This window comes from Enterobacter cloacae complex sp. XAL002 (assembly GCF_049236805.1).
Taxonomy (GTDB): domain Bacteria; phylum Pseudomonadota; class Gammaproteobacteria; order Enterobacterales; family Enterobacteriaceae; genus Enterobacter; species Enterobacter intestinihominis.
On sequence record NZ_JBMKJN010000024.1, the window covers coordinates 1 to 57671 of the forward strand.

At 56.2% G+C, this 57671-nt stretch carries 47 protein-coding genes, 2 tRNA genes and 1 rRNA gene (1 of these 50 running past the window's edge); 28 read left to right on the forward strand and 22 right to left on the reverse strand.

Annotated elements, in window-relative coordinates; all coding sequences use genetic code 11:
* Positions 1-95 precede the first annotated feature (95 nt).
* From rrf to ACOT0L_RS19155, 3 genes are all read left to right on the forward strand, one after another.
* Positions 96-211, forward strand: a 5S ribosomal RNA gene (gene rrf, locus ACOT0L_RS19145).
* 55 nt (positions 212-266) lie between these two features.
* Positions 267-343, forward strand: a tRNA-Asp gene (locus ACOT0L_RS19150).
* Positions 344-396: 53 nt separating this feature from the next.
* Positions 397-472: transfer RNA gene (locus tag ACOT0L_RS19155), tRNA-Trp, on the forward strand.
* Positions 473-572: 100 nt separating this feature from the next.
* On the opposite strand, the gene hdfR is transcribed toward ACOT0L_RS19155, so the two are convergent.
* On the reverse strand, positions 573-1394 hold the full coding sequence (hdfR, locus tag ACOT0L_RS19160; RefSeq protein ID WP_022649779.1) for an HTH-type transcriptional regulator HdfR: 822 nt from the start codon (positions 1392-1394) through the stop codon (positions 573-575).
* Positions 1395-1512: 118 nt separating this feature from the next.
* On the opposite strand from hdfR, the gene ACOT0L_RS19165 reads away from it, so the two are divergent.
* Positions 1513-1851 (forward strand): DUF413 domain-containing protein, encoded by a 339-nt coding sequence (locus ACOT0L_RS19165; RefSeq protein WP_006808641.1) that lies wholly within the window; start codon positions 1513-1515, stop codon positions 1849-1851.
* A 27-nt stretch (positions 1852-1878) separates the two neighbouring features.
* On the opposite strand, the gene ACOT0L_RS19170 is transcribed toward ACOT0L_RS19165, so the two are convergent.
* On the reverse strand, positions 1879-3399 hold the full coding sequence (locus tag ACOT0L_RS19170) for a YifB family Mg chelatase-like AAA ATPase (protein WP_126504102.1): 1521 nt from the start codon (positions 3397-3399) through the stop codon (positions 1879-1881).
* Between the two features lie 340 nt (positions 3400-3739).
* Here ACOT0L_RS19170 and ilvL point away from each other — a divergent pair, with 340 nt between their 5' ends.
* The 7 genes from ilvL to ilvA all read left to right on the forward strand — a co-directional run bounded on the left by ilvL (position 3740) and on the right by ilvA (position 10290).
* Complete coding sequence (gene ilvL, locus ACOT0L_RS19175; RefSeq protein ID WP_001311244.1) at positions 3740-3838, forward strand: ilv operon leader peptide; 99 nt, start codon at positions 3740-3742, stop codon at positions 3836-3838.
* Positions 3839-3924: 86 nt separating this feature from the next.
* Positions 3925-3975 (forward strand): peptide IlvX, encoded by a 51-nt coding sequence (gene ilvX, locus ACOT0L_RS19180; RefSeq protein WP_166792073.1) that lies wholly within the window; start codon positions 3925-3927, stop codon positions 3973-3975.
* Between the two features lie 2 nt (positions 3976-3977).
* A complete protein-coding gene (ilvG, locus tag ACOT0L_RS19185; protein ID WP_126504104.1) occupies positions 3978-5624 on the forward strand; it encodes an acetolactate synthase 2 catalytic subunit in 1647 nt (548 codons plus the stop codon).
* Entirely contained in the window at positions 5621-5884 is a 264-nt protein-coding gene (ilvM, locus tag ACOT0L_RS19190; protein ID WP_126504106.1) for an acetolactate synthase 2 small subunit, read from the forward strand. Before ilvG ends, ilvM begins: the two co-directional genes overlap by 4 nt.
* Positions 5885-5902: 18 nt before the next feature.
* Positions 5903-6832, forward strand: coding sequence for a branched-chain-amino-acid transaminase (ilvE, locus tag ACOT0L_RS19195; protein ID WP_003860182.1), 930 nt, complete (start codon positions 5903-5905; stop codon positions 6830-6832).
* Between the two features lie 60 nt (positions 6833-6892).
* Positions 6893-8743 (forward strand): dihydroxy-acid dehydratase, encoded by a 1851-nt coding sequence (gene ilvD / locus ACOT0L_RS19200; protein WP_022649775.1) that lies wholly within the window; start codon positions 6893-6895, stop codon positions 8741-8743.
* Positions 8744-8745: 2 nt separating this feature from the next.
* Complete coding sequence (gene ilvA / locus ACOT0L_RS19205) at positions 8746-10290, forward strand: threonine ammonia-lyase, biosynthetic (protein WP_100148853.1); 1545 nt, start codon at positions 8746-8748, stop codon at positions 10288-10290.
* A 41-nt stretch (positions 10291-10331) separates the two neighbouring features.
* Here ilvA and ilvY read toward each other — a convergent pair whose 3' ends face one another.
* Positions 10332-11222, reverse strand: a complete 891-nt coding sequence (gene ilvY, locus ACOT0L_RS19210) for an HTH-type transcriptional activator IlvY (protein ID WP_017382574.1) — start codon at positions 11220-11222, stop codon at positions 10332-10334.
* A 152-nt stretch (positions 11223-11374) separates the two neighbouring features.
* Here ilvY and ilvC point away from each other — a divergent pair, with 152 nt between their 5' ends.
* Positions 11375-12850, forward strand: coding sequence for a ketol-acid reductoisomerase (gene ilvC, locus ACOT0L_RS19215; RefSeq protein ID WP_022649773.1), 1476 nt, complete (start codon positions 11375-11377; stop codon positions 12848-12850).
* A 36-nt stretch (positions 12851-12886) separates the two neighbouring features.
* On the opposite strand, the gene trmL is transcribed toward ilvC, so the two are convergent.
* The 5 genes from trmL to lldP all read right to left on the reverse strand — a co-directional run bounded on the left by trmL (position 12887) and on the right by lldP (position 18536).
* On the reverse strand, positions 12887-13360 hold the full coding sequence (gene trmL / locus ACOT0L_RS19220) for a tRNA (uridine(34)/cytosine(34)/5-carboxymethylaminomethyluridine(34)-2'-O)-methyltransferase TrmL (protein WP_022649772.1): 474 nt from the start codon (positions 13358-13360) through the stop codon (positions 12887-12889).
* Positions 13361-13406: 46 nt separating this feature from the next.
* On the reverse strand, positions 13407-14747 hold the full coding sequence (locus tag ACOT0L_RS19225) for an MFS transporter (protein WP_022649771.1): 1341 nt from the start codon (positions 14745-14747) through the stop codon (positions 13407-13409).
* Between the two features lie 179 nt (positions 14748-14926).
* Positions 14927-16114, reverse strand: a complete 1188-nt coding sequence (gene lldD / locus ACOT0L_RS19230) for an FMN-dependent L-lactate dehydrogenase LldD (protein WP_022649770.1) — start codon at positions 16112-16114, stop codon at positions 14927-14929.
* Positions 16111-16884 carry a transcriptional regulator LldR gene (gene lldR, locus ACOT0L_RS19235; protein ID WP_023298877.1) on the reverse strand — a complete coding sequence of 258 codons (774 nt, stop codon included), beginning with the start codon at positions 16882-16884 and terminating at the stop codon, positions 16111-16113. Before lldR ends, lldD begins: the two co-directional genes overlap by 4 nt.
* On the reverse strand, positions 16881-18536 hold the full coding sequence (gene lldP / locus ACOT0L_RS19240) for an L-lactate permease (RefSeq protein ID WP_022649769.1): 1656 nt from the start codon (positions 18534-18536) through the stop codon (positions 16881-16883). The genes lldR and lldP overlap by 4 nt, the downstream gene beginning before the upstream one ends.
* Positions 18537-19634: 1098 nt before the next feature.
* Here lldP and ACOT0L_RS19245 point away from each other — a divergent pair.
* Genes ACOT0L_RS19245 through ACOT0L_RS19260 form a run of 4 tightly spaced genes read left to right on the forward strand, consistent with a single transcriptional unit; the run spans position 19635 to position 24510 of the window.
* Entirely contained in the window at positions 19635-20216 is a 582-nt protein-coding gene (locus tag ACOT0L_RS19245) for a fimbrial protein (protein ID WP_032621994.1), read from the forward strand.
* Positions 20217-20246: 30 nt separating this feature from the next.
* Entirely contained in the window at positions 20247-20921 is a 675-nt protein-coding gene (locus ACOT0L_RS19250) for a fimbrial biogenesis chaperone (protein WP_126504108.1), read from the forward strand.
* A 4-nt stretch (positions 20922-20925) separates the two neighbouring features.
* Positions 20926-23406 carry a fimbria/pilus outer membrane usher protein gene (locus ACOT0L_RS19255; protein ID WP_126504110.1) on the forward strand — a complete coding sequence of 827 codons (2481 nt, stop codon included), beginning with the start codon at positions 20926-20928 and terminating at the stop codon, positions 23404-23406.
* Positions 23407-23415: 9 nt separating this feature from the next.
* Positions 23416-24510: a fimbrial protein gene (locus ACOT0L_RS19260; protein ID WP_126504112.1), complete on the forward strand. Its 1095-nt coding sequence runs from the start codon at positions 23416-23418 to the stop codon at positions 24508-24510.
* A 31-nt stretch (positions 24511-24541) separates the two neighbouring features.
* Here ACOT0L_RS19260 and ACOT0L_RS19265 read toward each other — a convergent pair whose 3' ends face one another.
* The 4 genes from ACOT0L_RS19265 to ACOT0L_RS19280 form a co-directional block, all read right to left on the reverse strand.
* Entirely contained in the window at positions 24542-24904 is a 363-nt protein-coding gene (locus ACOT0L_RS19265) for a YibL family ribosome-associated protein (protein ID WP_022649764.1), read from the reverse strand.
* Between the two features lie 58 nt (positions 24905-24962).
* Entirely contained in the window at positions 24963-25553 is a 591-nt protein-coding gene (mtlR, locus tag ACOT0L_RS19270; protein WP_023298873.1) for a mannitol operon repressor MtlR, read from the reverse strand.
* On the reverse strand, positions 25550-26713 hold the full coding sequence (mtlD, locus tag ACOT0L_RS19275) for a mannitol-1-phosphate 5-dehydrogenase (protein ID WP_041907503.1): 1164 nt from the start codon (positions 26711-26713) through the stop codon (positions 25550-25552). The genes mtlR and mtlD overlap by 4 nt, the downstream gene beginning before the upstream one ends.
* A gap of 87 nt (positions 26714-26800) precedes the next feature.
* Positions 26801-28708 carry a PTS mannitol transporter subunit IICBA gene (locus tag ACOT0L_RS19280; RefSeq protein ID WP_022649761.1) on the reverse strand — a complete coding sequence of 636 codons (1908 nt, stop codon included), beginning with the start codon at positions 28706-28708 and terminating at the stop codon, positions 26801-26803.
* Between the two features lie 436 nt (positions 28709-29144).
* Here ACOT0L_RS19280 and ACOT0L_RS19285 point away from each other — a divergent pair, with 436 nt between their 5' ends.
* The 3 genes from ACOT0L_RS19285 to selB all read left to right on the forward strand — a co-directional run bounded on the left by ACOT0L_RS19285 (position 29145) and on the right by selB (position 33077).
* The gene (locus ACOT0L_RS19285; protein WP_015572763.1) at positions 29145-29753 is read left to right on the forward strand and encodes a glutathione S-transferase; all 609 of its coding nucleotides are present in this window, start codon (positions 29145-29147) and stop codon (positions 29751-29753) included.
* 103 nt (positions 29754-29856) lie between these two features.
* Positions 29857-31242: an L-seryl-tRNA(Sec) selenium transferase gene (gene selA / locus ACOT0L_RS19290; RefSeq protein ID WP_126504114.1), complete on the forward strand. Its 1386-nt coding sequence runs from the start codon at positions 29857-29859 to the stop codon at positions 31240-31242.
* Positions 31239-33077: a selenocysteine-specific translation elongation factor gene (gene selB, locus ACOT0L_RS19295; protein WP_126504116.1), complete on the forward strand. Its 1839-nt coding sequence runs from the start codon at positions 31239-31241 to the stop codon at positions 33075-33077. Before selA ends, selB begins: the two co-directional genes overlap by 4 nt.
* 3 nt (positions 33078-33080) lie before the next feature.
* Here the strand turns inward: selB and ACOT0L_RS19300 are convergent, their stop codons facing one another.
* Entirely contained in the window at positions 33081-33965 is an 885-nt protein-coding gene (locus ACOT0L_RS19300) for an ROK family protein (protein WP_022649757.1), read from the reverse strand.
* A gap of 166 nt (positions 33966-34131) precedes the next feature.
* Here ACOT0L_RS19300 and aldB point away from each other — a divergent pair, with 166 nt between their 5' ends.
* Positions 34132-35670, forward strand: coding sequence for an aldehyde dehydrogenase AldB (aldB, locus tag ACOT0L_RS19305; protein WP_126504118.1), 1539 nt, complete (start codon positions 34132-34134; stop codon positions 35668-35670).
* Positions 35671-35787: 117 nt separating this feature from the next.
* On the opposite strand, the gene ACOT0L_RS19310 is transcribed toward aldB, so the two are convergent.
* Together ACOT0L_RS19310 and ACOT0L_RS19315 are read right to left on the reverse strand one after the other, a co-directional pair.
* The gene (locus ACOT0L_RS19310; protein ID WP_063850277.1) at positions 35788-37737 is read right to left on the reverse strand and encodes a glycoside hydrolase family 127 protein; all 1950 of its coding nucleotides are present in this window, start codon (positions 37735-37737) and stop codon (positions 35788-35790) included.
* Between the two features lie 10 nt (positions 37738-37747).
* Positions 37748-39148 (reverse strand): MFS transporter, encoded by a 1401-nt coding sequence (locus ACOT0L_RS19315; RefSeq protein ID WP_022649754.1) that lies wholly within the window; start codon positions 39146-39148, stop codon positions 37748-37750.
* 225 nt (positions 39149-39373) lie between these two features.
* Between ACOT0L_RS19315 and ACOT0L_RS19320 the strand changes: the two genes are divergently transcribed.
* On the forward strand, positions 39374-40192 hold the full coding sequence (locus tag ACOT0L_RS19320; protein WP_045622150.1) for an AraC family transcriptional regulator: 819 nt from the start codon (positions 39374-39376) through the stop codon (positions 40190-40192).
* Between the two features lie 93 nt (positions 40193-40285).
* Entirely contained in the window at positions 40286-40741 is a 456-nt protein-coding gene (locus ACOT0L_RS19325) for a 4Fe-4S dicluster domain-containing protein (protein ID WP_045309001.1), read from the forward strand.
* A 7-nt stretch (positions 40742-40748) separates the two neighbouring features.
* Here ACOT0L_RS19325 and avtA read toward each other — a convergent pair whose 3' ends face one another.
* On the reverse strand, positions 40749-42002 hold the full coding sequence (gene avtA, locus ACOT0L_RS19330) for a valine--pyruvate transaminase (RefSeq protein WP_023298856.1): 1254 nt from the start codon (positions 42000-42002) through the stop codon (positions 40749-40751).
* A gap of 239 nt (positions 42003-42241) precedes the next feature.
* A complete protein-coding gene (locus ACOT0L_RS19335; RefSeq protein WP_126504120.1) occupies positions 42242-44272 on the reverse strand; it encodes an alpha-amylase in 2031 nt (676 codons plus the stop codon).
* A 313-nt stretch (positions 44273-44585) separates the two neighbouring features.
* Between ACOT0L_RS19335 and ACOT0L_RS19340 the strand changes: the two genes are divergently transcribed.
* Positions 44586-45410 (forward strand): protein bax, encoded by an 825-nt coding sequence (locus ACOT0L_RS19340; protein ID WP_022649749.1) that lies wholly within the window; start codon positions 44586-44588, stop codon positions 45408-45410.
* A 35-nt stretch (positions 45411-45445) separates the two neighbouring features.
* Here ACOT0L_RS19340 and xylR read toward each other — a convergent pair whose 3' ends face one another.
* The 4 genes from xylR to xylF all read right to left on the reverse strand — a co-directional run bounded on the left by xylR (position 45446) and on the right by xylF (position 50424).
* A complete protein-coding gene (gene xylR, locus ACOT0L_RS19345; protein WP_038416899.1) occupies positions 45446-46624 on the reverse strand; it encodes a D-xylose utilization transcriptional activator XylR in 1179 nt (392 codons plus the stop codon).
* 34 nt (positions 46625-46658) lie between these two features.
* Positions 46659-47840, reverse strand: coding sequence for a xylose ABC transporter permease XylH (gene xylH / locus ACOT0L_RS19350; RefSeq protein ID WP_003860151.1), 1182 nt, complete (start codon positions 47838-47840; stop codon positions 46659-46661).
* Positions 47818-49359: a xylose ABC transporter ATP-binding protein gene (locus tag ACOT0L_RS19355; protein WP_063152813.1), complete on the reverse strand. Its 1542-nt coding sequence runs from the start codon at positions 49357-49359 to the stop codon at positions 47818-47820. Before ACOT0L_RS19355 ends, xylH begins: the two co-directional genes overlap by 23 nt.
* A 72-nt stretch (positions 49360-49431) precedes the next feature.
* Complete coding sequence (gene xylF / locus ACOT0L_RS19360; RefSeq protein WP_022649746.1) at positions 49432-50424, reverse strand: D-xylose ABC transporter substrate-binding protein; 993 nt, start codon at positions 50422-50424, stop codon at positions 49432-49434.
* A gap of 371 nt (positions 50425-50795) precedes the next feature.
* Between xylF and xylA the strand changes: the two genes are divergently transcribed.
* The gene (gene xylA, locus ACOT0L_RS19365; RefSeq protein WP_126504129.1) at positions 50796-52118 is read left to right on the forward strand and encodes a xylose isomerase; all 1323 of its coding nucleotides are present in this window, start codon (positions 50796-50798) and stop codon (positions 52116-52118) included.
* 59 nt (positions 52119-52177) lie between these two features.
* Positions 52178-53632, forward strand: a complete 1455-nt coding sequence (gene xylB / locus ACOT0L_RS19370; protein ID WP_126504121.1) for a xylulokinase — start codon at positions 52178-52180, stop codon at positions 53630-53632.
* A 52-nt stretch (positions 53633-53684) separates the two neighbouring features.
* On the opposite strand, the gene ACOT0L_RS19375 is transcribed toward xylB, so the two are convergent.
* The gene (locus tag ACOT0L_RS19375; protein WP_023298849.1) at positions 53685-54680 is read right to left on the reverse strand and encodes an acyltransferase; all 996 of its coding nucleotides are present in this window, start codon (positions 54678-54680) and stop codon (positions 53685-53687) included.
* A 184-nt stretch (positions 54681-54864) separates the two neighbouring features.
* Between ACOT0L_RS19375 and ACOT0L_RS19380 the strand changes: the two genes are divergently transcribed.
* The 3 genes from ACOT0L_RS19380 to glyS form a co-directional block, all read left to right on the forward strand.
* Positions 54865-55170 carry a YsaB family lipoprotein gene (locus ACOT0L_RS19380; protein ID WP_022649742.1) on the forward strand — a complete coding sequence of 102 codons (306 nt, stop codon included), beginning with the start codon at positions 54865-54867 and terminating at the stop codon, positions 55168-55170.
* Positions 55171-55330: 160 nt separating this feature from the next.
* Positions 55331-56242, forward strand: a complete 912-nt coding sequence (gene glyQ, locus ACOT0L_RS19385; RefSeq protein WP_003860141.1) for a glycine--tRNA ligase subunit alpha — start codon at positions 55331-55333, stop codon at positions 56240-56242.
* Positions 56243-56251: 9 nt separating this feature from the next.
* Positions 56252-57671 carry the 5' portion of a glycine--tRNA ligase subunit beta gene (gene glyS / locus ACOT0L_RS19390; RefSeq protein ID WP_126504123.1) on the forward strand. The gene runs 650 nt beyond the window's last position, so only the first 1420 of its 2070 coding nucleotides appear in the window; its start codon is at positions 56252-56254; the stop codon falls past the right edge of the window.

Here is a 57671-nt window from a genome sequence, read left to right on the forward strand (position 1 = left end):
TAATGAACCGTGAGGCTTAACCTTACAACGCCGAAGCTGTTTCGGCGAAGAGACAGACAATCAAATTTCAGCCTGATACAGATTAACAGAATTTGCCTGGCGGCTTTAGCGCGGTGGTCCCACCTGACCCCATGCCGAACTCAGAAGTGAAACGCCGTAGCGCCGATGGTAGTGTGGGGTCTCCCCATGTGAGAGTAGGGAACTGCCATGCATCAAATTAAGTAGTAAGCCGGTGCATTAATCCGGTGGTTACAGAAGTATTCGGTGGAGCGGTAGTTCAGTCGGTTAGAATACCTGCCTGTCACGCAGGGGGTCGCGGGTTCGAGTCCCGTCCGTTCCGCCACTTATTAAGACATTAAGCCTGCCCAAAGGGCAGGCTTAATGGCAAAAAAATTTAGGGGCGTAGCTCAGTTGGTAGAGCACCGGTCTCCAAAACCGGGTGTCGCGAGTTCGAGTCTCTCCGCCCCTGCCATATAGAATCCTTTGCTTCGGCAAAGGATTTTTTTTTGCCTGTAAAACGGCTCAATACCTTCCTGAAGAATAAGCAGCCTGCGTTTCCGCAGGCTTTTGCGTTAATCCAGTATGCTGGTTTTTAACAGATCTTTTATCTGCGACTGCTTATCGCTGTTTTGCAACCAAATAGCATACAGCGGCCTGGAGAGCGTTGTTGAATCGGTGACAACATGGAGTGCGGGTTTATTATCCGCCCAGCGAACAGGTAACCAGGTACAGCCTTTCAGTGTGGGAAGATGCTGGCATGCGATCTCCGCAGAGCTTGTCGTGAGTTGCGGGATATCATCGCTGGCAATTAACCCCGTCTCGTGCTGCTGAAAATCAGGCCCCCATTCCAGGCGTAAATAATTCAGGTCGGCCTTCATCATTGCAGGCTCGGATGCATAGAGCGCCAGGCTAAACTGTCCAACAATCTGGCTGCTAAATTCATCCATCTTGGGGGCTTCTGTGGTGATCAGCAGATCAAGCTGCCGCTCGTGGAGTTGCTTAACCAGCGACTGGCGTTGCGCAATCCTCGCCTCAAATTGCAGATGATTGTGTGTGCGATATAGCCGCATAAGCCACTGGCTGAGCATGCATTCCCATAGTGAAGCGCTGGCACCGATCGAGAATTCATTATGCCGGGAGGTGTGCGCAACCTCCTTTCGCGCTGCCTGCCAGGTATTCATCAGGGTTTCTGCATAAGGCAATAGCTTTTCACCGGCTGGGGTTAGACGAATATTGTTGCGATGGCGGGTAAAAAGGTTCACACCCAGTTGATTTTCCAGCTGTCGAATACGAAAACTGACTGCTGACTGCGTCAGGTAGAGGGCTTCAGCTGCTCGCCCAAAGTGTCGCGTTCTGCTCACTTCGAGGAAAGTTTTTAGCAATTCCGTATCCACATCTTTCTCCACAAAATTATTTGTCGTTATGATTTAAATGTTTTGTTTTACACTCTGTCAAGCGTAACTAATACTCCGCGCCATAAATAGCTCGGCCAAAGAATTAGGAGCGTGTAGGATGGCGGAAAGCTTTACGACGACTAATCGTTTTTTCGATAATAAACATTATCCGCGCGGGTTCTCTCGTCACGGCGATTTCACTATCAAAGAAGCTCAACTTCTTGAGCGCCATGGTTATGCCTTTAACGAGCTGGATCTGGGTAAGCGCGAACCGGCAACCGAAGATGAAAAACAATTTGTCTCTGTTTGTCGTGGTGAGCGTGAGCCGCAGTCTGATGCAGAACGTGTATGGATCAAGTATATGGCTCGCATTAAGCGTCCTAAGCGTTTCCATACGCTGTCTGGCGGCAAGCCGCAGATGGAAGGTGCAGAAGACTACACCGAGTCTGACGATTAAGAAGAGAAGGGGCTACGGCCCCTTTTTTTATGCCAGCATTTTTTGCAGATGCAACAGCAGCCGATCGATCGCACGGTAGCTTAATGCCTCCTGCAAATGTCGCCTCTCTATTCCGGGGCAGCCCTCCACGTCAGCGACCGTGCGCGCAACTTTCAACAAACGCTGCCACGCGCGAATGGATAACCCAAACCGCGTCAGTGTCTCTTCCAGCCAGCCTGCATCTTCGGCGTTGAGAGAGCAAAACTGTCGGATCCCGCTGTTATCCAGCCGGGCATTCAGCCTGTTCTGACGAGCATACTGCCGCGCCTGAGCCGCAATAACCCGTTCTCGCACCGCTGCTGAGCTTTCGCCTTTGATACCGGTTTGCCTCAGCAGACCGGGCGGTGGCAGGGGGATCTCGAGAGATAAATCAAAACGGTCGAGAAAGGGGCCGGACAGCTTACTCAGATAGCGCAGCGTCTGCTCCGGCGTACAGCGGTTATGGTTGCCCTGATAATGGCCCGTTGGGCTAGGGTTCATCGCGGCGACCAGCTGAAACTGCGCAGGGTAGCTTATTTTGGCGCGTGTACGAGACAGATGGATTTCGCCGGATTCAATCGGCTCCCGCAACGCATCCAGCACGCGGCGTTCAAACTCTGGCAATTCATCCAGGAACAGAATGCCGTTGTGTGCCAGTGAGATTTCACCCGGTCCGGGAATTGAGCCCCCGCCCACCATCGCGGTAAGAGACGCACTGTGGTGTGGCGAGCGGAAAGGACGGCGGCGCCACTGTTTATGCAGCGATATTGAACTGACCAGGCTAAATATCGCGGCGCTTTCCAGCGCGTCGTGATTATTGAGGGGGGGCAGCAGGCCGCTCAACCTGCTCGCCAGCATCGTTTTCCCCGTGCCTGGCGGACCTATCAGTAGCAGGTTATGCCCACCCGCGGCCGTTATTTCTAACGCCCGCTTACCCTGTTCCTGACCCATAATATCGCTGAGGTCATCGGGTGAATCTGCCACTACCTCCTCATTCTCCTGCGGCTCGGCAAGCTCGTGTCGGCCTTCCAGCCAGGCGCAAACCTCCTGCAAATGTCCCGCGACAAGACACCCCTTTTCGGCGATAAGGCTGACTTCAGAGGCATTTTCATTGGCCACAATGATTTGCCTTCCCGCGCGTATGGCTTCAAGCGCACCCGAGATTGCTCCGGGAACGCCTCTTAACGCGCCTGTAAGCGCTAATTCACCCACGAACTCGCACGAGCTTAACCCTGACGTATTGAGCTGTTCAGAAGCCGCGAGAAGCGCTATAGCAATAGGTAAATCATATCGCCCTCCCTCCTTTGGCAAATCGGCGGGCGCAAGGTTGATGGTGATCTTCTTCGCCGGAAAAGCATAACCGCTATTAATAATTGCGCTGCGCACGCGATCCCTGGCCTCCTTAACGGTCGTTTCGGGTAAGCCGACCAGCGTCAGTCCGGGCAGTCCATTACTTAAATGAACCTCTACAGAAATAAGCGGTGCCTTCACGCCGATGGCCGCGCGTGTATAAACAACTGACAGTGACATAAGCCCTCCTTGGCGGTGACTATGCCAGCATCATTTTTTCCTGTTTAGCGCTAATTCACTGAATTACGGCGCTCGTTCCAGCCTTTTAGCGCCTAAATGTAATCATTACATGTCGGTGGAATCGGCCTCGCAGAAAAGAAATCATGCGCGCCTTGCCTGATGAAACAGCACAAAAATATGAAAAATCTTCATTTCTATTTTTTCCCTATATAAAACAACGATTTTGAAAGAAATAGTTCGCCTGCTACAGAAATGAGTCATAAAAAAATCTTGTGTCAGATGAAATATCTGTGGTAACTCTTTAGGTATTCCTTCGAACAAGATGCAAAAAGAACTGAAAATGACAGCCCTTCTACGAGTGATTAGCCTGGTCGTGATTAGCGTGGTGGTGATTATTATCCCACCGTGCGGGGCTGCACTTGGACGAGGAAAGGCTTAGAAATCAAGCCTTAACGAACTAAGACCCCCGCACCGAAAGGTCCGGGGGTTTTTTTATGACTAAAAAACTTAAATGAGGAGCAGAGAATGACGACTAGCACAAAATTCTGTTTCTCCAGATTTATGACGGGGAACTAACTATGAATGGGGCACAATGGGTAGTACATGCGTTGCGCGCGCAGGGAGTCGAAACCGTATTCGGTTATCCGGGTGGCGCAATTATGCCGATTTACGATGCACTGTATGACGGCGGCGTGGAACACCTCTTGTGCCGACACGAGCAGGGCGCAGCGATGGCCGCCATCGGTTATGCCCGTGCGACCGGTAAAACCGGCGTCTGTATGGCCACCTCCGGTCCGGGCGCAACGAACCTGATCACCGGCCTGGCTGACGCGCTGCTCGATTCCGTACCCGTGGTGGCGATCACCGGCCAGGTGGCCTCTCCGTTCATCGGCACCGATGCTTTCCAGGAAGTGGATGTGCTCGGTTTATCGCTTGCCTGCACCAAACACAGCTTCCTCGTTCAGTCTCTCGAAGAGCTGCCGCGCGTGATGGCCGAAGCGTTCGAGGTTGCCAGCTCTGGCCGTCCTGGCCCGGTTCTGGTAGATATCCCGAAAGATATTCAGGTTGCACTCGGCGATCTGGAACCGCACTTCTCCACCGTTGAAAGCGACGACGTGTTTCCCCATGCGGAGGTTGAAGAGGCTCGCCAGATGCTGGCGCAGGCGAAACAGCCGATGCTGTATGTAGGCGGCGGCGTGGGCATGGCGCAGGCTGTTCCTGCCCTGCGCGAATTTATCGCAGTAACGCAAATGCCCGCCACCTGCACGCTGAAAGGATTGGGCGCGGTCGACGCGGACTATCCATACTATTTGGGCATGTTAGGGATGCACGGCACCAAAGCGGCAAACCTGGCGGTGCAGGAGTGTGACCTGCTCATCGCCGTCGGCGCCCGTTTTGACGACCGCGTCACCGGCAAGCTGAACACCTTTGCGCCGAACGCCAAAGTGATCCATATGGACATCGACCCGGCGGAGACGAACAAACTGCGTCAGGCGCATGTCGCGTTGCAGGGCGAGCTCAACGCGCTGTTACCGGCGCTGGAGCAGCAGCTGGATATCAACCCATGGCGTCAGCACACCGCCGATATGCGCGCTGAACACGCCTGGCGTTACGACCACCCCGGCGAGGCCATCTATGCGCCGCTATTGTTGAAACAGTTGTCCGACCGCAAACCCGCAGGCAGCGTGGTGACGACGGATGTCGGCCAGCATCAGATGTGGTCAGCCCAGCACATGACCTACACCCGCCCGGAGAACTTCATCACCTCGAGCGGCTTAGGCACGATGGGCTTCGGCCTGCCCGCTGCCGTGGGCGCACAGGTTGCCCGCCCGAACGATACCGTTATCTGTATCTCCGGTGACGGCTCCTTCATGATGAACGTCCAGGAGCTCGGCACCGTGAAGCGTAAGCAGTTACCGCTGAAAATCGTTTTGCTCGATAACCAGCGTTTGGGAATGGTTCGCCAGTGGCAGCAGCTGTTCTTCCAGGAGCGTTACAGCGAAACGACCCTGACCGACAACCCCGATTTCCTCACCCTGGCCAGCGCCTTCGGCATTCCTGGCCAGCACATCACCCGTAAAGACCAGGTTGAAGCGGCACTCGACACCATGCTGTCAAGCGAAGGGCCATACCTGCTTCATGTCTCAATCGACGAGCTTGAGAACGTCTGGCCGTTGGTACCGCCCGGTGCCAGTAACTCACAAATGCTGGAGAAATTATCATGATGCAACATCAGGTCGCCGTGCAGGCTCGCTTCAACCCGGAAACGTTAGAACGCGTATTGCGTGTGGTCCGTCACCGTGGTTTTCAGATTTGCTCTATGAATATGGAAACGGCCACGGATGTACAAAATATCAGTATCGAATTAACCGTTGCCAGCCCGCGGCCGGTCGACTTACTGTTTAGTCAGTTATCAAAACTGGTAGACGTTGCCCATGTTGCCATCTGCCAGAGCACAACCACATCACAACAAATCCGCGCTTAAGCGTGACAGGACGAAAAAATGACGACAAAAAAAGCTGATTACATTTGGTTCAATGGTGAGATGGTTCGCTGGGAAGACGCGAAAGTTCACGTGATGTCCCACGCGCTGCACTACGGCACCTCCGTGTTTGAAGGCATCCGTTGCTACGATTCTCACAAAGGACCAGTGGTGTTCCGCCATCGCGAACACATGCAGCGTCTGCATGACTCAGCCAAAATTTATCGTTTCCCGGTCTCCCAAAGCGTTGATGAGCTGATGGAAGCCTGCCGCGAGGTGATCCGCCAGAACAAACTGACCAGTGCCTATATTCGTCCGCTGGTCTTCGTGGGTGATGTCGGCATGGGCGTCAATCCGCCCGCTGGCTATAACACCGATGTGATCATTGCTGCGTTCCCGTGGGGCGCCTACCTGGGCGCGGAAGCACTGGATCAGGGGATCGACGCAATGGTTTCTTCCTGGAACCGCGTGGCACCAAACACTATCCCGACCGCGGCTAAAGCGGGCGGTAACTACCTCTCCTCACTGCTGGTTGGCAGCGAAGCGCGCCGTCACGGTTACCAGGAAGGTATCGCGCTCGATGTAAATGGCTACATCTCCGAAGGTGCGGGCGAAAACCTGTTTGAAGTGAAAGACGGCATTCTGTTCACCCCGCCGTTCACCTCGTCCGCGCTGCCGGGCATCACCCGCGACGCCATCATCAAGCTGGCAAAAGATCTGGGTATCGAAGTACGCGAGCAGGTGCTGTCCCGCGAATCCCTGTACCTGGCTGACGAAGTGTTCATGTCCGGTACCGCGGCTGAAATTACACCGGTGCGTAGCGTCGACGGCATTCAGGTGGGCGAAGGCCGCTGTGGTCCGGTCACCAAACGCATTCAGCAAGCCTTCTTCGGCCTGTTCACCGGCGAAACAGAAGACAAATACGGCTGGTTGGATCAGGTTAATCACTAAATATAAATTTGGGACGGCACGCACCGTCCCATTTAATAGTCAGACGGGAGTAAATAAAGCATGCCTAAGTATCGTTCAGCCACCACCACCCACGGCCGTAATATGGCGGGTGCCCGCGCACTGTGGCGCGCCACCGGAATGACCGACGCCGATTTCGGCAAGCCAATTATCGCCGTGGTGAACTCCTTCACCCAGTTTGTGCCGGGCCACGTGCACCTGCGCGATCTCGGTAAGCTGGTTGCCGAGCAAATCGAAGCCTCCGGCGGCGTGGCGAAAGAGTTCAACACCATTGCGGTGGATGACGGTATCGCAATGGGCCACGGGGGGATGCTCTATTCACTGCCGTCGCGCGAGCTGATCGCCGACTCGGTGGAGTACATGGTTAACGCCCACTGCGCCGATGCGATGGTCTGTATCTCCAACTGCGACAAAATCACCCCGGGGATGCTGATGGCCTCCCTGCGCCTGAACATTCCGGTGATCTTCGTTTCCGGCGGCCCGATGGAAGCGGGTAAAACCAAGCTTTCCGACAAAATCATCAAGCTCGACCTGGTCGATGCGATGATCCAGGGCGCGGACCCGAAAGTCTCTGACGAGCAGAGCGACCAGGTGGAACGCTCCGCGTGTCCGACCTGCGGCTCCTGTTCCGGGATGTTCACCGCCAACTCCATGAACTGCCTGACCGAAGCGCTGGGCCTTTCTCAGCCGGGTAACGGCTCGCTGCTGGCGACCCACGCCGACCGTAAGCAGCTGTTCCTTAACGCGGGCAAGCGCATCGTTGAGCTGACCAAACGCTACTACGAGCAGGACGACGCCAGCGCGCTGCCTCGCAACATCGCCAGTAAAGCGGCGTTCGAAAACGCCATGACGCTGGATATCGCCATGGGCGGTTCCACCAACACCGTTCTGCACCTGCTGGCCGCCGCGCAGGAAGCCGAAATCGACTTCACCATGAGCGACATCGACAAGCTCTCCCGCAAAGTGCCGCAGCTGTGTAAAGTCGCGCCGAGTACCCAGAAGTACCATATGGAAGACGTGCATCGTGCTGGTGGTGTCATCGGTATCCTCGGCGAGCTGGATCGCGCAGGGCTGCTGAACCGCAACGTGAAAAATGTGCTCGGCCTGACGCTGCCGGAGTCGCTGGACCAGTACGACGTGATGCTGACCAAAGACGACGCGGTGAAAAAGATGTTCCGCGCCGGTCCGGCAGGTATTCGCACCACGCAGGCGTTCTCGCAGGATTGCCGCTGGGACACGCTGGATGACGATCGCGCCGAAGGCTGCATCCGCTCGCTGGAACATGCCTACAGCAAAGACGGCGGTCTGGCCGTGCTGTACGGTAACTTTGCGGAAAACGGCTGCATCGTGAAAACCGCAGGCGTGGACGACAGCATTCTCAAATTCACCGGTCCGGCAAAAGTGTATGAAAGTCAGGACGAGGCGGTAGACGCTATCCTCGGTGGCAAAGTGGTGGAAGGCGACGTGGTGGTCATTCGCTACGAAGGGCCGAAAGGCGGTCCGGGCATGCAGGAGATGCTCTACCCGACTACCTTCCTGAAATCGATGGGCCTCGGCAAAGCCTGCGCGCTGATCACCGACGGTCGTTTCTCTGGCGGCACGTCAGGCCTCTCCATTGGCCACGTCTCCCCGGAAGCGGCAAGCGGCGGCAATATCGCGATCATCGAAGATGGCGACCTGATCGAAATCGACATTCCGAACCGCGGCATTCAGCTGAAGCTGAGTGACCAGGAGATTGCGGCCCGTCGTGAAGCGCAGGAAGCCCGCGGCGACAAAGCCTGGACGCCGAAAGACCGCCAGCGCGAAGTCTCCTTCGCCCTGCGCGCTTACGCGAGTCTTGCCACCAGTGCAGATAAAGGCGCGGTGCGCGATAAATCTAAACTTGGGGGCTAATGATGGCCGAGTCACAACCCTTATCCGCCGCCCCCGAGGGGGCGGAATACCTGAGAGCGGTGCTGCGCGCGCCGGTCTATGAAGCCGTGCAGGTCACGCCCCTGCAAAAAATGGACAAACTCTCCTCGCGCCTCGACAACGTCATTCTGGTGAAGCGCGAAGACAGGCAGCCGGTGCACAGCTTCAAGCTGCGCGGCGCCTACGCGATGATGGCCGGGCTGACGGATGAGCAGAAAGCGCGCGGCGTCATTACCGCGTCGGCGGGCAACCACGCGCAGGGCGTAGCGTTCTCCGCGGCCCGTTTAGGGCTGAAAGCGCTGATCGTGATGCCGGTTGCCACGGCGGATATCAAAGTCGACGCGGTGCGCGGTTTTGGCGGGGAAGTGCTGCTCCACGGCGCGAATTTTGACGAAGCGAAAGCCAAAGCGATTGAGCTGGCGCAGCAGCAGGGTTTCACCTGGGTCCCGCCGTTCGATCACCCGATGGTGATTGCCGGGCAGGGTACGCTGGCGCTGGAACTGTTGCAGCAGGATGCCCATCTCGACCGCGTTTTCGTCCCGGTGGGCGGCGGTGGCTTAGCCGCTGGTGTGGCGGTGCTGATCAAACAGCTAATGCCGCAGATCAAAGTGATTGCGGTTGAAGCGGAAGACTCCGCTTGCCTGAAGGCGGCGCTGGACGCCGGACATCCGGTGGATCTGCCGCGCGTCGGGCTGTTCGCCGAGGGCGTGGCGGTGAAGCGCATTGGCGATGAAACGTTCCGTCTGTGCCAGGAGTATCTCGACGATATCGTCACCGTCGACAGCGACGCTATCTGCGCGGCGATGAAAGATCTCTTCGAGGATGTGCGTGCGGTGGCGGAGCCGTCCGGCGCGCTGGCGCTGGCGGGGATGAAGAAATACATCGCCCAGCACAACATTCGCGGCGAGCGTCTGGCGCACGTGCTTTCCGGCGCCAATGTGAACTTCCACGGCCTGCGCTACGTGTCCGAACGCTGTGAGCTGGGCGAGCAGCGTGAAGCCCTGCTGGCGGTGACCATTCCGGAAGAGAAGGGCAGCTTCCTGAAGTTTTGCCAGCTGCTGGGCGGCCGTTCGGTAACGGAGTTCAACTACCGCTTTGCCGATGCCAAAGATGCGTGCATATTTGTCGGCGTGCGTCTGAGCCGTGGCGTGGAGGAGCGCAAAGAGATCCTCAGCCTGCTGCATGACGGCGGCTACAGCGTGGTCGATCTCTCCGACGACGAAATGGCGAAGCTGCACGTGCGTTACATGGTCGGCGGCCGTCCATCCAAGCCGCTCAAGGAACGCCTGTTCAGCTTCGAGTTCCCGGAATCGCCGGGCGCGTTGCTCAAGTTCCTGCACACGCTGGGCACCCACTGGAACATTTCTCTGTTCCACTACCGCAGCCACGGCACCGACTACGGCCGCGTGCTGGCGGCGTTCGAGCTGGGCGAGCACGAGCCGGATTTCGAAACGCGCCTGAACGAGCTGGGCTATGAGTGCCATGACGAAACCCACAACCCGGCGTTCCGCTTCTTCCTCGCGGGCTAAGGGTTGAGCTGCGTGTAGGCCAAGCGCAGCGCCACCCGGCTTTAGTGGTTCGGCAATATCTTCCAGAACGCATCAATAAGCGGCTCATGCAGCCGCTTTTTTTGTGCGCACACGCCAAGCTCGAACGGCGTTTTTTCGTCGCTGCGTTCTAAAATCATCACGCGATTGCGCACTGGCTCCGGGCTGTTTTCCAGCACCACTTCTGGCAGCAGCGCCACGCCGCAGCCGAGCGCCACCATCGACACCATCGCCTCATGGCCGCCGACCGTGGCGTAAATCGACGGGTTGCTGATTTTCTGGCGGCGGAACCACAGCTCAATGCGGCGGCGCACCGGCCCCTGATCGGCCATGATAAATGGCACCGTCGACCAGTCCGGTTTCTCCACCGAGACCTGGTTGCGCACAGGGCAGGGCAGCGCCGGGGCAATCAGTACTACCGCCAGATTCTCCAGCATTGAGAACGCTACCGCGCCCGGCAGGGTTTCCGGCTTCCCGGCAATCGCGAGATCCGCTTCGCCCGTGACCACTTTTTCCATCGCGTCGGCGGCATCGCCGGTGGTGAGCTTAATTTCAACCGACGGATGTTCCGCGCGGAAGCGGTCGAGAATGGGGGGAAGATGGCTGTAGGCGGCGGTCACGGAGCAGAAAATATGCAGCTCGCCGGAAAGCGACGGCCCCTGCTGGTCGATGGTGTGCCGCAGCTGCTGGTACTGCAACAAGGTTTGCTGGGCAAAGATGCGCAGCTCTTCACCGGCTTCCGTGAGGGTGACGGTGCGGTTATCGCGCACGAACAGCGGCTGGCCGAGGTCTTCCTCAAGGCGCTGGATCTGGCGCGACAGCGTGGAAGGGCTGACGTGCATCGCCCGGGCGCTGCGGCCAAAGTGACGGCTTTCCGCCAGATGCAGGAACATTTTCAGATCGCGTAAATCCACCGATTCCACTCCCTCTTTTTACATTGCATAAATTGCAATGTGACGTTGTGAATATATCAATTTCCGCAATAAATTTCCTGTTGTAATGTGGGTACATTCTCGCTGAAACGCGAACCGAACAATAAGACACACAACATCACGAGGTATCACCCATGGCTAACTACTTTAATACACTGAACTTGCGCCAGCAGCTGGCGCAGCTGGGCAAATGCCGCTTCATGGCGCGCGATGAATTTGCCGATGGCGCGAGCTACCTTCAGGGTAAAAAAGTGGTCATTGTTGGCTGTGGCGCACAGGGTCTGAACCAGGGCCTGAACATGCGTGACTCCGGGCTGGATATCTCCTACGCCCTGCGCAAAGAAGCGATTGCTGAAAAGCGCGCTTCCTGGCGTAAAGCGACCGAAAACGGCTTCAAAGTAGGTACCTACGAAGAGCTGATCCCGCAGGCGGACCTGGTGGTTAACCTGACGCCAGACAAGCAGCACTCAGACGTTGTGCGTTCCGTACAGCCGCTGATGAAAGACGGCGCTGCGCTGGGTTACTCCCACGGCTTCAACATCGTTGAAGTGGGCGAGCAGATCCGTAAAGACATCACCGTAGTGATGGTGGCACCGAAGTGCCCGGGCACCGAAGTGCGCGAAGAGTACAAACGTGGTTTCGGCGTACCGACGCTGATCGCCGTTCACCCGGAAAACGATCCGAAAGGCGAAGGCATGGCGATTGCCAAAGCATGGGCTGCGGCCACCGGCGGCCATCGTGCGGGCGTACTGGAATCTTCCTTCGTTGCGGAAGTGAAATCTGACCTGATGGGCGAGCAGACCATTCTGTGCGGCATGCTCCAGGCTGGCTCCCTGCTGTGCTTCGACAAGCTGGTGGAAGAGGGCACCGACCCGGCATACGCGGAAAAACTGATTCAGTTCGGCTGGGAAACCATCACCGAAGCGCTGAAGCAGGGCGGCATTACGCTGATGATGGACCGTCTGTCCAATCCGGCAAAACTGCGCGCGTTCGCACTCTCTGAACAGCTGAAAACCATCATGGCACCGCTGTTCCAGAAACACATGGACGACATCATCTCCGGCGAGTTCTCTTCCGGCATGATGGCGGACTGGGCGAATGACGATAAGAAACTGCTGACCTGGCGCGAAGAGACCGGTAAAACCGCGTTCGAAACGGCACCACAGTTCGAGGGTAAAATCAGCGAGCAGGAGTACTTCGATAAAGGCGTACTGATGATCGCGATGGTGAAAGCGGGCGTTGAGCTGGCGTTCGAAACCATGGTGGATTCCGGCATCATTGAAGAATCTGCGTACTATGAATCGCTGCACGAGCTGCCGCTGATCGCAAACACCATCGCCCGTAAGCGTCTGTATGAGATGAACGTGGTGATCTCCGATACCGCCGAGTACGGTAACTATCTGTTCTCTTACGCCTGCGTACCGCTGCTGAAAGAGTTCATGACTACCCTGCAAGCAGGCGATCTGGGTAAAGCGATTGCGGAAGGTGCGGTTGATAACGCGCAGCTGCGTGACGTAAACGAAGCGATTCGCAGCCACGAAATCGAGAAAGTGGGCCAGAAACTGCGTGGCTACATGACCGATATGAAACGTATCGCAGTAGCAGACTAAAAAGACAATCGGGTGGCGCAAGCCACCCGAACTGTTTTAGCTACGCAGTATCGCGCCGGGATAACCCAGCTGGCGCCACGCCTCATACACCACCACCGACACCGCATTCGACAGGTTCATGCTGCGGCTGTCCGGCATCATCGGAATACGAATTTTTTGCTCAGCGGGCAGGGCATCCAGAATGGTGGCCGGCAGGCCGCGGGTTTCCGGACCAAACATCAGATAATCCCCGTCCTGATAGCTTACGGCGCTATGCGCTGGCGTGCCTTTGGTGGTCAGGGCAAACATGCGCTGCGGCTTCTCTGCGTCCAGAAACGCGGCGTAATCGTGATGACGAACGACGGCAGTAAACTCATGGTAGTCCAGCCCCGCGCGGCGCAGACGTTTGTCGTCCCACGTAAAGCCCATCGGCTCAATGATGTGCAGACGAAAACCGGTGTTGGCGCACAGGCGGATGATATTGCCGGTATTGGGTGGGATTTCTGGTTCGAATAAGACGATGTTAAGCATGCTGCCCCCTTAATTGCGGGGGGCAGAATAGCAGAAAAGAGAGGGACTAGGCGACGCCCGGCTCCTGCGAGCGGCTATACAGCATTTTGTAGACGGTTGCCGCCGCGGCCACGAGAGCAGGCACGCTGAGGATCATCAAAATACTGTCCGCCTGCCACTGCATGGAAAGAAGCTGGGCGCTGGTCATGGTGCCCGCCACGCCGCCGAAGCGGCCGATCCCCTGCATCCAGGCGATACCCGTCGCGCGGCACTCGGTAGGGTAAAAGGTGGCGGCCAGGGTCTGCATCCCCGACTGCGCGCCGTTCATCGCGATCCCCATCAGGAAGATTAACCCGCCAAACAGGGCGATATGATTATGCTCAATGCCGAGTAAAAGAATCAGGCCCATCGTCAGCACGAAACCACACGCGACCACCTTGTGCGCTTCCCAGCGGTCCATCATCCAGCCCGCGAGCAGAATGCCAGCGGTGCCGCCGAAGGTGAACAGCGAGGTGAGCCAGGCGGATTCCGCCAGCGCATACCCCATCCCCTGCATCAGCGTTGGCATCCAGCTCAGCAGGACGTAATAAATCACCAGTCCCATAAAGTAGGTGACCCACAGCATCAGGGTGCCGGGTAGCCAGGGCATGGAAAACAGCTGCGACACGCTGCCTTTTTTCGACGCGACCTTCTCCTCCGCCAGGAAAAAGCCTGTGACGCTATCCAGCGTGCTGCGGGCGAACCGGCTGGCGATGCGGCGAACCTGCGCGACGTCTTTCCCGCGCTGCACCAGAAACTTCACCGACTCCGGCAACAGCAGCGCCAGCAGCACCGTTAAAATCAGCGGCGCAATCGCGCCGGTCAGCAGCACGCTTCGCCAGCCATGGTGAGGGATAAGCCAGGACGAGATCGCCCCGCCGCCCGCCGCACCCAGCGGAAAGCCGCAGTACATGGTGTTAATTGCCATGGCGCGGCAGCGCTGGGGGGCAAACTCGGAGATCAGCGTGATGGCGTTAGGCATCGCGGCGCCCAGCCCGAGACCGGTCAGAAATCGCCACAGCGTCAGGGTATTCAGACTTTGCGCCCAGGCCGTGCCCAGGCTCGCCAGGCCGAAGAACAGGCATGAAAAGACCAGTACGCGCTTGCGTCCCATACGGTCCGATACCGGACCTGCAATAAGAGCTCCCAGCGACAGCCCCAGTAGCGCCGCACTCAACACCGGCCCCAGATCCTGTTTATGTATTCCCCACTCCGCCGACAGCGTAGGCGCAATGTAACCCATCGCGGCGGTATCGAAACCATCGATCGCCAGCACCAGAAAGCCCAGCACAATAAGAAGCCAGTGAAACCCTGAAAAAGGACTCTCATCGATCACCTGCTGAATATCCACCCGACCTGAATACGTCATACGTTCCCCTCCGATGTGATGTTGTTTTTGTGTTCTTGTATTTGCTTGTCTATACAATTGCGGAGGGCAGGCTGTGTCAAATTTTCTTATCCAGAATGTTACGCAGGTGTTATTTTCGACAAAAAAAGCGCCCGAGGGTAAAGCCGGGCGCGGAAGAAGGGGAGGCTAACCGGGGGAGATCAGGCCGCGTTTCCTTGAGAAAGGGGGGCCAGCGCCGCAGGCAGCTTACTGAGCTCCTGCACCAGAGAGTCTTTGCTGATTTCACCGATTGTTTTCGCACCGGTCAGGGTCATCGCCACCTTCATCTCTTTCTCGATCAGGTTCAGCAGATTCGCCACGCCCGCCTGGCCGCTGGTGGCCAGCGCGTACAGGTAAGCACGGCCCAGCAGCACACTGTCTGCGCCCAGGGCAATCATGCGCACCACGTCCAGCCCGTTACGGATGCCGCTGTCGGCCAGAATCGCAATATCGCCTTTCACCGCATCGGCAATGGCTGGCAGGGCGCGGGCGGAGGAGAGCACCCCGTCAAGCTGGCGGCCACCATGGTTAGAGACCACGATCCCATCGGCACCAAAACGCACCGCGTCGCGCGCATCTTCCGGATCGAGGATCCCTTTGATCACCATCGGGCCGTCCCAGAATTCGCGGATCCACTCCAGGTCTTTCCAGGAGATGGATGGATCGAAGTTGTTCGCCAGCCAGCCGATGTAATCTTCCAGCCCGGTCGGTTTACCCAGGTAGGCCGAAATATTGCCCAGATCGTGCGGACGGCCATTCACGCCGACATCCCACGCCCACTGCGGGTGCGTCACCGCCTGCCAGTAGCGGCGCATCGCGGCGTTCGGACCGCTCATGCCGGAGTGCGCATCACGGTAGCGGGCGCCGGGCGTGGGCATATCGACGGTAAAGACCAGCGTTGAGCAGCCTGCCGCTTTGGCGCGCTCCAGCGCGTTACGCATAAAGCCGCGATCGCGCAGGACGTACAACTGGAACCACATCGGGCGCTTGATGGTCGGGGCGACCTCTTCAATCGGGCAGACGGACACGGTGGAAAGGGTAAACGGAATGCCTTTGGCATCTGCTGCGGCGGCGGCCTGCACTTCGCCCCGGCGGGCATACATGCCGCATAAGCCGACGGGCGCAAGCGCTACCGGCATGGAGAGCGTCTCGTTAAACAGCTTCGTCTCAAGGCTCAGGTCAGACATATTCTTCAGCACGCGCTGGCGCAGGGCCACTTCCGACAGGTCCTCCACGTTGCGGCGCAGGGTATATTCGGCGTACGCCCCGCCGTCAATGTAGTGGAACAGGAATGGCGGCAAAATGCGCTGTGCCGCGGCGCGATAGTCACTGGCTGCGGAAATAATCATGCTTTGTTCTCCCTGGAAATATCACTCTCGCCAGGCAGACGGGTAATACGCGCCTGTCGGGCCTGATCTTCATCGAATCGTTTAATGGTGGTATGCACGAAGCCGAGATGCGCCATCATCGCCTTGCGCGCGGCCTCGGCATCACCGGCCAGAATGGCGTTGAGCACCGCCTCGTGCTGTTCGGTCAGTTGGGCAAATACCGGCGGCACCAGATACATGCGCTGGCGGCTCTGCTTCACGGAGGATTGCAGCAGGTCGAAGAACCCGCGCATGGTTTGCAGCAGAACCACGTTATGTGACGCCTCGGCAATCGCGAGGTGAAAACGCACGTCCGCCTGGGAGGCGATGTCCGGGTCGCTGCTTTGCGTGGCCTCAAAGCAGGCTTTGAGCTTCTCTTTGTCGGCCTCGGTTGCCCGCATCGCCGCGTGCCACGCGGTGCTGGTTTCGATGGCGTGACGCGCTTCGAGGATGTCAAAGCTGTAGTCCGGGTCGTTTTCCATCAGCGTTTTAAGCGGCTGCACGATGTTTTGTTCGGACCAGTCGTCATGCTGCCAGCGCACGAAGGTGCCGCCGCCTCGACGGCTCAGCAGCACCCCTTCGCTGACCAGCGTCGCCAGCGCCTCGCGCAGTGAATTGCGCGACACGCCAAGCTGGGCGGCAAGCTGACGCTCGGCGGGCAATCTCATGCCCGCTTCCAGCTGTTGTTCTTCTATCAGCGCCCGTACGCGAGTGGCAATCTCGTCGGACAGACGTCTGGGCATCACTATCATGGAATCATCCAGGTTAAGACATAGGCCTGCAATGTGGTGATCACGCCCACCATGCAGGTAAATATCAGGCTGTGTTTAACGGTAAAGCGGAACAGATCCGACTCTTTGCCTACCAGCCCCACCGCGGCACAGGCAATGGCGATGGACTGCGGTGAGATCATCTTCCCGGTCACGCCGCCGGTGGTGTTCGCGGCGACCAGCAGCACGTCCGAGACGCCAATCTGCTGCGCGGCTGTGGCCTGTAGGGCGGCAAACAGGGCGTTAGATGACGTATCTGAACCGGTCAGGAACACCCCCAGCCAGCCGAGGAACGGCGAGAAGAAGGTAAACGCGTGGCCGGTATGCGCCAGCGCTAACGCCAGCGTCGACGACAGGCCGGAGTAGTTCGAAATAAACGCGAACGCCAGCACCATGCCGATGGAGTAAATCGGCAGCATCAGCTCTTTAATCGTCGCCGCAAAGGTCTGCACCGCGGCGGCAGGCTTCATGCGCAGCCACACTACGGAAAGGATAGCGGCAAACAGGATCGCCGTGCCGGTGGCTGAGAACCAGTCGAACTTAAACACTGCCGCATACGGCGTGGCGTCGTGTACCACCGGCGGCATACGGGCGACCATTTTGTCGAGGAACGGCACGGAGATATTAATCACCATGTCGTACAGCGCGCCGCCCGGGGCGAACAGGGCTTTAAACGGCGGAATACTCCACAGCGTCACGGTGGCGGTCAGGAACAGGAACGGTGACCACGCGCGCACAATCTGTCCGGCGGTATAGCCGGTGCGCGCCAGCGTCTGATCCACGTGCGATGCGCCCATGTCAGCAAAGCGGAAGATACGTACCGGCTGCCAGCGTTTCAGGAACAGCGTCAGACAGACCAGCGACACCAGGGAAGAGATGATGTCCGGCAGTTCCGGGCCGAGGAAGTTGGAGCTGAGATACTGGGCAATGGCGAACGAACCGCCCGCTACCATCACCGCAGGCCAGGTCTCCTTCACGCCGCGCCAGCCGTCCATAATCGCCATGATCCAGAACAGCACGATAATGGTCAGGAACGGCAGCTGGCGGCCCACCATCTGGCCGATCTCGAAGCTGTCCAGCCCGGTCACCTGGCCCGCCACCAGAATAGGAATGCCCATCGCGCCAAACGCCACCGGCGCGGTATTCACAATCAGGCACAGGCCAGCGGCATACAGCGGGTTAAAGCCCAGACCGACCAGCAGGGCGGCGGTGATGGCCACCGGTGCGCCGAATCCTGCCGCCCCTTCCAGAAATGCTCCGAAGGAGAAGCCGACGATCAGCATCTGCAAACGCTGGTCCGGCGTGATGGAGAGAATCGACGAGCGAATAATGTCGAACTGCCCGGTTTTGACCGAGATTTTGTAGACAAAGACGGCGGCGATGATGATCCACGCAATCGGCCACAGTCCGTAGAAGAAGCCATAGACGACGGAGGCCAGCGCGCGATCGACCGGCATTTTGTAGAAGAACAACGCCACCATCAGGGCGATGGCAACGGTATACGTCGCGGCGAGGTAGCCCTTCAGCTTGAGCTTAATTAGCGCAAAGAAGAAAAACAGGATCGGTAGCGATGCGATCAGGCTCGACAGCCAGATATTTCCGGCCGGATCGTAGTTTTGTTGCCAGAGGCTCATGCAGGTCTCCTGAGGACCACACAGGTGTTCGTCGGGTGAGTCTCTGCTCATCTCTGCGTCACACTTAGTGTAAAAGTGGTCCTTCCAATATTGTGATGTAGGGTTAATGACAACAAATGGTTAACCAAGTGTTGCTATTCAGCAATTGTTTTGTGAAGTGGAGCATCGAAATTGTGAACGATGGATAGCTTTGTGCGTGATTGGTAGGACCAAACCCGCAAAATCAAATCACCGTGTGCGTTGGGAGCGGTGGTCAGGTGGAGAGCCTTACATTCGCCTTTTAAGCAGATACGGCGCGTAAAAGAGGTTATATGAAAAGGGGAGGTGATAATACTGCGTGAATTGAATGAAGTTTGTTTGTTTTATCTGTGTTTTTGAAAAGATGTATATGTGTGAGCAGAGTGATATTTTTCCTATAAATAAAATTTTTTTTGGTTAAAAATGCGAAATCTAAGCTGTAGCAAAAAATTTTAATTAAGGTAAATTTCACATATAGATTTTAACAGTGTATTACAAACGATCAATTGATGATCGATAAAGAAATATCCTGTTCAATTGTGGTTTTTCAGGATAAAGGGTAAGAATTTTGCGCTGAACAGACATTTTTTGGCTAATAATATTCTGAAATAAATTGATCAAACAATGATCAGTTGACTCTCTTGTAATTTAGTTGCGGTATTAAAAGCAGATTAATAATTATTATGGCAATCGAAAGGGGTTAAATTTGTTAGTTGAGTGTTAATTTCTGAGTGTTTACAGACGCGGCATATTGCTTTTCAATGCGTAGACGTTAAAAGGCATTTGATTTACTATTTATTCAGAAGCAACGTAACAGAAGATTTTAAATTTATTACTAACCACAACGTATTCAGTGTTATTTTCGGCCAGAAGTCATTCCTCAGTTGAAGGATATCTGTGTATGGCCTTCTGAAAATATACGGATTATCACCATGGGATGGACCCTGCTTTATTCTATAAGGTCGCGTCACCCATTCTGCTAAAAACCTTTCGGTGGCGTTTTTAAATCCTTATAGCGGTTATTGTACCTGGTACAACAAGTCTATATCTGTTTAATTTACAGAGGGGAAAGTGTTCCAAATGAAAATCAAAAATGTGGCGCTGGCGATTGCCGCGGCGGGGCTGCTGTTATCTTCTCAATCAGTACTGGCAAGCAGTGATTCTGGCGTTAATGCTTCTCTGGATACCGGTGCGGGTTCGCAAAGTACGGGCGGGGTGATCAATTTTACCGGGAAGATTACCCTTATTTCCTGTGATATTACTCCGGCCTCTAAAAACAAAACGGTAGACCTTGGGGCGTGGGCAAAAAGCTACTTTGACGATCACAACGAAACGACGCCGCGCGAGTTCAAAATCAACGTGGAAAACTGCCCGGAGACGGTTGAATCGGTTGCGGTACTGTTTGACGGAACCAAAGATACGGTGAATGACACACTGCTTCAGGTTACGCCGGGTGAAGGTATGGCGACGGGTGTCGGCGTGAAGCTTTATAACAGCGATCGCAGCACCGCGATTAAACCGGGTACGGTATCTGAAACAACCGCACCGGATGATCAAGGCAATGCTGAATTAACTTTCTATGCCGCACTTGACAAAGATGGCACGGAAATCAACGCCGGCGATGTTAACGCCGTATCCAACTTCCTGATGGTTTATAACTGATTTCACTGTCAGCCACCTCCAGAGATAATAATGATGAAACGTTTATCGTATATTATGCTCACTGCATTAATGGTTAGTTCTGCGTCAGTTTCCGCTGGCGTTGTAATGGGGGGAACACGGATCGTATACCCGCAAAACAGCAAGGAGGTGGCATTTTCTGTTTCTAATATGGAAAGTGCGGTTCCCTATCTTATTCAGTCGTGGGTTGAAGGCGATGGGCCGGATAAAAATAACGCTGCGCCATTTATTGTCACACCACCTCTGTTCAGACTTGATCCGGAGCAGACCAACACGCTGCGTATTCAATATACCGGCGCTCCGCTGCCCACAGATCGTGAATCTGTATTCTGGCTCGATATTAAAGCGATAGCGCCAAAGCCAAAAGAGAGCAGCAACGAATTACAGATAAACGTCAAATCGAAATTTAAAATCTTCTACCGCCCGGACAACCTGAAAGGGGACGCCGCCACGGCCTGGCAGAAAATAACGTTTTCGCGAACGGGAAAAGGGCTTAAGGCCGCTAACCCGACGCCATACTACGTCTCTTTTTATCGTCTGACCGTTGGCGGGCATAAAATTGAGCAGCCGGGCATGATCGGTCCAGGGGAAACCCGGGAATGGCCTGTGTCCGCCTCCGGGGGCGTAAGCTGGTCGGCTATTAATGATTTTGGTGCCATCACCGCCACCCACACCCAGCCTCTTTAAGACCATGCCTTTTCGCCTATTTCGTTACGCGCCGCTTACGGTGTTGCTGCTTAGCTTCAGCCGCACGGGGATGGCCGAGGATTACTTTGATCCCGCCGCGCTGGAGCTTTCCTCTACTGAACAGAAAACGGCGGATCTGCACTATTTCTCTGAAAAGGGCGGGCAGATGCCAGGCACCTGGCTCGTGACGCTGGAGATTAACGGACGCGAGGAGCGGCATCAGGAGATCACCTTCGTCAATGAGAAAGGCAGCCTGCAACCCGTTTTTAGCGTATCGCTGCTGGAAGCGCTTGGCGTAAATGTAGGGGCCATTCCTGCATTCTCCCGGTTGCAGGAGGGAGAAACGTTCACGCACCTCGAGGATTTTATTCCGGCAGCGCGAACTTCTTATGATTTCAACCAGCAGCGTCTCTTTCTCAGCCTGCCGCAGGCGGCAATGAAACACCGCAGCCGTGGCTACGTGCCGCAGTCGCAGTGGGACGATGGTATCCCGGCGGCATTTACTGATTACAGTCTGTCGGGCGGTCAGGCCCGTCATCAGAGCGGGGTCACGACATCCAGCTATCTGAGCCTGCGTAACGGCATCAATCTGGGGGCGTGGCGGCTGCGTAACACCTCGGCCTGGAGCTACAGCGACGCGGGCGGCGACCATTTTCAGTCGCAAAGTAGCTGGCTGACCCGGGATATTCGCCGTCTTAACAGCCAGCTACGGATCGGCGATGCCTGGACCGCAGGCGACGTCTTCGATAGCGTGGCGTTTCGCGGGGTACAGCTCTCATCAAGCGAAAGCATGTTGCCCGACAGCCAGCGCGGCTTCGCACCAACCATCCGCGGCGTCGCACACAGCTTCGCTAAAGTCTCCGTTTCGCAAAATGGCTATGTGATCTATGAAACCTGGGTGGCCGCCGGGCCATTTATCATTAACGATCTGTTCCCGGGCGCACAAAGTGGCGATCTACAGGTTACGGTCACGGAAAGTGACGGCTCAACGCGCGTCTTTACCCAGCCCTATTCTGCGGTGCCGTTTATGCGACGCCAGGGCAGCCTGAAATACAGTCTCAATGCAGGACGATTTCACTCCGGCTCCGGTGATGCGCGTTCGCCCGAATTTGTTGAAGGCGCTTTCTTCTACGGTCTGCTCTCCAGGATGACGGTGTATGGCGGCTTTCGTACGGCGAGCAACTATCAGGCCGGTGCAATTGGCGTAGGCAGAGGGTTTGGCGCATTTGGCTCGCTGGGTATTGATGATACGCTGGCAAAAAGCCGTTTACCCGACGGCAAAAGCGCGATGGGGCAGGCGTGGCGCATTCAGTACCAGAAAGATTTCAGCGCTACCGGCACCGCCTTCAACCTGGCGAGCTATCGCTATGCCTCGCGCAATTACTACGAATTTAGTGAACTGAATCAGTCTGACAGCCAACAGCTGCAACTCAATAATCGCCGTAGCCGCTCGCAGGTCACTTTTTCACAGACGCTGGGTCAGTTCGGCAGCCTCAGCGTCTCGGCATGGATGCAGGATTACTGGCATACGTCCGGGCAGGATAAAACCATCCACATTGGCTGGTACACCAGCTGGCGGGGTATTTCCTGGGGCGCGGGGTATGACTACACCGACTCAGCGCTTGAGCAGCATCCCGATCGCACCGTGTCGTTTAACGTCAATGTTCCGCTTGGCAACTGGCTGCCGGGCAGTTCGGTCAGTTACTACGCCAACCACAACAATCGTGGGATGACCACGCAGCAGGTGTCACTCAACGGCAGCGCGCTGGCGAACCGCAACCTGAATTACAGCGTTCAGCAGAGTAAGACCAGTGAGGGAGAGGCCGACAGCACCAGCCTGGCGCTGCAATACAACGGTGGCTACGGCAACGTCAGCCTCGGTTATGACCACAGCCGAAACGGTAGCAACGCGAGTCTTGGACTCGCCGGAGGCGTTATCGCCACGCAGTATGGCGTCACGCTTAGCCAGCCGCTGGGCGATACCGTCGCCCTGCTGCGCGTGCCCGGCGCGGCGAACGTTGAGCCGGAGGGCTACAACGGGATCCATACCGACAGCCGCGGCTATGCGGTCATGCCAACGCTCTCGGCGTATCGCAAAAATACCGTCAGCCTTGATACGGCGACTCTGGGTGAGAACGTCGACATTGAGCAAAGCGGTCTGACGCTCATTCCCACCAGCGGCGCGGTGGTGCTGGCCAATTACACAACCCACATTGGTTATCGCGTTCTGTTTTCCCTGCGCTACCACGGCGAACCGTTGCCGTTTGGCGCGCAGGCTGAAGTGGTGGAGCAGAACCGCCATTCTGCAAACCGAAGCATGGTCGCTGACGGCGGTCAGGCCTACCTGAGCGGGGTACCAGAGCGCGGCAACCTGCGCGTCACCTGGTATGAAAACGGGGAGCAGCAGCAATGCCAGACACCTTTCAGACTGGGGAAAGCTCATATGGCTCCCGGTATCGCCACGCTGTCCGTTGAGTGCCATTAGAGGAATATCATGCGTCGTTTTATTCACTGGTTTTTCTATCTGAGCCTTCTTTCGCTTTTTGGCATGCTGAGTTTTCATGCCCACGCTCAGGCCTCGCCCTGCCGCACCACGCGCGATCAGTGGGTTGTCCAGGTACCCTACGCCATTGGATATGCTCCCGGCACCGCGGATTGGACGCCGGTTTCCGCGCCGATACAGTCTACCGGGCAAGACTTCTACAACTGTGATGGCGGTAGTGACCCCTGGCGTAGTATCGGATTTGTCGAGCTGGATAACCCCGTCGGCACCGTGGTGGGGGAAGACGGTGCGTCGCGGCACGTCTACAAAACCCAGATTGACGGCATCGGCTACGCGCTCGGGTTCCGCGAGCAGCAGTACTGTGGTGCGGATGCCGTACAGTATATTGACGGCACCAGCCCGGTAGACGGCAACGAGTCCCGGCGTATCTGCGATGCCTCACAGAATCCTGCCTTTGCCAGCGCCCCAACGTATAAATTGCAGTTCTGGGTGGTGTTTTACAAAATCCCGACGACCAGCCCCATGCCTGACGATAACGCCAACTCCCAGGAGCAAAATGTCGGCTCGCTGATATTGCAGGCGGGAGAAAATCAAGCCAGCGCCACCAACGTGGCGACACCGGTACAGATCCATCTCGCCAGCTTCACCGTCAGGCGTACCAGCTGCTCAGTGGGCTCTCGCAGCATTCTTGTTCCCATGGGGAGCGTGAGCCAGCGTGAATTTCACGGCATCGGCTCCCGCGCCGGAGGCGGACGCTTCAGCATTCCGGTGACCTGTGAAAATAACACGGCGGTTAAGATGGGTTTCTTTGGCGATACCACGCCGGGCAACGATCGGGCGCTGGCGTTGACGAAGCAGGAGGATAGCGCCAGCGGTGTCGGGATCGAACTGCTTTACGGTGACAATACCGGTTCGGTTCAGGGGCAGGTGGTATCGTGGAACACCCCGCAGGTGTCAGCGCTTGGCCTGGTGGGGGATAACCAGACGCAGACCTTCTGGTTTGATGCGCATTACATTCAGACGGAAGAGAACGTAACGGCGGGAAAAGCGGATGCGATGGCCACGTTTAACCTGATTTACAACTGAGTTTCCCCTGCGCAGCGGCAGGGGAGAGCGATCAGAACGCGGTCTTACTAAAACCCGTCATCTCTTTCAGGCCCATTTCGCGGCCAAGCTCAGTCATCGGGTGCACCACCACCAGGCCACGGACGCTTTTCTTCAGCTTGCCCATGTCGGCCTGCTCTTTTTTGGTGATCGCGCGGCGATGCGGCATGTTCATCAGCTTCTGCGCCTCTTTACTCAGCTTCTGGCCTTTCACATCGCGCAGGCGCTCAATTTCCGCCTCCAGCTTCACAGACTCTTTTTCCAGCTCGGCATATTTCTCGGCGGAATCAACAAGGGAGAGGCCAGCCATCTGATGACGGATCAGATCGAGACGGTCGCTCAGGCGTTTAATTTCGTTCTTTTCGACTTCTTTCATGACAAATAACTCTGAAAACGGGGAATTTACAGGGAAGGATACACCAATGTGTGCGGGCTTACTTCTGAAACGCTTTTTTTAAGCTGATTTTAGAAATCAGCTCAGTCAGGGAAAGTACCATGGTGGAGCGGACAACTTGTTGATAACGCAGCTTTTGCATCATGTACAGCTCAGGGTCGCTGTCATCAAACTGAGGTGCGGGAGGGAGCGCGGCTACGCAGTGCAGTTCGCCGAAGGGCCCCAGGATCTCATCATCGGTAAAGGTGTACTCATTGCCGTCATGATTGAGCTCTTCGCGCAGCGCCATTAACAGCTCGGCGTCTTCATACTCCTGACGGTTGAGCACGCCAAGACCGTAAATCAGCTTCAGCCGTACCGATAAATCGCCCAGCGGTCCGTCTCCGTCCAGTAACGGTTCTACAGCATACTTTACCGCGTAGTCGTCTTTGCGAAACACCTGAAGCACCAGAATGTTCACCGCCTCGGTTAACAGCTCGACGGCGGCGATCAGGAAACTTCGTACGGTTTTGCCAGCATTCAGACGCTCAAGCACACGATTTTCAAAGGCCTGGGTTTGTTCCATTATTGCCTGCATATCTGACAATCTGTTATTCGGGCGCAGGCTAACCTGCGCCGGACTCTGCATCATTTGGTTGCGTTGTATGCGCTGACCGCCTCCGCAACCACGTCACTGTTGGCATCCAGACCGGAAATCTGCGCCAGCGCAGCCTGTGCGCCTTTGTCATCAATCAGCTGAGCCAGCTCAATCGCCTGCGGGTCCTGCTCGCTGCGGTAGTGCATTGCGGCAGCAATCCCTTTCACCAGGTTAGCGTGCGGCAGACCGTATTCCAGCGTGCCCAGCAGCGGTTTAATCAGGCGGTCGCCCGCGCTCAGTTTACGCAGCGGCTGACGACCCACGCGCTCAACGTCATCTTTCAGATACGGGTTTTCAAAACGACCGAGGATTTTCTGGATGTATGCTGCGTGTTTATCAGCATCAAAACCGTAGCGTTTGATCAGCACCGCGCCGCTCTCTTCCATTGCCCCTTTGACCACCGCACGGATGTTCTCATCGAGGATCGCGTCACGAATCGTCTGATGACCGGCCAATTTCCCGAGGTACGCGGTTATAGCATGCCCGGTGTTCAGCGTGAAGAGTTTACGTTCGACAAATGCCATCAGATTATCGGTTAATTCCATTCCCGGAATGGTCGGCAGCGCGCCTTTAAACTGAGTTTTATCAACGATCCACTCGCTGAAGGTTTCCACCGTCACTTCCAGCGGGTCGTTGGTGGCGGATTCTGATGGCGGAACGATGCGGTCAACGGCGGAATCCACAAAACCAACGTGCGCTTCAACCCAGGCTTTATCTTCCTCAGCCACAGCGGCCAGAACGTGGCCTTTCAGCTGCGTGGTGCCGCGCACCATGTTTTCACAGGCGATGATGTTCAGCGGCGTTTCAACGCCTTGTGCTTTACGCTTCGCCAGGCCTTTCGCGACCGCCGGGGCGATACGCTCAAGCACCACCGGACCCACGGCTGTGGTGACCAGATCAACGCTTGCGATGAGGTCAATCACGTCGTCGCCAATGCTGCTTACCGCGTTGACGCCAGAGACCGTTTCAACCTGTTCGTTTTCACCCACCACGTGAACCTGATAGCTATGACGGGCATTCAGGGCATCAAGAACCACCTGATTCACATCGGCGAATGTCAGGGTAATGCCTGCGTCTGCCAGCAGTTTACCGATAAAGCCACGTCCGATATTACCTGCGCCAAAATGTAATGCTTTCATAGTGTTAACCTTCATCAATGTTTTTACCCGAGAGGGCTGGGGTGAGGAACGTTTTCCCCCTCACCCTAGCCCTCTCCCCGGGGGGAGAGGGAAGAGGCGCTGTTACTTGTTAAGCAGAGCCAGAACTTCTTCAACGCTGGTGGTGTTGGCCAGACGCTCAATAACCGTTTCGTCATCCAGCGCGTTGGTCAGGCTGGTAATCACCTGGATATGCTCGTTGTTGCGAGCGGCGATACCAATCACCAGACGGGCGATGTCGTCCTCTTCTTCACCGAAGCGCACGCCATCAGGATACTGACAGAACACCACGCCGGTTTTCAGCACGCGGTCTTTCGCTTCAACCGTACCGTGCGGAACCGCGATGGATTCACCCAGGTAGGTTGGGGTCAGCTTTTCACGCTCCAGCATCGCCTCAACGTATTCCGGCTGAACGTAGCCGCCTTTCACCAGCTGCTCACCGGCGAAGCGAATGGCCTCTTCTTTATTGGTCGCCGTGCGGCCAAGGAAGATGTTTTCTGCGCCCAGTTTGAACAGATGCGCGTTGCTCTCGTCGAAGCTGTCTTGCAGGCTGGTGCGCACCTTCACTTCGTTATCTTCATGGCGCTGGGCCGCAACCAGACGTTCGGTCAGGCTGGTGTACAGGCCGCTGTCGAGGAAGTTGGTCAGGGAAATGTGCTGCGCCTGCGGCACCTGACGCATGGCGCGCTCGGTCAGATCGCGGTGCGTGATCACCAGGTCAACGTCCGGCGGCAGGTTGTTAATCGCGCTGTTGGTCACGGAGATGTTGGTCAGACCCGCATCCTGCACTTTCTTACGCAGCACGCCCGCACCCATTGCGCTGGAACCCATACCGGCATCACAGGCCACGATAATTTTACGCACGTGGCTCAGGTCGTTAGAGACATCACCCGCCGCCAGCGGCGTTGCGCCTTTGGATTCGGCTTTCATGTCATGCATACGACGGGTTGCCGCTTCGATATCGTCGTCTTCTTTCACCTTGCTGGTTTTCAGCAGGATAGCGGAGACCACGAAGGAGACGGCCATGGCCGCACAGATCGCCGCGATGTTCGCGAAGTAGGCGCCTTTCGGGGTCATCGCCAGCACCGCCAGAATAGAGCCTGGAGAAGCAGGAGACACCAGACCACCGCCCAGTACGCTCAGGGTGAACACGCCGGTCATACCGCCAAGGATAACGGCCAGGATCAGACGTGGGTTCATCAGCACATACGGGAAGTAAATTTCGTGAATACCGCCCAGGAAGTGAATGATCGCCGCGCCGCCAGCAGACTGTTTCGCGCTGCCGCGACCAAAGAACATGTACGCCAGCAGAACGCCCATACCCGGACCCGGGTTCGCTTCAATCAGGAAGAAGATGGACTTGCCGAGATCGTGTGACTGCTGGATACCCAGCGGTGAGAAGATACCGTGGTTGATGGCGTTGTTCAGGAACAGGATTTTCGCCGGTTCAACGAAGATAGACGCCAGCGGCAGCATGTCATGCGCCACCATGAAGTTAACGCCCGCCGCCAGCAGTTTGGAGAGCACTTCAACCGCAGGGCCAATGCCGAGGAACGCCAGAATCGCGAGGATCATCCCGATGATGCCCGCGGAGAAGTTGTTCACCAGCATTTCGAAGCCGGATTTGATCTTGCCATCAACCCAGACGTCAAATTTCTTAATAGCCCAGCCGCCCAGAGGACCGGCAATCATCGCACCGAGGAACATCGGCATATCCGCACCGACAATCACCCCCATGGTTGTGATGGCACCCACGACACCACCACGGTCACCGCCCACCAGACGACCACCGGTATAACCGATGAGCAGCGGCAGCAGGTACGTAATCATTGGGCCAACAAGTTTCGCCAGCGTTTCGTTAGGCAACCACCCTGTCGGAATAAATAATGCGGTGATAATACCCCACGCGATAAACGCGCCGATATTTGGCATCACCATGTTGCTGAGGAAACGACCAAAGCTTTGCACTTTGATCTTGAAATCGGATGACATAAAACACCCCTTCTTATGTTTACGCTTAGGCTTGTGGCCCGAGGTTTATCGTTAATGTGCGGCGGCAGAGGTAGCCGGGCCCTGTTCTGATGCTGTGAAATCTGGCACTGAATCGTTCAACTGTCCAGACAGCGGAATTTTGTGTGATCTGAATCACATGAATGTAGGGGGTGAGGATATTAATGAAGTGATCGCTATCACATAATGGGTGTGTAAAAAAAATACATTGCTCAGAATTACGCCAAAATGAGGGCTATTTTGTGATTAATATCACAATGTTAAGTTGGCTGTTTGTTTCCAGATTGTGATTTGATTCACAAAATATTTTTATGCAGATTTCTTCCGTATCCCCTCACGGCAGGAATGCGATACGTACACCTGCCTTTTTTCACGGCTTGATCCATACTGACCTCTTTATGGGCATTAAGGATAAGCAATGAAACTCATCGGCAGTTATACCAGTCCTTTCGTGCGTAAGATTTCGATTCTCCTGCTGGAGAAAGGGATTGAATTTGAATTCGTAAATGAACAACCGTACAACGCAGAGAACGGCGTTGCGCAGTACAACCCGCTGGGGAAAGTCCCGGCGCTGGTAACGGACGAGGGCGACTACTGGTTTGATTCCCCGATCATTGCGGAGTACATCGAGCTGCTTGGCGTTGCGCCAGCCATGCTGCCGGCGGATCCAAAAGCAGCGCTGGCGATGAAGCAAATTGAAGCCCTGGCGGATGGCATTATGGATGCGGCATTAACGTCCGTACGCGAGCAGGCAAGGCCCGCCGCCCAGCAGTCAGAAAATGAGCTGCTGCGCCAGCGCGAAAAAATCAGCCGCAGCCTGGATATGTGCGAACAGCTGATCCGCGACGGGAAAATTCAGAGCGATAGCCTGAATCTGGCGACGATCGCCATCGCCTGCGCCATTGGCTACCTTAATTTCCGCCGCGTCTCGCCGGGCTGGTGCGTGGATCGTCCGCTGCTGGTCAAACTGGCGGAGACGCTCTTCCAGCGCGAAAGTTTCGCCCGGACTGAACCACCAAAGGCTTGATGCGGGTTATAACACTTCCTGGCGGGAGGCGGTACAATCCCCCCACATGTTAACTCCCTCTCCCGTCGGGAGGGGGGAAGATATTTACTCGCCAGGCGCATTCATGACTACTCATCATTCCCTCTACAGCCAGATCCCCGCTACCGATCGTCTGCTTCGTGATCCGCGCATCACTGCGGTGCTGGAGCAGTTTGGCCATACTGCAACGGTCGACATGCTACGCCAGCTTCAGGACGATGCGCGTCGCCATATTCAGGCTGAAAACGCGCTACCCGGCTGGTGCGAGGCATGGGCGCAGGAAGTTGAACGCAGGCTGAGCAAGCACGCGCAAAGCGCGTTGCGCCCGGTTATTAACCTGACAGGCACGGTTCTGCACACCAATCTGGGCCGGGCACAGCAGGCCGAAGAGGCAACAGAGGCCGTCACCCGTGCCATGCGCTCGCCGGTGACGCTGGAGTACGATCTGGACGGCGCCGGGCGTGGGCATCGCGATCGCGCACTGGCGGATCTTCTCTGCCAGATCACCGGCGCGGAAGATGCCTGCATTGTGAATAACAACGCGGCGGCGGTGCTGTTAATGCTGGCGGCCACCGCGAGCGGAAAAGAGGTTGTCGTCTCTCGCGGCGAGCTGGTGGAGATCGGCGGGGCGTTTCGTATTCCGGACGTCATGCGCCAGGCGGGCTGCACGCTGCATGAAGTGGGCACAACCAACCGTACCCATGCAAAAGATTATCGCGCGGCGGTGAATGAAAACACCGCCCTGCTGATGAAAGTGCATACCAGCAATTACCACATTGAGGGTTTCACCAAAACGGTGGAAGAGGCCGAACTGGCCGCCATCGGGCGCGAGCTAAACGTGCCGGTGATTGCCGATCTCGGCAGCGGGTCGCTGGTGGATATGCGCCAGTACGGTCTGCCGAAAGAGCCCAGGGTGCAGGAAATGGTTGCCGCGGGCGTAAGCCTGGTCAGTTTCTCCGGTGATAAATTGCTGGGCGGGCCGCAGGCAGGGATTATCGTCGGCAGGCGCGAGCTGATTGCGCAGCTACAGCAGCACCCGCTGAAGCGCGCCCTGCGTGCCGATAAAATGACGCTGGCCGCGCTGGAAGCCACGCTGCGGCTCTATCTCCACCCGGAGAAACTGGCTGACCGCCTGCCCACGTTGCGTTTGCTGAGCCGTGATGCGGCCTCCATTCGCGCGCAGGCGGAAGCGCTACTGCCGCAGGTTGCTCCCCATTACCCTGAGTTTGACGTTCGTATCGAGCCTTGCCTGTCGCAAATTGGCAGCGGCTCGCTGCCCGTGGACAGGTTACCGAGCGAAGCGCTGACGTTCACCCCGCGCGACGGACGCGGAAGCCAGCTTGAGGCGCTGTCGACGCGCTGGCGCGCATTACCGACGCCAGTGATTGGCCGGATCGGTGATGGTCGTATGTGGCTGGATTTACGCTGCCTGGAAGATGAAGGGCGGTTTCTGGAGATGATGTTGAAATGATTATTGCCACCGCCGGTCACGTTGACCACGGCAAAACCACGTTATTGCAGGCCATTACGGGCGTGAATGCCGATCGCCTGCCGGAAGAGAAAAAGCGCGGCATGACCATTGACCTGGGTTACGCCTACTGGCCACAGCCCGACGGTCGCGTGCTGGGCTTTATCGATGTGCCCGGCCACGAGAAGTTTCTTTCCAATATGCTCGCGGGCGTGGGCGGGATCGATCATGCTCTGCTGGTTGTCGCGTGCGATGACGGGGTGATGGCGCAAACGCGCGAGCATCTGGCGATCCTGCAACTGACGGGAAACCCGCAGTTGACCGTCGCCCTCACCAAAGCGGACCGTGTGGATGAGGTGCGTATCAACGAGGTGCGTGAAGAGGTGCTGGCGGCGCTGAGTGAATATGGTTTTAAGGATGCCGCTCTGTTTGTCACCGTGGCGACAGAAGGCCGCGGTATCGACGCTCTTCGCGACCATTTGCAGCAGATCCCGTCTCGTGAGCATGCCAGCCATCACCGCTTCCGTCTGGCGATCGACAGGGCGTTTACCGTGAAAGGGGCTGGGCTGGTGGTGACCGGTACCGCGCTGAGTGGCGAAGTTAACGTGGGCGATACCCTGTGGCTGACGGGCGTGAACAAACCCATGCGCGTGCGCGGGCTTCACGCGCAAAACCAGCCGGTGGAACAGGCCCACGCCGGGCAGCGTATCGCCCTGAATATTGCTGGTGATGCCGAAAAAGACCAGCTTAACCGCGGCGACTGGCTGCTGGCCGACGCGCCGCCGGAGCCTTCTGAACGGATTATCGTTTCTCTACAGACCCACACGCCGCTGACCCAGTGGCAGCCGCTGCATATCCATCACGCGGCCAGCCACATCACCGGACGCGTGTCGCTGCTGGAAAACGATCTCGCCGAACTGGTGTTCGACTCCCCGCTCTGGCTGGCGGATAACGACCGCCTGGTTCTGCGCGACATCTCCGCGCGCGAAACCCTGGCGGGCGCCCGCGTGGTGATGCTGAATCCGCCCCGTCGCGGCAAGCGTAAGCCCGAGTATTTAGCGTGGCTGGCCTCGCTGGCCCAGACCCGTGACGACAAGTCTGCGTTAGATATCCACCTTGAGCGTGGTGCGGTGGATCTGGCTGCGTTCGCCTGGGCGCGCCAGCTCAGCGGTGAAGGATTGCGTCTTCTGACGCAGGAGCCGGGTTTTATTCAGGCTGGCGACAGCCTGCTGAACGCGCCGGTGGCGGCGCGCTGGCAGCGTAAAGTGTTGAGCACGCTGGCGACCTATCATGAACAGCATCAGGATGAGCCAGGCCCAGGCCGTGAACGTCTGCGGCGTATGGCGTTGCCCATGGAAGACGACGCGCTGGTGCTGTTGCTGATTGAAAACATGCGTGAAAGCGGCGTGATTGCAAGTCATCACGGCTGGCTACACCTGCCGGAACATAAGGCCGGTTTTACCGCTGAGCAGGACGCGGTCTGGCAAAAAGTGGCGGCGCTGTTTGGCGATGAACCCTGGTGGGTGCGCGATCTGGCGCGTGAAACCAATACCGATGAGCAGCTGATGCGTCAGGTACTGCGGCATGCGGCGCAGCAGGGCATGATTGTGGCGATCGTGAAAGATCGTTATTACCGCAACGATCGGATCGTTGCGTTTGCGAACCTGATCCGGGAGCTGGATCAGGCGCGCGGATCAACCTGCGCCGCAGACTTCCGCGATCGGCTGAACGTAGGACGCAAACTGGCGATTCAGATCCTGGAGTATTTCAACCGCATCGGGTTTACGCGTCGTCGTGGCAATGACCATGTGCTACGCGACGCGCAGTTATTTCCGTAAGCGTTAAGCGCTGCGCGCCTGCTTCTGCTTAGCCAGCCAGACCGCGCCCAGCCTTCCCGCCTGGTTACCCAGCTCGCAGGGAAGGATGGGCACCCGGAGCGCTTCCCACTCCTCGAATCGCTGTAAATATTTATCCAGCAGGAGATAGATTTTCTCCTGCTCACTAATGCCGCCGCCAATCAGCACCGCCTGCGGATCAAACATAGAGATCACGCTGTAAATACCGCGCGACAGACAATGCGCCCACGCTTCAATGGCCTCGCGCAGATGCACGTCGCTGTCCATGCGTTTAAACAGCTCCTCACCATCAGGCATCTCATCTTCCGACACGGCCAGCGCGCGGCGGCAGGCTTTCATCAGGCCACTGGCGGACGCCACTTCATGCATCGGTTCGCCCTCATTGCCTACGGGCAGCACGCCAAACTCACCCGCCCGGTAGTGCGACCCGCGGTAGAGATCGCCCTCCATGACGATACCGCCGCCGATGCCGGTGCCGATGGTGATGCAGACGAAATGCTCATAGTCCTTGCCCGCGCCCTGCCAGCGCTCGCCCAGCGCCGCGCAATTGGCATCGTTTTCGATTGTCACGGGGAGATCGGTCAGCTGTGCGAACAGTTCGCACAGGTTTTCGCCGTCAAGATAGTCCAGCGCCCCGGCTTTGGCCGCTTCGCCGGTATGGTGATTGATATGTCCTGGAAAACTCACGCCAATGCTGGCGATCTCGTGCTCCTGGCAGTATTTATCCACTACCGTTTTCCACTTCTCTTTGAAGGTGCTTTCATCGTCCGGCGTATCATATTCATCGGATGTCAGTTCTTCGCCGTTTTCATTAATTACGCCGTGTTTGATGTGGGTTCCACCCACGTCAAAGCCGATAAATAGCTGCATTGCATCATTCCTCATGAGCCCTTGAGCTATTAAGTATGGCTGCGGCGGCAGAAACGAAACGTAAAGTACGGTAATCCGTGATGCGGCTCGTAAACCCGCTACCCGCTGGCGAGAAAATCATCAGCCGGAACTACCCTTGTTGTACAACAACAGCAAGGAGACGGTCATGACAAACAATCCTCCCTCATCGCGTATCCAGCCTGGCGAGTATGGTTTTCCCCTTAAGCTGAAGCCCCGCTATGACAACTTTATCGGCGGCGACTGGGTGGCGCCCGTCGACGGTGAATACTATTCCAACCTGACGCCCGTTACCGGCCAGCCGCTGTGTGAAATTGCCAGTTCGGGCAAACGGGATATCGATTTAGCGCTGGATGCGGCGCATAAGGCGAAAGATAAGTGGGGGCAAATGTCCGTTCAGGACAGAGCGGCCATTTTGTTCAAAATCGCCGATCGGATGGAGCAGAATCTGGAGCTGCTGGCGACCGCAGAAACGTGGGACAACGGCAAGCCGATCCGCGAAACCACGGCGGCGGACGTGCCGCTGGCGATCGACCATTTCCGCTATTTTGCGTCCTGCATCCGTGCCCAGGAGGGGGGAATAAGTGAAGTTGACAAAGATACCGTGGCGTATCACTTCCACGAGCCGCTCGGCGTGGTGGGGCAAATTATTCCGTGGAACTTCCCGCTGCTGATGGCGAGCTGGAAAATGGCGCCCGCGCTGGCGGCGGGTAACTGCGTGGTGCTGAAACCTGCACGCTTAACGCCGCTTTCGGTACTGCTGCTGATGGAGGTAATTGGCGACCTGTTGCCGCCGGGGGTCATTAACGTGGTCAACGGGGCCGGGGGAGAGATCGGCGAATATCTGGCTACTTCAAAGCGTATCGCCAAAGTGGCGTTTACCGGCTCAACGGAAGTGGGTCAGCAGATTATGCAGTACGCGACCCAGAACATCATTCCGGTCACCCTGGAGTTGGGCGGGAAATCGCCGAACATCTTCTTTGCCGACGTGATGGATGAAGAGGACGCCTTCTTCGACAAAGCGCTGGAAGGGTTTGCGCTGTTTGCGTTTAACCAGGGCGAAGTCTGCACCTGTCCGAGCCGCGCGCTGGTGCAGGAATCCATTTATGAGCGCTTTATGGAGCGGGCGATCCGGCGCGTGGAGTCGATTCGCAGCGGTAATCCGCTGGATAACGTTACCCAGATGGGGGCGCAGGTATCGCATGGCCAGCTGGAAACCATCCTCAACTATATTGATATCGGTAAAAAAGAGGGGGCCGATGTGTTGACCGGCGGTCGTCGTAAGGTGCTGGGCGGCGATTTGCAGGAGGGCTACTACCTTGAGCCGACTATCCTGTTCGGTAAGAACAACATGCGCGTTTTCCAGGAGGAAATTTTTGGACCGGTGCTGGCCGTCACCACGTTTAAAACCATGGACGAGGCGCTGGAGCTCGCCAACGACACGCAGTATGGCCTGGGGGCGGGGGTCTGGAGCCGTAACGGTAACCTTGCCTATAAAATGGGCCGCGGCATTCAGGCCGGACGCGTATGGACAAACTGCTATCACGCCTATCCGGCTCATGCGGCGTTTGGCGGCTACAAACAGTCGGGCATCGGGCGCGAAACCCATAAGATGATGCTGGAGCACTACCAGCAAACGAAATGTCTGTTAGTCAGCTACTCCGATAAACCGCTGGGGCTGTTTTAATCTCCCGGGCGGCCTGAGCCGGGTTAAAGCCGGGTGGCGGCTTCGCCTTACCCGGCCTACTTTTTACTCCCTCTCCCGTGGGAGAGGGCTGGGGTGAGGGCAACAGGCCGCAGTTATTCAGCCTTCATCCACCCATATCCGCATTTCCCCTTCTCCCCGGTTTGCCCAGCTGAACCATGGAATAAAGGTCAGCGTCTGGGGCTGACGTTCTACCGGCGAGTGGTCGTACTGCCACAGGGCATCAGTGTCCTTCGCCTGACACCCGATCCCTTCCGCCTGTATCAGCATCTTGTGCGCGAAAATGCCTTTGCCTTCAAATACCCGAAACGCGCTGTCTTGCGGCAAAGAAAGGTTATGCAGATTTGCGCCGTTATCGGCTTCTTCCAGGCAGTAAACCAGCGGCCCACGCTGCAATGCGACTTTCCCCGCCTGCTGGCGCACCTGCGGGTTGCCGTACACGCGGCGGACCGGCATCGGTAACGTCAGCGTCAGCGTGTCGCCTTCCTGCCAGTTGCGGTTTAGGTATAAGTATCCACGGGAGACCTCGCCTGTAATGGCTTGACCATTGAGCGAAACAGCCGGTTCCGCACACCAGTCCGGCAGCCTCAGGGCCAGCGTGTGAGTCACCGGAACAGGTGAGGTTATCTCGATTTTCACCTGCTCATGCCACGGATAGTTTCCGCTAATCCGCAGCTGGAGGGTGTGTTCCCCCACCGGAATGGCGACGTCGTTCCCCACGTACAGGTTGATCAACAGCGCGTCCGGGCGAACGGTATAAATATAGTGCCCCAGCGAGGTCAGCACGCGCGCAATATTCGGCGGGCAACAGGCGCAGCCGAACCAGCGCTGGCGCACCGGTTTCACGTGGTCATAGATATGGTTAAAGGCCAGTGTTTTCGGGTGCACTTCCAGCGGATTCACATAAAAGAAATGCTTACCGTCCAGCGCCATGCCACCCAGCACCGTGTTGTATAGTGCGCGCTCCATCACGTCGGCGTAGTGGCCGTCCGCCTCCATCTCCAGCATCCGGCGGGCAAACATCATCAGGCCGATGGAGGCGCAGCTTTCGGCATAGACCGTATCGTTGGGCAGATCGTAATCGCTGCTGAATGCCTCGCCGCTGCTTTGGGAGCCAATCCCGCCGGTGATGTACAGCTGGCGCTGTGCCATGTTGTTCCACAGCCGCAGGCAATCCTGACGTTTCCCTTCGTCGTTGCTCAGGCGCGCCAGATGCGCCATGCCCGCCATCAGATAGACAAAACGCACGGCGTGGCCGATGGCCGTTTGTTGTTCGGCAAGGGGCTGATGCGCCTGGCTGTAGGCTTTGTCCTTGACCATCCACGCCGGGCCATAGGTATTCCAGTATGACGTTCTGCCGCGCTTCTCATATTCGATATCGTAGAAGTGAGGCTGTGTGCCGCGTTCCTCAATAAAGTATTTCACCAGATTGAGATAGCGTGGCTCCTGCGTGACGTCGTACAGCCGCATCAGCGCCAGCTCGATTTCCGGGTGGCCCGGATAGCCGTGCAGCTGGTTTTCGCCCGGGCCAAACACGCTGTCGATATGATCCGCCAGCCTGCACACCACGTCCAGCAGGCGGCGCTTTCCGGTTCCCTGGAAATACGCCACGCCCGCTTCAATCATATGTCCGGCGCAGTACAGTTCGTGGCATTCGGCCAGATTGGTCCAGCGCTCGGCCGGTGCTTTCACCGTGAAATAGGTATTGAGATAGCCATCTTCACACTGCGCCGCTGCGACCAGCTCGATCACCTCGTCGGCGGTTTTTTCCAGTTCGGCATCCGGCTTCTGGCACAGCGACCACGCTACGGCTTCGAGCCATTTCGCCACGTCGCTGTCCTGAAAGACCATCCCGTAAAACGCCCCCTGTTCCAGACCGGCCGCGATACGGAAGTTGGCGATGGCGTGGCTGGGTTCAGCCTCCGCCACGCGATCGTTAAGCGCATCCCACTGGTAGGGGATTACCACATCGCGGACCAGCCGTTGGTACTGACCAAGAAACGGGTCGTTGATTTTCAGCTGATGCAGGTCGGCTTCCATTATGGTCATATCGTTCTCCTCAGGACTGTACATGACGCTGGCGCAAATCGGTTGCAATGCGCGACATCACGGGATTGTTAAGCCTGCACCAGCGGATAGCGACCGCCAGCAGCAGGTGGAAAAGGGCAGGGAGTAGCGTCTCCATGGCGGTGATGCCCTGCAATGAGGCGGGTGTCTGGTTGCCCGCGCCTGGCTGATAGGCCACGGCAATAAACACCAGGCTGATGATCCCGGCGCTGGATGCCCACGCGAGCTTGATGAAAAATAGATTGAAGGCGAAATTCATCCCCGAGGAGCGCACGCCGGTTTTCCATTCGCCGTAGTCATCGGCAAAGGCCATTAGCGAGAAGTGAAGCGGCAGGGTGAAGCCCAGGATCACGCCGTTACTTAAAATCACGATAAGCCAGAGCGTCTGGTGCGCCGGGCCACCTGGCAGGAACCACATTCCCATAGCAAGCGCAGCGAGTACCAGGTTGGTGTAGTAGTAGAGTTTGACGGTATCAATCCGCCGCGACAGCGGGTTGACGATCACCGCGCCCAGAATGGCGGCAAAGGTCACCATGGTGAAAAACAACGAGGTGTACGCCGTGCTGCCCTGAAGCACGTAGGTGATGAAGTACATGTACCCGCCGCCGCGAATGTTGAAGACGTTGATCAGCAGAAACGACATCACCAGCATCAGCAGCAGCTGATCGTTTTTACGCAGGCCCGCCAGGTGCTCGCGCAGGGTGAATTTCCCCATCAGCGCAAGCGGGACGCGCTCGCGCACCCAGAAGAAGCAGCACAAGAACATCACCACAGCGATGGCGCACAGTACGCCGACGCCCAGCTGATAACCCCGGGCGGTATTGCCCTGTCCCAGCTCTGACACCAGCCACGGCAGGCCAACGGAGACCAGAAAGCCCGCCACGCCGCACAGTACGAAGCGCCAGGACTGGCAGGATATTACCTCGTTGTGGCGGGTGGTCATGGTGTTGATCAGCGCGCAATACGGCACGTTGATGGCGGTATAGCCTACGGACAACAGCAAATAGGTGCCGAACGCCCAGGCGATTTTCACGCCCATGCTGGCGTCCGGGACGGTGAAGGTCAGCACGCCGACGATCCCGATGGGAAGCGCGACCCACAGCTGCCACGGACGAAAACGCCCCCAGCGGCTCTGCGTGCGGTCGGCAATCACGCCCATCACTGGATCGGAAATCGCGTCAAATACCCGAAGAGCAATAAACAGCGTGCCCACCAGCGCGGGCGTCAGGCCAAATACATCGGTATAAAAAAAGGTCAGGAAGTTCATGATCAGGCAGGTAATTACCGTGCCGCCCGCGTCGCCCAGGCCGTAGCCAATTTTCTCGCGGACTGACAGCCGGTCATCGGCTGCCTGTTTTGCAACTTCTGCGTCTGTAATCGGTGTGGAAGTCATGGGGTAACTCCTCGATAAACGATTTTTTATCGTATTTGTGCAAGGTACCCCATTTATTCTGCATTCAACGGGCAGACCAACAAGGGAAGGGAAAAGTATAAAAAGGTGACGATTCCGACCTGATGGTAAAACTGTGAGTTTGATCGAGCTGTTCTGCTGATATTTATTAATAATCAAACAATAAACGCAATATTAGCCACCATAAAAGCGGGAAATTGAATATCCATGCTTGAATTATCCATAGCACTTCCGATTAAGGTTCAAAATGGCGGGTTATTTATCTCCCGGGGCGTGGGTCGTCATCCCGCACGAAAATTATCTTCGTGGGAGATAATCTTTGTCGAAAAAGGGACATTAACGATCCAGGAGGAAAATACGCTGTTTGAGGTAAACGCCGGCGAGAGTTTATTACTTTGGCCGAAGCGGCGGCATGTCGGCGTGGAAGATTTTCCGGGCGATCTCAAATTTTACTGGCTGCATTTTGAGGTGGATGAAGGCTTGCCTGCGTTGCCAGGTGCGACGCTATTGTCGATTGAGCAACACTGTAGCGTGCGGGATCCGCAATATGTTATTGCGTTATTCCGTCAGTTTTTAAGCGAGCAGGAAAAATTACAGCGTAGCCAGGCGCTGGAGATAATTTTGCTGTTAATTTTGCAGCAGATATCGCTCTCGCCGGGATATGAAGATAAAGCGGATGATGCGGGCGCAGCAATGGCGTGGAAGGCCAAACAACTTATCCGCACTCACTTTCATTTGCCCATATCCACTTCACAGCTGGCGAAAGAGCTGCACTGCAACGCAGATTACCTGGGGCGAGTATTTCGCCGGACGTTTCATTTAACCCTGACGGAGGCAATACACCGCCAGCGCGTCAGGGCCGCTGAAAAATTGTTGCTGAACGATGCGGCCTCATTAACTGAAGTGGCCACCCGGTGCGGTTTTAATGACGTGGGTTATTTCCGGCAGATATTCTCGAAACATACCGGGTTAACGCCCGCCGTCTGGAAACGGCGGTACTGTAAAGAGCATATTAATTCCGGATGAGCGCATCCTCTTTGACCCATCACACCTTCGCTGCCTCGGACGTTATGTATGATGTGCTCAGAACCGGGTTTTAATGCACGCGAGGCATAACTGATGAACCGATTTATTCTGACGGATCCTGAAAAATGTATCGGGTGCCGCACCTGTGAGGTGGCGTGCATGATGTCGCATCAAAGCAGCGCCACGCCAGAAGCGTTTACGTCACGTATCCGCGTGGTTAAGGGGGGAACCTTCACCACGGCCGTGGGCTGCCACCAGTGTGAAGATGCGCCCTGCGCGAATGTCTGCCCGACGGGGGCCATTCACCGTGCTGCGGGAGCCTGGCTCGTTGAGCAGGCTCGCTGTATCGGCTGCAAAAGCTGTATGGTGGCGTGCCCGTTCGGGGCAATGCAGGTTCGGGTTGTGGGAGATCGCGTTCAGGCGCTGAAATGTGATTTGTGCATGCATCGCGAGGGCGGTCCCGCCTGCGTCGAAGCCTGTCCCACCCACGCGCTGCGCTGCATAGACCCCGCCAGACTACGCGTGGAACGGCTGCGTAATCTGGCCTGAGGTTTTATTAACCGGCCTCGCGCCAGGCGTTCTCAATCTCTTCGGCGAGAATTTTCACACCCGCTTCGATTTTTTCCGGGTCCGGGACGTAGTTCATGCGCATGCACTGGTGCGTATGCGGCCACGGTTTATCCAGTCCCGGGAAGAAGTAATCCCCCGGCACCATCAGCACGCCACGCTTTTTCAGACGCTGATAAAGCAGCTCTGTCGTAATGGGCAGATCCTTAAACCACAGCCACAGGAAAATTGCCCCTTCCGGTTTATGGATCAGGCAGCGTTCCTCCGGTAAGTAGCGGCGAAGGATGGCGATAGTTTCCTGAACGCGCTGAGAGTAAAACGGCTTGATCACCTCATTTGACAGGCGCAGCAGGTCGTTACGCCTGATCATCTCGCACATCATCGCCGGGCCGATGCCGCCAGGGGAAAGGCTGATAATGCCGTTCATGTTGGTAATGGCGGTGATGATTTTCTCGTTAGCAATGATAATGCCGCAGCGGCTGCCCGGCAGGCCCAGCTTGGAGAGGCTCATGCAGAGGATGATGTTCGGGTTCCACAGCGGACGCGCTTCGCTGAAGATGATCCCCGGGAACGGTACTCCATAGGCGTTATCGATCACCAACGGGATGCCGTGCTGATTCGCCAGCGCATCCAGCTTCATCAGCTCGTCGTCGGTGATCACGTTCCCCGTCGGGTTGGTGGGACGAGATACGCAGATCATGCCCGTCTCTTCACCGATATGAAGATGTTCAAAATCGACGTGATATTTGAACTGGCCCTCTGGCAACAACTCGATATTCGGACGTGCGGAAACAAACAGGTCTTCTTCGAGGCCGGCATCGGCATAGCCGATATACTCCGGTGCCAGCGGGAACAGCACTTTTTTCGTGGTGCCGTCGGCGCGGCGTCCGGCGAACAGATTGAATAAGTAGAAAAACGCGCTCTGACTGCCGTTTGTCAGTGCAATGTTCTGTGGTTCGATATCCCAACCCAGCGCTTCCCGCAGCATTGCCGCCAGAAGCGTCAGTAGTTCTGTTTTACCCTGAGGGCCGTCGTAATTACATAGCGCATCGGTTGCTTTACCGTTTTCCAGCATGTCTGCCAGCAGCGTCTGGAAGTAGGTGTTCATCTCCGGAATTTGAGCCGGGTTTCCGCCGCCAAGCATGATAGCGCCTGGGGTGCGCAGCCCGTCGTTGAGGTCCTCCATCAGGCGGGTAATGCCTGAATGGCGGGTAAATTTGTCGCCGAATTGTGAAAACGTCATAGCAGGTGATCTGTCGGGCTTAATATGAAAGGCAGTAACCATAACGCCAGCACCGTGTTGGTGCAAATCGGCGGATGTGGTCGGATTTGTTGTTTTGTATGGTGGAGAGGGATTATTGCAGTGAATCGTTCTGATGAATGCCCCCTCACCCGGCCCTCTCCCCAAAGGGGGGAGGGTGAAAGACCGCACCGTGCAATCCCCTTGCCCCTTGGGGAGAGGGTTAGGGTGAGGGGGCTGTTCTACTGATTACCCGCCCACACCACCATCACCTTATCGCCCTTGTGCTCGCGCACAAAGCCGTAGCCTTCTTTCACTGACAGCGTTGTTTGCTTGCCTTCACCCACAGCCGGATGACGGGCGCGGAACTGCCCCAGAAGCTGCCAGTGGGCGACAGTTAACGCCTGTTTACCCGTGACGTCCTGCCAGTTCATATCCGAACGGGTTCCCTGTAGCGGATCGGAGCCCGTCGGACCTAATGGACGCTCTGATTCATCGCCGTAATAGATCTGCACGCTTCCCGGCGCCAGCAGCAGTAACTCAGCGGCGCGCTGACCCCCTTCACGGAACAGACGCGTATCGTGGGAGGAGAGATAGCTCAGCACATTAAAACTTTGCAGCTTTTCTGCCATTTGCTGCCAGGTCAAATCCATATCTGCCAGACAGTCCACTGCTTTCGCCGCCTGCTCCTGATAGTCAAAGTTGATCATCGCATCGAAGCCGTGACGGTAATAATCGCTCTGCATCACGCCGTGGCCCCAGGATTCACCGGTCATCCAGAACGGCGCATCGTCGAGTTTTTTGTCCGGGTTGGCGGCCTTCCACGCGGCCAGCGCCTGGCTGGCCTGGTCTTTCAGTTGTTGCCAGGCTTCATGCTCAACGTGTTTGGCGGTATCGACCCGGAAACCGTCGATGCCGTAGTCACGTACCCACTGGCTAAGCCAGTGGGTCAGGTAATCTCGCGGCGTGAAATTCGTCATCACTTTCGCGTTGGTGTCGGGCTTGTGTTGATAAAAGTTCGGCAAACCTGACGGGGTTTTTGATTCCGTTTTCAGATCCGGCAGGAAGGCCAGGGACATGGTCAAGTCGTCAAAGCCCGGGTTGTCGTAATCACCGATATCGGTACGGATCCATTTTTTACCCCACCATTTTTCCCATGCGGCTCTGTCACTGAAGTTGATGTAATCGTTGAAGCTGTGCCAGCTTTGACCCGCGCCTGGCTTCCAGTCAGTCCAGCGTTCGCCGAGCGTTTTTTTCAGCTCATCTCCCTGTAAATAGAGTGCGCCAAACTGATATTGCTGCATATCTGCAAGCGTCGCATAGCCCGCGTGGTTCATGACAACGTCAAACAGGACGCGGATACCACGCCTGTGCGCGTCGTCGACAAGCTGGCGTAAATCATCTTCGTTGCCCATGTTGGCGTCGAGTTTCGTCCAGTCCTGGGTGTAATAACCGTGATACGCGTAGTGGGGGAAATCCCCTTTGGTGCCGCCGCCAACCCAGCCGTGGATCTGCTCCAGCGGGGAGCTTATCCAGAGCGCATTCACGCCCAGTTGCTGAAGGTAATCCAGTTTGCTGGTAAGCCCTTTCAGATCGCCGCCGTGGAAAGTACCTATCTCCTGCATACCATCTTTATGGCGGCCATAGCTGTTGTCGTTGGTGGGGTCGCCATTCACGAAGCGATCGGTCAGCACGAAATAGACGGTGGCGTTTTGCCAGCTGAACGGCGCGGGTTTGTCCGTTTCGGCGCGCTCAAGCAGCAGCAGGCCATTGCTGTTGGCGGCTGGCTGAAGAGTCACTTTGCCATTTTGAACGGTCGCGGTCTGTTTGCTGTAAAAATCACGCACCACCGTGCCTTCCGGGAACGTGTTAACGACGTCGATCGTGAGCGGTTTGCCGTCCCACTTCGGGCACTGGCGGGTAACGTTTGCGACAGGCTGTGGCGCCGCACTTTGTACCGTCAGCATCAGCGTCGGCGTTCCAGAGCGCGTATCAATACGCATCTGATAAACGCCGTCACGGAATAATCGCCACTGCGGTGGCGTGCCTTCGCACGGTTTGAGCGACAGCATCTCGTTGAGCTTAATGGCCTTTGTCGGCTGCCAGCACGCGTTGTCAAGACTCAACGTCAGTGGACGGGTACCCTTCGCAAGCGTTGCCTGGCTGGTAAAGACGCCGGTACCTTCAGCGTTGAATGCGTCAAATCCCGGCGATGACCAGTCGGCATGCGCGAATGCGGGTAACATCAGAACAGCTAATGCAGTGCGTTTCATTCCATTTTCCTGTCGCGGCATTTTTGACCAGTGTGCCATTCGGCTCAGGGGAAAAACTCCTCCTCTGAGGCTTTCTGCCAGGAGGACGCGTAGGGATGAGTGATCCCGCGCAAAATTAGGCAGTTATCTGCGATATCGCGCACATTTTTCCAGTGTTGGTGCTTTAATGAGCATGTTCCGGATGACATAGTTTCGGAATTGGACTATTTATAGACGTGCTCTTGAAGACTATTTTTGGTACGATTTGAGATTCCGCTCTCAAATTTTGAAGAAAATAAGGTGTTGGAATGCTTATATCCGACCAGGAGACCTAATGATATCGACTCCCATTCGACGATATGGGGCCGCGATACTCATGTTACTCACCATGGCATTTTCAGGTGAGGTGCTTGCAAAGACGCACACGGATACAACGAGTAAGAAAGCCCACGTAATAAAGACGACAAGCAGTAAGGTTAGCAGTAAACAAGAGTATTCTCGCAATAGTGCAAAGAGTAGTTCACTTCCTGATTTGCGAAAATACCCTTCCGGGACACCAAGGAAAAAAGCGTTTCTCCGGACGGTAATGCCTTACATTAAAAGTCAAAATGCCGCGATTACTGCGGATCGTAACTGGCTGATCGCCAAACAGTACGATAGCCGCTGGTCGCCGTCTGAGCGCACTCGCCTGAAAGACATCGCCAAACGCTATAAAGTGAAGTGGAGCGGGAACACGCGTCGTGTGCCGTGGAACACTCTGTTAGAGCGTGTGGACATTATTCCAGGCAGTATGGTCGCGACAATGGCCGCCGCCGAAAGCGGTTGGGGCACCTCGAAGCTGGCGCGCAACAACAACAATCTGTTTGGCATGAAATGCGCAAAAGGTCGTTGTACTAATGCACCCGGCAAGGTGAAGGGCTATTCACAGTTTGAATCGGTGAAAGATTCCGTGAATGCCTATGTGGTGAATCTGAACACCCACCCGGCCTACTCTTCGTTCCGTAAGTCACGCGCGCAGCTGCGTAAGGCGGATCAGGAAGTGACGGCCACGGCGATGATCCACAAGCTGAAAGGTTATTCCACCCAGGGACAGCGCTACAACAACTACCTGTTCTCCATGTACCAGGATAACCAGCGTCTGATTGCCGCACATATGTAATGAAAAACGCCTTCCACTGGAAGGCGTTCTTTTTTCTAGAGCAGGACTTCACTGTACCGTTCCCGGTACTCCTTCGGCGTGGTGTCATACTCTTTCCTGAACACCGAATAGAAATACTGAAGCGACGGATAGCCGCACATCTGTGAAATCTCGTTGATCGACAGCGAGGTGGAGATCAGCAGACTGCGCGCTTTCTCCAGCTTTTCCGCATGGATCACGGCGTGGATCGTCTCACCGACTTCCTCTTTAAACCGCTTCTCCAGATTCGAACGTGAAATGCCGACCGAATCCAGCACCTGATCGACCTTAATCCCCTTGCAGGCATGATTGCGAATGTAGTGCATCGCCTGAATCACGGCCGGATCGTTTAGGGAACGGTAGTCAGTTGAGCGACGCTCGACCACGCGAACGGGCGGAACCAGCAGACGCTGGAGCGGCAGGGATTCGTTGTCTAACAGTCGGTGCAGCAGCTTCGCGGCCTGATAGCCCATCTGACGGGTACCCTGCGCCACGGATGAGAGCGCCACGCGCGACAGATAGCGTGTAAGCTCTTCGTTATCAATACCAATCACGCACAGCTTTTCAGGCACCGGAATATGCAAATGTTCGCACACCTGTAATACGTGGCGGGCGCGGGCGTCCGTCACGGCGATAATCCCTGTCTGGGGCGGCAGCGTTTGCAGCCAGTCAGCCAGGCGATTCTGTGCGTGCTGCCAGTTTTCTGGCGCGGTTTCCAGCCCCTGATAAACGACGCCGCGATACTTCTCCTGGGCAACCAGCTGGCAGAAGGCATACTCACGCTCCATCGCCCAGCGCTTTCCGCTGGTGGCGGGCAATCCGTAAAACGCAAAACGATGGACGCCTTTCTCCTTTAAATGGAGGAAGGCGGTCTCAACCAGGGCATGGTTATCCGTGGCGATGTAGTGAACGGGGGGGTAATGTTCCGCTGAATGGTAAGAGCCGCCAACGCCCACGATAGGTACGTCGACACCACTCAGCAACTGTTCAATCACGGGGTCGTCAAAGTCAGCGATAACCCCGTCTCCCAGCCAGTCTTTGATGTTCTCCAGACGGGTACGGAAATCTTCTTCGATGAAAATATCCCATTCGGATTGCGACGCCTGCAAATATTCACCAACCCCCTCAACCACCTGACGGTCATAGGCTTTGTTGGCATTGAATAACAACGTAATGCGGTGACGCTTTTCAAACATGGCTCACTTTCCCAAATTAGTCACGATACGGTTCTCAGGCGCGCCGCTTGGTGGCAGAGTCCATCCAGACTGCCAGCAAAAGAATGGCCCCTTTGACGATATACTGCCAAAACGTCGGCACGTCCATCATACTCATCCCGTTATCCAGCGAAGCCATAATAAATGCGCCCATCACCGCCCCCGCCACGCTGCCAATGCCTCCGGCGAGGCTGGTCCCGCCAATCACGCAGGCGGCGATGGCGTCCAGCTCGGCAATATTACCGGCAGACGGGGAACCCGCACCCAGTCGCGAGCTGAGGATCAGCCCCGCGATGGCTACCATCAGGCCGTTGATGGCAAAGACGGCGAGTTTGGTGCGCTCGACGTTGATACCAGATAAACGCGCGGCTTCAAGATTGCCGCCGATAGCATAAATACGGCGACCGAATGCGGTACGTGTGGCCATAAACATCCCACCTAACAGCAACAGCGCCAGCAGCAGAACGGGCGTTGGGACACCGCGATAATCGTTTAGCAGCCAGATGGCCCCCAGCACAATCACCGCAGTAAGCGCCTGACGGCCGACAACCGAGGTTGAGGCAGGCGAGGCCAGCCCCAGCGCCTGGCGACGCATGCGTCCTCGCCATTGCCACGCGACAAACGCCATCAGCCCAACCACACCGATCGTAAAACCGACGCCATCAGAGAGGTAGCTTTGGCCAATCTGGGACATCGAGGCGCTGGTCGGGGATACGGTAGTGCCGTTGGTGATCCCAATCAGAATACCGCGGAAGGCCAGCATCCCTGCTAAGGTGACAATAAACGACGGGACTTTACGGTAGGCCACCCACCAGCCGTTCCACGCACCCAGCAGCAGACCCAGTACCAGCGTGACCGCAATCGTCAGCGGCAACGGCCAGCCGAGCCAGACGTCAAAAATTGCCGCCACGCCGCCGAGCAGACCCATCATCGACCCTACCGACAGGTCAATTTCCGCTGAGATAATCACAAAGACCATCCCCACCGCCAGGATCCCGGTGATGGCGGTCTGACGCAGCAGGTTAGAGACGTTACGTGCGCTCAAATAGGAGCCATCGGTCATCCAGGTAAAGAACAACATGATGACGATAATGGCGGCAATCATTACAAAAACTTGCAGATTCAGCGATTTAAGTCCTGCGAACGCACCGGGCGTCGGAACAGCGACTTTGATATCAGACGGGTTGCTTTTCGACATGGCGTTCGCTCCTTAAGGCAGCTTCCATCACCTGCTCTTGCGTCAGGTTCTGGTTGTTCAGGTTGGCTTTGAGTTTCCCTTCATGCATGACCAGCACGCGGTCGCTCAGCCCCAGCACTTCAGGCAATTCGGACGAGATAACAATGACGGCAATCCCTTGCTGCACAAGCTGGTTGATCAGCTTGTAGATTTCATACTTCGCGCCGATATCGATCCCGCGCGTGGGTTCGTCCAGAATTAAAATGCGCGGATTAAGCAACAGGCAGCGCGCCAGAATCGCTTTCTGCTGGTTGCCGCCGCTCAGGCGACCTATCGCCAGTTCCGGCGAGGAGGTTTTCACCTTGAGCCTGGCAAGTGACTGAAGAATACACTGCTGTTCTGCGGCATCATCCAGGCTGCTCAGCGCGCCGGAAAACTGGCTGAGCGCCGCCAGCGTGATATTTTTTCCCACCGCCATGACCGGCACGATGCCGTCTTTTTTGCGGTCTTCGGGCACCATAGCAATGCCTTTGGCAATGGCCTGCTGGCAGTTGTCGATTTTTACCGGCTGACCGTCGATATAAATTTTGCCTTCCCAGCGCCCCGGCCAGACGCCAAACAGACACTGCACGGCCTCGGTTCTTCCGGCACCCACTAAACCCGCAATACCGAGAATTTCGCCGCGGTGCAGCGAGAAGGAGAGGTTATCCACGCGCTTGATGTGGCGGTTAACGGGATGCCACGCCGTCAGGTTTTCCACGCGCAGGAGTTCTTCGCCTATGGTGTGTGGTTCGTTGGGATACAGTGCGGTGAGTTCGCGACCCACCATCATGGTGATGATGTCATCTTCGCTCATGCCTTCTGCTTCACGCGTGCCAATGTGCTGCCCGTCGCGGATGACGCAGATGGTGTCGGAAATAGCTTTCACCTCATTGAGCTTGTGCGAAATATAGATGCAGGCGATACCGTGGTTTTGCAGATCGCGGATGATATTGAGCAGAACGGCGGTTTCCTGTTCGGTGAGCGAGGCGGTTGGCTCGTCGAGGATCAGCAGGCGTACCTGTTTATTTAGCGCCTTGGCGATCTCCACCAGCTGCTGCTGGCCCAAACCTAAGTCGCCCACGCGCGTATGCGGTGAGATAGCGAGACTCACCTGGGCCAGCAGTTTTTCGCAGCGCAGCGTCATGGTGTCGTAATCCAGTACGCCGTGGCGCGAGAGTTCGACCCCAAGAAAGATATTTTCCAGCACGGTAAGGTGCTTCACCAGCGCCAGCTCCTGGTGAATGATAGCGATGCCTTTACGTTCGGTATCACGAATGTGCGTGGCCTGAAGCACCTCACCGGCAAAGACGATTTCGCCCTCGTAGCTGCCGTGCGGATAGATCCCGCACAGCACCTTCATCAGCGTGGATTTCCCCGAGCCGTTTTCGCCGCACAGCGACATCACTTCGCCGGGGTTCAGCCGCAGGCTTACGTTGTCGACCGCTTTCACCGCTCCGAAGGCTTTGGTGATGCTTTTCATTTCAAGTAAATAAGACATAACTGCTCCGCATAGCCCGACAGATGAACAGGGCAGGTCGATGCGCCCCCGCCGGGCAGGGGCTGCGCTGGATTACAGTTCACTCTTCTTATGGAAACCGTCTTTCACCACCGTGGCGTCAATATTCTCTTTGTTGACTTCGATAGGGGTAAGCAGGCGAGCTGGCACGTCTTTCAGGCCGTTATTTAACGTCGCGTCTGCTTTAGGTTGCTGGCCATTTCCCAGCTCAACGGCAATTTCGGCGGCCGTATTGGCAAGCTCGGTAATGGGCTTATAGACCGTCATAGTCTGGGTACCCGCGATAATGCGTTTTACACCCGCAAGGTCGGCGTCCTGTCCGGAAATAGCGACTTTCCCGGCCAGACCCTGCGCGCTCAGCGCCTGAATGGCGCCCCCCGCAGTGGCGTCGTTAGAGGCCACCACTGCATCGATTTTGTTGTTATTTGCGGTCAACGCGTTTTCCATAATTTTCAGCGCGTTTTCCGGTAACCAGCCGTCAGCCCACTGATCGCCGACGACTTTAATTTTGCCCTCGTCGATATACGGCTTCAGCACTTTCATTTGTCCCTGACGGAACAGTTTGGCGTTGTTATCCACAGGCGAGCCGCCCATCAGGAAATAATTCCCTTGAGGCACTTTTGCGATCAAGCTTTTAGCCTGTAATTCACCCACCTTTTCATTGTCGAACGAAATATAATAATCAATATCCGCATTATTAATCATGCGGTCATAAGCCAGGACTTTTATGCCTTCCTGTTTTGCTTCTTTCACCACGTTGCTTAATACCTGGCCGTTATACGGGATAATGACCAGCACATCGACGCCACGGTTGATCATATTCTCAATTTGCGACATTTGCGTCTCTTCGTTGCCGTTAGCGGACTGAACGAACACCTCCGCACCGAGAGATTCCGCTTTTTTAACAAAGATATCGCGATCTTTTTGCCAGCGCTCCAGGCGTAAGTCATCAATCGCCATGCCGATTTTGACCTCTTTGGCGTGGCCGGCAAAGCTTGCAAGCAGGAGAGTAGTGCAGAGCGTTAGGGTCAGGTTCTTTATCTTCATAATTATTAGGCCTTTTTGTAGGGGTATGTGTAGCTGAGATAAAAGAAACATTCACTGCTGAGACGCAGCAAATTTTTAACGTGGAAAGGCCTGCTGGCAATTACAGATTTTTATCTTCTCATTACGATATTTGGTTTATTTCTGAATTTATGACCGCGATCGGATTTTAAAAAGCGTAACCTATTAATTACATTTGATTCTGGAATGCGCGCCGAAAAATAGTTTGTCTGCACATTATTTTGCGAGCCAGCGCACAATTGCGCATTCTCTCAATAGCAGTGTGAAATAACGTAATTGAGCAACCTCCAATGTCTATTCACTATTACTCCAGAAGCAAGACCACGCCGCATACCCTGATTATGGAGCTCAATATGCAAGCTTATTTCGACCAACTCGATCGCGTTCGTTTCGAAGGCACGAAAACGACCAATCCTTTAGCATTTCGTCACTACAACCCGGATGAGCTGGTGCTGGGTAAGCGCATGGAAGATCACTTGCGCTTTGCCGCCTGCTACTGGCACACCTTCTGCTGGAACGGTGCCGATATGTTCGGCGTGGGCTCTTTTGACCGCCCATGGCAACAGCCGGGCGAGGCCATTGAGCTGGCGAAGCGTAAAGCCGACGTCGCGTTCGAGTTCTTCCATAAGCTGAACGTACCGTACTACTGTTTCCACGATGTGGACGTGTCGCCGGAAGGGGCATCCCTGAAAGAGTATCTGAACAATTTTGCGCAGATGGTCGACGTGCTGGCTGAAAAACAGCAGCAAAGCGGCGTGAAGCTGCTCTGGGGTACGGCTAACTGCTTTACCAACCCTCGCTATGGCGCGGGCGCGGCAACCAATCCGGACCCGGAAGTCTTCAGCTGGGCGGCAACCCAGGTGGTGACTGCGATGAACGCCACGCATCAGCTGGGCGGTGAGAACTACGTTCTCTGGGGCGGTCGTGAAGGCTATGAAACGCTGCTGAATACTGACCTGCGCCAGGAGCGTGAGCAGATTGGCCGCTTTATGCAGATGGTTGTGGACCACAAGCACAAAATCGGCTTCCGCGGTACGCTGCTGATTGAGCCAAAACCACAGGAGCCAACCAAGCATCAGTACGACTACGATGTCGCCACCGTGTATGGCTTCCTGAAGCAGTTTGGTCTGGAAAAAGAGATCAAAGTGAACATTGAGGCTAACCACGCCACGCTGGCGGGCCACTCGTTCCATCACGAAATCGCCTCTGCGATTGCGCTGGGCATCTTCGGATCGGTGGATGCGAACCGCGGCGATCCGCAGCTGGGCTGGGATACCGACCAGTTCCCGAACAGCGTCGAAGAGAATGCGCTGGTGATGTACGAAATCATCAAAGCGGGCGGTTTCACCACCGGCGGCCTGAACTTCGACGCCAAAGTGCGTCGCCAGAGCACCGACAAATACGATCTGTTCTACGGGCATATTGGCGCGATGGACACCATGGCGCTGGCGCTGAAGGTGGCGGCCCGTATGATTGAAGACGGTGAGCTGGATAAGCGCGTGGCGAAGCGCTACAGCGGCTGGAACAGTGAGCTGGGCCAGCAAATTTTGAAAGGTCAGTTATCGCTTGCGGATATCGCGAAGTACGCTGAACAGCATCAGTTGGCACCGCAGCATCAGAGCGGCCATCAGGAACTGCTGGAAAACCTGGTTAATCACTACCTGTTCGATAAATAACAGCATCCAGGCCCGGTAAGCGCAGCGCCACCGGGCATTTCTGTCAAAGGAGTCACCACATGTATATCGGGATCGATCTTGGCACGTCGGGGGTGAAAGCCATCCTGTTAAGCGAGCAGGGCGATGTGTTAGCCACGCAGACTGAAAAGTTGCAGGTTTCACGCCCGCAGCCACTTTGGTCGGAACAAGATCCGGAGCAGTGGTGGCAGGCGACGGACCGCGCGATGAAAGCCTTAGGTGAGCAGTACAGCCTGCGCGACGTGAAAGCGCTGGGCATTGCCGGGCAAATGCATGGCGCCACGCTGCTGGATAGCCAGCATCGCGTTCTGCGCCCGGCTATTCTCTGGAACGATGGCCGCTGTGCGGAAGAGTGCGCGATCCTTGAGGAGCGTGTGCCTGCGTCCCGCGAGATTACGGGCAACCTGATGATGCCCGGTTTTACCGCGCCAAAACTCCTGTGGGTGCAGCGCCATGAGCCTGAGATTTTTCGTCAGGTGGCGAAGGTTCTGTTGCCGAAAGACTACCTGCGTTTTCGCATGACGGGGGATTTTGCCAGCGACATGTCTGACGCCGCGGGCACGATGTGGCTCGACGTGGCGAAACGGGACTGGAGCGAAGCGATGCTGGATGCCTGCCAGCTGACGCGCGATCATATGCCTGCGCTGTTTGAAGGCAGTGATATCACGGGCGCTTTGCAGCCTTCTGTTGCTGAACGCTGGAATATGCCAGCCGTACCTGTCGTTGCCGGCGGCGGCGATAATGCGGCGGGTGCGGTCGGCGTGGGGATGGTGGGGACAGGGCAGGCCATGCTCTCGCTCGGCACTTCCGGCGTCTATTTTGCCGTCAGTGACGGCTATCGTAGTAACCCTGAAAGCGCCGTACACAGCTTTTGCCACGCGTTGCCGGGTAAATGGCATTTGATGTCGGTGATGCTGAGCGCGGCATCCTGCCTCGACTGGGCGGCAAAGCTGACCGGAATGGCGGACGTCCCGGCGCTTATCGCAGCGGCACAGCAGGCGGATGATACTGCCGGTGCGGTCTGGTTTTTACCGTACCTTTCAGGCGAGCGGACGCCGCATAACAACCCGGAAGCGAAAGGGGTCTTCTTCGGCCTTACCCATCAGCACGGCCCGGCAGAGCTGGCGCGCGCGGTGCTTGAAGGGGTCGGTTATGCGCTGGCGGACGGCATGGATGTCGTGCATGACTGTGGCCTGACGCCATCCAGCATTACGTTAATTGGCGGCGGGGCACGAAGCAGCTACTGGCGGCAAATGCTTTCCGATATCAGCGGGTTGCAGTTGGACTATCGTACTGGGGGAGATGTTGGTCCGGCGCTCGGTGCGGCACGGCTGGCGCAAATTGCGCTGAACCGGGATAAACCACTGCCCCAGCTTTTGCCCCAGCTGCCGCTTGAACAGCAGCATCGTCCTGATGCGAAAAATCATGCTCGCTACGCTGAAAGACGAGACGTTTTCCGCAAAATCTATCAGCAGCTTTTACCGCTAATGTCATAAACAGGCGCCGGGTGGCGCTAACGTTTACCCGGCCTGCCAGCCTTCAACCGGGTTAGCTCACAAACCTGCGTGTATCGATGCGTTGCAGCAGCATTGAGAGCAGCAGGCTGACAACCAGCGTAACGGTAAATATCCAGACAATATCCAGCACCGGCCAGCTTTTAAGCTCAACGCCGCGGGTGCGCAGGGCGTGGATCACCAGCGCGTGAAAACCGTAAATGCCCAGCGAGTGGCGAGAGATAAACCCCAGCACCGGAAGCGGGCGGGCATTCAGGGTGTTTTTAACCAGGGTCAGCAGCGAAACCGCGCAGATAAAGACCATCGGCCCGCAGTAGAGATACCAGGTATCGGCAAAGTTTCCGCGCCATTGCAGCTCGTGCAGCGTCCCTCGAGAGATAATAAACACACCGGCGATAAATGCTGCCGCGCAAAGCCAGTTTATTCCTCTCTTTTGCGTCTCCATCATGCCGATGGCGCGCCCCAGCATGCCGTACAGCACGTAATAAAACGTATCGCCGTTGATATAGAGGTTAACGGGCAGCCATTCAAAGCCATCAATTTTCTGTGAGACGGTATTCGGGTTTGCCACGATCCCGATTATTACCATCAAGGCCAGCAGCATTTTACCGCTAACGTTTTTTACCTGAATTAACGGCGAAACCAGATAGATAACCATTATCGCGAAGAAAAACCACAGATGATAGAACACTGGTTTTTGCAACAAATTGAGCAGGGAACGTTCAGCATTAATTGAAGTGAACAGGATGATATAGAGCAGCGAAATGGCGCTGTAAAACAGCAAACAGGAGACAATACGGATGAAATGTCTCGGCTGCGCGCTACGCTCGCCAAAAAAGAGAAAACCGGAAATCATAAAGAACAGCGGGACGCTCACGCGTGAGGCTGAGTTCAGAATATTGGCGACATCCCAGTTAACAGGGCTGATACTGTGCGCGTTCGTGACATACCAGGTCGTAGTGTGGATCATCACCACCATCAGACAGGCTATTCCCCGCAGGTTATCAATCCAGTTAATTTTTGACTGCATCAGTTCCTCTGTATTCCTGATAAAGAAAGTGTGACTGCGATTGCGTAAAACTTTTCCCTTGGAAAATTCTGAGTTTAACCAGGCTGTCTTGTCGGGAGCTGGCGAGATTCGCAGAATGTTGAACATTAATCTATAAACGTGTTGCTACTAAAAATAACAGCCACTGACCAGGGCGGTAATAAAAATGATGATGAAGCGTGGGGCGTCACTCTTTCTGCTGCTTTTATTAGCAGGGTGCAGTGCTTCTCAGGAGGCTCCAGTCCAAAAAGCGCAGCAGGGGAAAATGAGCCCGGAGCGTTCCCTGAATATGGAACAGCTGTGCAGGGATCAGGCGGCTCACCGTTATAATTCCGAAGCACAGAAAATTCATATTAACGGCTTCGAGCGCTTTCAGGGCAGCTATGAACTGAAAGGCTATACGGCGCGTAAAGAGGGCTTTGTCTGCTCTTTTGATGCAGACGGCCAGTTTTTACATCTCTCAATGCGCTAAATTGCTCGTATAAGCAGCAACCAGAGCCTTCGCAAGTTCTGGCTGTAGGGCTTATTCCCCAATTTTCCCTAAACAACCCCGTTTCGTACTGTATATCTTGCAGCCAGCGGGTATACTGATCCCTTCCATTTAAAACCACACGTATCCAGCACGAAATACTATGCAAAAGTTTGATACCAAGACCTTCCAGGGCCTGATCCTGACCTTACAGGATTACTGGGCTCGTCAGGGCTGCACCATTGTTCAACCTTTGGACATGGAAGTTGGCGCAGGCACCTCACACCCGATGACCAGCCTGCGCGCGTTAGGGCCAGAGCCAATGGCGACCGCCTATGTTCAGCCATCCCGTCGTCCGACCGATGGCCGTTACGGCGAAAACCCGAACCGTTTGCAGCACTACTATCAGTTCCAGGTGGTGATTAAGCCATCACCTGACAATATTCAGGAACTGTACCTCGGGTCACTGAAAGAGCTGGGTATGGATCCGACCATTCACGACATTCGTTTCGTGGAAGATAACTGGGAAAACCCAACGCTGGGTGCCTGGGGTCTGGGTTGGGAAGTGTGGCTGAACGGCATGGAAGTGACCCAGTTCACCTACTTCCAGCAGGTTGGCGGTCTGGAATGTAAACCGATCACCGGCGAAATCACCTATGGTCTGGAACGTCTGGCCATGTACATTCAGGGCGTAGACAGCGTTTACGACCTAGTCTGGAGCGACGGCCCGCTGGGTAAAACCACCTATGGCGACGTGTTCCATCAGAACGAAGTGGAGCAATCCACCTATAACTTCGAATACGCGGACGTGGACTTCCTGTTCACCTGCTTCGAGCAGTACGAGAAAGAAGCCCAGCAGCTGCTGGCGCTGGAGACTCCGCTGCCTCTGCCTGCCTACGAGCGTATTCTGAAGGCTGCCCACAGCTTCAACCTGCTGGATGCCCGCAAAGCGATCTCCGTGACTGAACGTCAGCGCTACATTCTGCGTATTCGTACCCTGACCAAAGCCGTTGCTGAAGCTTACTACGCGTCCCGTGAAGCCCTTGGCTTCCCGATGTGCAACCGAAACAAATAAGAGGCGGCCATGTCTGAGAAAACTTTCCTGGTGGAAATCGGCACTGAAGAGCTGCCACCAAAAGCCCTGCGCAGCCTGGCTGAATCTTTCGCTGCGAACGTCACTGCTGAGCTGGATAACGCTGGCCTGGCGCACGGTAAAATTGAGTGGTTTGCTGCGCCGCGTCGTCTGGCGCTGAAAGTGGCAAACCTGGCGGCGTCCCAGCCGGATCGCGAAGTTGAAAAACGTGGCCCGGCCATTGCCCAGGCGTTCGACGCGGAAGGCAAGCCGAGCAAAGCGGCTGAAGGCTGGGCGCGCGGCTGCGGTATCACCGTCGATCAGGCCGAACGTCTGACCACCGACAAAGGTGAATGGCTGCTGTATCGTGCCCATGTGAAAGGCGAAAGCGCGGAAGCGCTGCTGCCAGATATGATTGCGACCTCGCTGGCTAAGCTGCCGATTCCTAAGCTGATGCGCTGGGGCGCGTCTGACGTTCACTTTGTGCGTCCGGTTCACACCGTGACCCTGCTGCTGGGCGATACCGTTATTCCGGCGACCATTCTGGGCGTGGCGTCCGATCGCGTGATCCGCGGCCACCGCTTTATGGGCGAGCCGGAGTTCACCATCGACAATGCTGATCAGTACCCGCAGATCCTGCTGGAGCGCGGTAAGGTCATTGCTGACTACGAACAGCGTAAAGCCAAAATCAAAGCTGACGCCGAAGAAGCGGCGCGCAAAATTGGCGGTAATGCCGATCTGAGCGATATCCTGCTGGAAGAAGTGACCTCTCTGGTCGAATGGCCGGTTGTGCTGACCGCGAAATTCGAAGAGAAATTCCTGGCCGTTCCGGCTGAAGCGCTGGTGTACACCATGAAGGGTGACCAAAAGTACTTCCCGGTTTACGCCAACGACGGCCAGCTGCTGCCAAACTTCATCTTCGTCGCGAACATCGAATCGAAAGATCCGAGCCAGATTATCTCCGGTAACGAGAAAGTGGTGCGTCCACGTCTGGCGGACGCCGAGTTCTTCTTCAACACCGACCGTAAAAAACGTCTGGAAGATAACCTGCCGCGTCTGCAAACCGTACTCTTCCAGCAGCAGCTGGGTACGCTGCGCGACAAGACTGACCGTATCGCGGAGCTGTCCGGCTGGATTGCCCGTGAAATTGGTGCCGACGTTAACCACGCTACCCGCGCGGGCCTGCTCTCCAAGTGCGACCTGATGACCAACATGGTGTTCGAATTTACCGACACCCAGGGCGTGATGGGCATGCACTACGCGCGTCATGACGGCGAAGCGGAAGACGTGGCTGTGGCCCTGAACGAGCAATATCAGCCGCGCTTTGCCGGTGACGATCTGCCGTCTAACCCGGTTGCCTGCGCCGTGGCGATTGCCGATAAGATGGACACCCTGGCGGGTATCTTCGGTATCGGTCAGCATCCGAAAGGCG

Bases quoted from the DNA above. Each gene is read 5' to 3' on its own strand.
- ACOT0L_RS19300 (WP_022649757.1), bottom strand. From the start codon at position 33,965: ATGCAGCTATTTATCGGCTTTGACGTGGGTGGAACCCACATCAAACAC.
- ACOT0L_RS19260 (WP_126504112.1), top strand. From the start codon at position 23,416: ATGCGTCGTTTTATTCACTGGTTTTTCTATCTGAGCCTTCTTTCGCTT.
- ilvC (WP_022649773.1), top strand. From the start codon at position 11,375: ATGGCTAACTACTTTAATACACTGAACTTGCGCCAGCAGCTGGCGCAG.
- mtlR (WP_023298873.1), bottom strand. From the start codon at position 25,553: ATGATGCAGAGTCCGGCGCAGGTTAGCCTGCGCCCGAATAACAGATTG.
- ACOT0L_RS19280 (WP_022649761.1), bottom strand. From the start codon at position 28,708: ATGTCATCCGATTTCAAGATCAAAGTGCAAAGCTTTGGTCGTTTCCTC.
- ACOT0L_RS19380 (WP_022649742.1), top strand. From the start codon at position 54,865: ATGATGATGAAGCGTGGGGCGTCACTCTTTCTGCTGCTTTTATTAGCA.
- ACOT0L_RS19355 (WP_063152813.1), bottom strand. From the start codon at position 49,359: ATGTCTTATTTACTTGAAATGAAAAGCATCACCAAAGCCTTCGGAGCG.
- avtA (WP_023298856.1), bottom strand. From the start codon at position 42,002: ATGACGTTTTCACAATTCGGCGACAAATTTACCCGCCATTCAGGCATT.
- selA (WP_126504114.1), top strand. From the start codon at position 29,857: ATGACTACTCATCATTCCCTCTACAGCCAGATCCCCGCTACCGATCGT.
- ACOT0L_RS19225 (WP_022649771.1), bottom strand. From the start codon at position 14,747: ATGACGTATTCAGGTCGGGTGGATATTCAGCAGGTGATCGATGAGAGT.
- lldR (WP_023298877.1), bottom strand. From the start codon at position 16,884: ATGATAGTGATGCCCAGACGTCTGTCCGACGAGATTGCCACTCGCGTA.
- ilvE (WP_003860182.1), top strand. From the start codon at position 5,903: ATGACGACAAAAAAAGCTGATTACATTTGGTTCAATGGTGAGATGGTT.
- ACOT0L_RS19315 (WP_022649754.1), bottom strand. From the start codon at position 39,148: ATGACTTCCACACCGATTACAGACGCAGAAGTTGCAAAACAGGCAGCC.
- xylB (WP_126504121.1), top strand. From the start codon at position 52,178: ATGTATATCGGGATCGATCTTGGCACGTCGGGGGTGAAAGCCATCCTG.
- selB (WP_126504116.1), top strand. From the start codon at position 31,239: ATGATTATTGCCACCGCCGGTCACGTTGACCACGGCAAAACCACGTTA.
- ACOT0L_RS19310 (WP_063850277.1), bottom strand. From the start codon at position 37,737: ATGACCATAATGGAAGCCGACCTGCATCAGCTGAAAATCAACGACCCG.
- aldB (WP_126504118.1), top strand. From the start codon at position 34,132: ATGACAAACAATCCTCCCTCATCGCGTATCCAGCCTGGCGAGTATGGT.
- ACOT0L_RS19165 (WP_006808641.1), top strand. From the start codon at position 1,513: ATGGCGGAAAGCTTTACGACGACTAATCGTTTTTTCGATAATAAACAT.
- ACOT0L_RS19255 (WP_126504110.1), top strand. From the start codon at position 20,926: ATGCCTTTTCGCCTATTTCGTTACGCGCCGCTTACGGTGTTGCTGCTT.
- ACOT0L_RS19285 (WP_015572763.1), top strand. From the start codon at position 29,145: ATGAAACTCATCGGCAGTTATACCAGTCCTTTCGTGCGTAAGATTTCG.
- ilvM (WP_126504106.1), top strand. From the start codon at position 5,621: ATGATGCAACATCAGGTCGCCGTGCAGGCTCGCTTCAACCCGGAAACG.
- xylH (WP_003860151.1), bottom strand. From the start codon at position 47,840: ATGTCGAAAAGCAACCCGTCTGATATCAAAGTCGCTGTTCCGACGCCC.
- ACOT0L_RS19170 (WP_126504102.1), bottom strand. From the start codon at position 3,399: ATGTCACTGTCAGTTGTTTATACACGCGCGGCCATCGGCGTGAAGGCA.
- lldP (WP_022649769.1), bottom strand. From the start codon at position 18,536: ATGAGCCTCTGGCAACAAAACTACGATCCGGCCGGAAATATCTGGCTG.
- ilvA (WP_100148853.1), top strand. From the start codon at position 8,746: ATGGCCGAGTCACAACCCTTATCCGCCGCCCCCGAGGGGGCGGAATAC.
- xylA (WP_126504129.1), top strand. From the start codon at position 50,796: ATGCAAGCTTATTTCGACCAACTCGATCGCGTTCGTTTCGAAGGCACG.
- ACOT0L_RS19265 (WP_022649764.1), bottom strand. From the start codon at position 24,904: ATGAAAGAAGTCGAAAAGAACGAAATTAAACGCCTGAGCGACCGTCTC.
- ACOT0L_RS19325 (WP_045309001.1), top strand. From the start codon at position 40,286: ATGAACCGATTTATTCTGACGGATCCTGAAAAATGTATCGGGTGCCGC.
- xylR (WP_038416899.1), bottom strand. From the start codon at position 46,624: ATGTTTGAAAAGCGTCACCGCATTACGTTGTTATTCAATGCCAACAAA.
- xylF (WP_022649746.1), bottom strand. From the start codon at position 50,424: ATGAAGATAAAGAACCTGACCCTAACGCTCTGCACTACTCTCCTGCTT.
- ACOT0L_RS19375 (WP_023298849.1), bottom strand. From the start codon at position 54,680: ATGCAGTCAAAAATTAACTGGATTGATAACCTGCGGGGAATAGCCTGT.
- ACOT0L_RS19335 (WP_126504120.1), bottom strand. From the start codon at position 44,272: ATGAAACGCACTGCATTAGCTGTTCTGATGTTACCCGCATTCGCGCAT.
- ACOT0L_RS19340 (WP_022649749.1), top strand. From the start codon at position 44,586: ATGATATCGACTCCCATTCGACGATATGGGGCCGCGATACTCATGTTA.
- ACOT0L_RS19250 (WP_126504108.1), top strand. From the start codon at position 20,247: ATGATGAAACGTTTATCGTATATTATGCTCACTGCATTAATGGTTAGT.
- glyQ (WP_003860141.1), top strand. From the start codon at position 55,331: ATGCAAAAGTTTGATACCAAGACCTTCCAGGGCCTGATCCTGACCTTA.
- ilvG (WP_126504104.1), top strand. From the start codon at position 3,978: ATGAATGGGGCACAATGGGTAGTACATGCGTTGCGCGCGCAGGGAGTC.
- mtlD (WP_041907503.1), bottom strand. From the start codon at position 26,713: ATGAAGGTTAACACTATGAAAGCATTACATTTTGGCGCAGGTAATATC.
- ACOT0L_RS19245 (WP_032621994.1), top strand. From the start codon at position 19,635: ATGAAAATCAAAAATGTGGCGCTGGCGATTGCCGCGGCGGGGCTGCTG.
- ACOT0L_RS19320 (WP_045622150.1), top strand. From the start codon at position 39,374: ATGCTTGAATTATCCATAGCACTTCCGATTAAGGTTCAAAATGGCGGG.
- ilvL (WP_001311244.1), top strand. From the start codon at position 3,740: ATGACAGCCCTTCTACGAGTGATTAGCCTGGTCGTGATTAGCGTGGTG.
- ilvD (WP_022649775.1), top strand. From the start codon at position 6,893: ATGCCTAAGTATCGTTCAGCCACCACCACCCACGGCCGTAATATGGCG.
- trmL (WP_022649772.1), bottom strand. From the start codon at position 13,360: ATGCTTAACATCGTCTTATTCGAACCAGAAATCCCACCCAATACCGGC.
- lldD (WP_022649770.1), bottom strand. From the start codon at position 16,114: ATGATTATTTCCGCAGCCAGTGACTATCGCGCCGCGGCACAGCGCATT.